Source organism: Azohydromonas lata (assembly GCF_034427735.1).
Lineage (GTDB): Bacteria > Pseudomonadota > Gammaproteobacteria > Burkholderiales > Burkholderiaceae_C > Azohydromonas > Azohydromonas lata.
The window spans coordinates 1-57,671 of sequence record NZ_JAXOJX010000017.1; the positions used below are offsets into that span (position 1 = coordinate 1).

43 protein-coding genes and 1 pseudogene (1 of these 44 running past the window's edge) are annotated in these 57,671 nt (G+C 69.4%); 24 read left to right on the top strand and 20 right to left on the bottom strand.

Going from position 1 to position 57,671, the window contains the following annotated elements; translation table 11 throughout:
- The 11 genes and pseudogenes from SM757_RS12160 to hpaH all read right to left on the bottom strand — a co-directional run.
- Positions 1-375 (bottom strand): annotated as a pseudogene (locus SM757_RS12160) (electron transfer flavoprotein subunit beta/FixA family protein); the annotation flags it as partial.
- 10 nt (positions 376-385) lie between these two features.
- Positions 386-1,837 carry an aldehyde dehydrogenase family protein gene (locus tag SM757_RS12165; RefSeq protein WP_407655751.1) on the bottom strand — a complete coding sequence of 484 codons (1,452 nt, stop codon included), beginning with the start codon at positions 1,835-1,837 and terminating at the stop codon, positions 386-388.
- Between the two features lie 4 nt (positions 1,838-1,841).
- Positions 1,842-2,822: a 2-dehydropantoate 2-reductase gene (locus SM757_RS12170; protein WP_322465650.1), complete on the bottom strand. Its 981-nt coding sequence runs from the start codon at positions 2,820-2,822 to the stop codon at positions 1,842-1,844.
- Positions 2,819-3,757: a fumarylacetoacetate hydrolase family protein gene (locus SM757_RS12175; RefSeq protein WP_322465651.1), complete on the bottom strand. Its 939-nt coding sequence runs from the start codon at positions 3,755-3,757 to the stop codon at positions 2,819-2,821. Before SM757_RS12175 ends, SM757_RS12170 begins: the two co-directional genes overlap by 4 nt.
- Positions 3,758-3,787: 30 nt before the next feature.
- A complete protein-coding gene (locus tag SM757_RS12180) occupies positions 3,788-4,768 on the bottom strand; it encodes a Bug family tripartite tricarboxylate transporter substrate binding protein (protein WP_322465652.1) in 981 nt (326 codons plus the stop codon).
- On the bottom strand, positions 4,765-5,631 hold the full coding sequence (locus SM757_RS12185; RefSeq protein WP_322465653.1) for a DODA-type extradiol aromatic ring-opening family dioxygenase: 867 nt from the start codon (positions 5,629-5,631) through the stop codon (positions 4,765-4,767). The genes SM757_RS12180 and SM757_RS12185 overlap by 4 nt, the downstream gene beginning before the upstream one ends.
- A 31-nt stretch (positions 5,632-5,662) precedes the next feature.
- A complete protein-coding gene (locus tag SM757_RS12190; protein ID WP_322465654.1) occupies positions 5,663-7,138 on the bottom strand; it encodes an aldehyde dehydrogenase family protein in 1,476 nt (491 codons plus the stop codon).
- A gap of 14 nt (positions 7,139-7,152) precedes the next feature.
- Entirely contained in the window at positions 7,153-8,148 is a 996-nt protein-coding gene (locus SM757_RS12195) for a Bug family tripartite tricarboxylate transporter substrate binding protein (protein WP_066342250.1), read from the bottom strand.
- A gap of 14 nt (positions 8,149-8,162) precedes the next feature.
- The gene (locus SM757_RS12200) at positions 8,163-9,599 is read right to left on the bottom strand and encodes an FAD-binding oxidoreductase (RefSeq protein WP_322465655.1); all 1,437 of its coding nucleotides are present in this window, start codon (positions 9,597-9,599) and stop codon (positions 8,163-8,165) included.
- 5 nt (positions 9,600-9,604) lie between these two features.
- A complete protein-coding gene (hpaI, locus tag SM757_RS12205; protein ID WP_322465656.1) occupies positions 9,605-10,405 on the bottom strand; it encodes a 4-hydroxy-2-oxoheptanedioate aldolase in 801 nt (266 codons plus the stop codon).
- A gap of 1 nt (position 10,406) precedes the next feature.
- Positions 10,407-11,210, bottom strand: a complete 804-nt coding sequence (gene hpaH, locus SM757_RS12210) for a 2-oxo-hept-4-ene-1,7-dioate hydratase (RefSeq protein ID WP_322465657.1) — start codon at positions 11,208-11,210, stop codon at positions 10,407-10,409.
- 132 nt (positions 11,211-11,342) lie between these two features.
- Here hpaH and SM757_RS12215 point away from each other — a divergent pair, with 132 nt between their 5' ends.
- Both SM757_RS12215 and hpaD read left to right on the top strand, forming a co-directional pair.
- The gene (locus SM757_RS12215) at positions 11,343-12,278 is read left to right on the top strand and encodes a LysR family transcriptional regulator (protein ID WP_322465658.1); all 936 of its coding nucleotides are present in this window, start codon (positions 11,343-11,345) and stop codon (positions 12,276-12,278) included.
- Positions 12,279-12,383: 105 nt separating this feature from the next.
- Entirely contained in the window at positions 12,384-13,232 is an 849-nt protein-coding gene (hpaD, locus tag SM757_RS12220; protein WP_322465659.1) for a 3,4-dihydroxyphenylacetate 2,3-dioxygenase, read from the top strand.
- Here the strand turns inward: hpaD and SM757_RS12225 are convergent.
- Positions 13,207-14,178, bottom strand: a complete 972-nt coding sequence (locus SM757_RS12225; RefSeq protein WP_084267968.1) for a LysR family transcriptional regulator — start codon at positions 14,176-14,178, stop codon at positions 13,207-13,209. The two genes, hpaD and SM757_RS12225, sit on opposite strands and share 26 nt — an antisense overlap.
- A 615-nt stretch (positions 14,179-14,793) precedes the next feature.
- On the opposite strand from SM757_RS12225, the gene SM757_RS12230 reads away from it, so the two are divergent.
- The 16 genes from SM757_RS12230 to SM757_RS12305 all read left to right on the top strand — a co-directional run bounded on the left by SM757_RS12230 (position 14,794) and on the right by SM757_RS12305 (position 31,537).
- Positions 14,794-15,141 carry a sulfatase-like hydrolase/transferase gene (locus SM757_RS12230; RefSeq protein ID WP_322465660.1) on the top strand — a complete coding sequence of 116 codons (348 nt, stop codon included), beginning with the start codon at positions 14,794-14,796 and terminating at the stop codon, positions 15,139-15,141.
- Positions 15,104-15,745, top strand: coding sequence for a sulfatase family protein (locus SM757_RS12235; RefSeq protein WP_322465661.1), 642 nt, complete (start codon positions 15,104-15,106; stop codon positions 15,743-15,745). The genes SM757_RS12230 and SM757_RS12235 overlap by 38 nt, the downstream gene beginning before the upstream one ends.
- 16 nt (positions 15,746-15,761) lie before the next feature.
- A complete protein-coding gene (locus SM757_RS12240; protein ID WP_322465703.1) occupies positions 15,762-16,730 on the top strand; it encodes a tripartite tricarboxylate transporter substrate-binding protein in 969 nt (322 codons plus the stop codon).
- A gap of 472 nt (positions 16,731-17,202) precedes the next feature.
- Positions 17,203-17,970, top strand: a complete 768-nt coding sequence (locus SM757_RS12245) for an SDR family oxidoreductase (RefSeq protein ID WP_322465662.1) — start codon at positions 17,203-17,205, stop codon at positions 17,968-17,970.
- Between the two features lie 243 nt (positions 17,971-18,213).
- Positions 18,214-19,008 (top strand): SDR family NAD(P)-dependent oxidoreductase, encoded by a 795-nt coding sequence (locus SM757_RS12250; RefSeq protein WP_322465663.1) that lies wholly within the window; start codon positions 18,214-18,216, stop codon positions 19,006-19,008.
- 158 nt (positions 19,009-19,166) lie between these two features.
- Complete coding sequence (locus tag SM757_RS12255) at positions 19,167-19,817, top strand: cytochrome c3 family protein (RefSeq protein WP_322465664.1); 651 nt, start codon at positions 19,167-19,169, stop codon at positions 19,815-19,817.
- 155 nt (positions 19,818-19,972) lie between these two features.
- Positions 19,973-22,756, top strand: a complete 2,784-nt coding sequence (locus SM757_RS12260; RefSeq protein WP_322465665.1) for a 4Fe-4S dicluster domain-containing protein — start codon at positions 19,973-19,975, stop codon at positions 22,754-22,756.
- Between the two features lie 6 nt (positions 22,757-22,762).
- Positions 22,763-24,754 carry a quinol:electron acceptor oxidoreductase subunit ActD gene (locus tag SM757_RS12265; RefSeq protein WP_322465666.1) on the top strand — a complete coding sequence of 664 codons (1,992 nt, stop codon included), beginning with the start codon at positions 22,763-22,765 and terminating at the stop codon, positions 24,752-24,754.
- The gene (locus SM757_RS12270) at positions 24,751-25,395 is read left to right on the top strand and encodes a c-type cytochrome (protein WP_322465667.1); all 645 of its coding nucleotides are present in this window, start codon (positions 24,751-24,753) and stop codon (positions 25,393-25,395) included. The genes SM757_RS12265 and SM757_RS12270 overlap by 4 nt, the downstream gene beginning before the upstream one ends.
- On the top strand, positions 25,392-26,498 hold the full coding sequence (locus tag SM757_RS12275; protein WP_322465668.1) for a hypothetical protein: 1,107 nt from the start codon (positions 25,392-25,394) through the stop codon (positions 26,496-26,498). The genes SM757_RS12270 and SM757_RS12275 overlap by 4 nt, the downstream gene beginning before the upstream one ends.
- Positions 26,485-26,838 (top strand): hypothetical protein, encoded by a 354-nt coding sequence (locus tag SM757_RS12280; protein ID WP_322465669.1) that lies wholly within the window; start codon positions 26,485-26,487, stop codon positions 26,836-26,838. The genes SM757_RS12275 and SM757_RS12280 overlap by 14 nt, the downstream gene beginning before the upstream one ends.
- 449 nt (positions 26,839-27,287) lie before the next feature.
- A complete protein-coding gene (locus SM757_RS12285; RefSeq protein WP_322465670.1) occupies positions 27,288-27,965 on the top strand; it encodes an SCO family protein in 678 nt (225 codons plus the stop codon).
- The gene (gene coxB, locus SM757_RS12290; protein WP_322465671.1) at positions 27,962-28,924 is read left to right on the top strand and encodes a cytochrome c oxidase subunit II; all 963 of its coding nucleotides are present in this window, start codon (positions 27,962-27,964) and stop codon (positions 28,922-28,924) included. Before SM757_RS12285 ends, coxB begins: the two co-directional genes overlap by 4 nt.
- Positions 28,921-30,567, top strand: coding sequence for a cytochrome c oxidase subunit I (gene ctaD, locus SM757_RS12295; protein WP_322465672.1), 1,647 nt, complete (start codon positions 28,921-28,923; stop codon positions 30,565-30,567). Before coxB ends, ctaD begins: the two co-directional genes overlap by 4 nt.
- Positions 30,564-31,190 (top strand): cytochrome c oxidase subunit 3, encoded by a 627-nt coding sequence (locus SM757_RS12300; protein ID WP_322465673.1) that lies wholly within the window; start codon positions 30,564-30,566, stop codon positions 31,188-31,190. The genes ctaD and SM757_RS12300 overlap by 4 nt, the downstream gene beginning before the upstream one ends.
- A complete protein-coding gene (locus SM757_RS12305; protein WP_322465674.1) occupies positions 31,187-31,537 on the top strand; it encodes a cytochrome C oxidase subunit IV family protein in 351 nt (116 codons plus the stop codon). The genes SM757_RS12300 and SM757_RS12305 overlap by 4 nt, the downstream gene beginning before the upstream one ends.
- A gap of 62 nt (positions 31,538-31,599) precedes the next feature.
- Here the strand turns inward: SM757_RS12305 and SM757_RS12310 are convergent, their stop codons facing one another.
- Positions 31,600-33,393 carry a thiamine pyrophosphate-requiring protein gene (locus tag SM757_RS12310; RefSeq protein ID WP_322465675.1) on the bottom strand — a complete coding sequence of 598 codons (1,794 nt, stop codon included), beginning with the start codon at positions 33,391-33,393 and terminating at the stop codon, positions 31,600-31,602.
- Positions 33,394-33,620: 227 nt separating this feature from the next.
- Complete coding sequence (locus SM757_RS12315; protein ID WP_322465676.1) at positions 33,621-39,758, bottom strand: hypothetical protein; 6,138 nt, start codon at positions 39,756-39,758, stop codon at positions 33,621-33,623.
- 255 nt (positions 39,759-40,013) lie between these two features.
- Here SM757_RS12315 and SM757_RS12320 point away from each other — a divergent pair, with 255 nt between their 5' ends.
- From SM757_RS12320 to SM757_RS12330, 3 genes are all read left to right on the top strand, one after another.
- Entirely contained in the window at positions 40,014-40,388 is a 375-nt protein-coding gene (locus SM757_RS12320) for a response regulator (protein WP_322465677.1), read from the top strand.
- Between the two features lie 115 nt (positions 40,389-40,503).
- A complete protein-coding gene (locus SM757_RS12325; RefSeq protein ID WP_322465678.1) occupies positions 40,504-41,565 on the top strand; it encodes a response regulator in 1,062 nt (353 codons plus the stop codon).
- Entirely contained in the window at positions 41,562-44,270 is a 2,709-nt protein-coding gene (locus SM757_RS12330; protein WP_322465679.1) for a response regulator, read from the top strand. Before SM757_RS12325 ends, SM757_RS12330 begins: the two co-directional genes overlap by 4 nt.
- Positions 44,271-44,381: 111 nt before the next feature.
- Here SM757_RS12330 and SM757_RS12335 read toward each other — a convergent pair whose 3' ends face one another.
- From SM757_RS12335 to SM757_RS12345, 3 genes are all read right to left on the bottom strand, one after another.
- Positions 44,382-44,984 carry a transcriptional repressor gene (locus SM757_RS12335; RefSeq protein ID WP_322465680.1) on the bottom strand — a complete coding sequence of 201 codons (603 nt, stop codon included), beginning with the start codon at positions 44,982-44,984 and terminating at the stop codon, positions 44,382-44,384.
- A gap of 104 nt (positions 44,985-45,088) precedes the next feature.
- Positions 45,089-47,275 (bottom strand): carbohydrate binding family 9 domain-containing protein, encoded by a 2,187-nt coding sequence (locus tag SM757_RS12340; protein WP_322465681.1) that lies wholly within the window; start codon positions 47,273-47,275, stop codon positions 45,089-45,091.
- A gap of 74 nt (positions 47,276-47,349) precedes the next feature.
- Entirely contained in the window at positions 47,350-49,086 is a 1,737-nt protein-coding gene (locus SM757_RS12345; protein ID WP_322465682.1) for a cyclic peptide export ABC transporter, read from the bottom strand.
- Positions 49,087-49,257: 171 nt separating this feature from the next.
- Between SM757_RS12345 and fhuF the strand changes: the two genes are divergently transcribed.
- The gene (gene fhuF, locus SM757_RS12350; protein ID WP_322465683.1) at positions 49,258-50,022 is read left to right on the top strand and encodes a siderophore-iron reductase FhuF; all 765 of its coding nucleotides are present in this window, start codon (positions 49,258-49,260) and stop codon (positions 50,020-50,022) included.
- A 25-nt stretch (positions 50,023-50,047) separates the two neighbouring features.
- Here fhuF and SM757_RS12355 read toward each other — a convergent pair whose 3' ends face one another.
- The 3 genes from SM757_RS12355 to SM757_RS12365 form a co-directional block, all read right to left on the bottom strand.
- Positions 50,048-52,450 (bottom strand): penicillin acylase family protein, encoded by a 2,403-nt coding sequence (locus tag SM757_RS12355; RefSeq protein ID WP_322465684.1) that lies wholly within the window; start codon positions 52,448-52,450, stop codon positions 50,048-50,050.
- Between the two features lie 121 nt (positions 52,451-52,571).
- On the bottom strand, positions 52,572-53,618 hold the full coding sequence (locus tag SM757_RS12360) for a histone deacetylase family protein (protein ID WP_322465685.1): 1,047 nt from the start codon (positions 53,616-53,618) through the stop codon (positions 52,572-52,574).
- Positions 53,615-54,478 (bottom strand): formyltransferase family protein, encoded by an 864-nt coding sequence (locus SM757_RS12365; protein ID WP_322465686.1) that lies wholly within the window; start codon positions 54,476-54,478, stop codon positions 53,615-53,617. Before SM757_RS12365 ends, SM757_RS12360 begins: the two co-directional genes overlap by 4 nt.
- 242 nt (positions 54,479-54,720) lie before the next feature.
- Between SM757_RS12365 and SM757_RS12370 the strand changes: the two genes are divergently transcribed.
- Together SM757_RS12370 and SM757_RS12375 are read left to right on the top strand one after the other, a co-directional pair.
- The gene (locus tag SM757_RS12370; RefSeq protein WP_322465687.1) at positions 54,721-56,025 is read left to right on the top strand and encodes a lysine N(6)-hydroxylase/L-ornithine N(5)-oxygenase family protein; all 1,305 of its coding nucleotides are present in this window, start codon (positions 54,721-54,723) and stop codon (positions 56,023-56,025) included.
- 9 nt (positions 56,026-56,034) lie between these two features.
- Positions 56,035-57,671, top strand: the 5' portion of a protein-coding gene (locus SM757_RS12375; RefSeq protein WP_322465688.1) for a TonB-dependent siderophore receptor. The gene runs 583 nt beyond the window's last position; only the first 1,637 of its 2,220 coding nucleotides appear in the window; its start codon is at positions 56,035-56,037; the stop codon falls past the right edge of the window.

Genomic DNA, 57,671 nt, shown 5'->3' on the forward strand with positions numbered 1-57,671 from the left:
GTTGCAGTCGTCATCGATGGCCTGCTTGCCCAGGATCACCAGGCCCGGCTGTTCCTTGTCGACGAGCGCCTTGAGGATCTTGGCCACGGCCAGCGGCTGCAGCTCGGCGTCGGTCTCGACCAGGATGGCGCGGTCCGCGCCGATGGCCAGGGCCGTGCGCAGCGTCTCCTGGCACTGAGTGACGCCGCAGGAGACGGCGATGACTTCCGTGGCCACACCCTTTTCCTTCAGGCGCACCGCCTCTTCGATGGCGATCTCGTCGAAGGGGTTCATGCTCATCTTCACACCGGCGAGGTCCATGCCCGACCCGTCGGACTTCACCCGCACCTTCACGTTGTAGTCCACCACCCGCTTCACGGGCACCAGCAACTTCATGGCGTCTTCCTCAAGGTTGGAGATAGGTTGTCTTCACGCTCGTGTAGAACTCGGCGGCATAGCGGCCCTGCTCGCGCGGCCCATGGCTGGACCCTTTGCGTCCGCCGAAGGGCACGTGCGCGTCCACACCGGCGGTGGGCGCGTTGATCATCACCATGCCTGCCTGCAGCTCCCGCTTGAAGCGCGCCGCCATCTTCAGGGACGTCGTGCACACGCCTGCCGACAACCCGAATTCGGTGTCGTTCGCCACGGCCAGCGCTTCATCGGCGTCGTGCACGCGGATAACGCTGGCCACCGGGCCGAAAATTTCCTCGCGGTTGATCCGCATGTCGCTGCTGGTGCCGGTGAACAGCGCCGGCTGCAGGTAGTACCCGGGCTGGCCGTCGATGCTCTCCAGCGCCTGGCCGCCGAAGGCCAGCGTGGCCCCCTCGTCGCGGCCGATGGCGACGTAGCGCAGGTCCTGTTCAAGCTGCTGCGCATCGACCACCGGCCCGATCACGGTGCCGGCCCGGCGCGCATCGCCCACCTTGAGCGTGGCCAGCTTGGCCAGCATCGCGTCCACGAAGCGGTCGTGGATGCCGGCACTCACCACCAGGCGCGAGCTGGCCGTGCAGCGCTGCCCCGTGCTGAAGTAGGCGCCGTTGATGGCGCAATTCACCGCCACGTCAAGATCGGCGTCGTCGAGCACCACCAGCGGGTTCTTGCCGCCCATCTCCAGCTGGAACTTGGCCATGGCACCGGGGCGTGTCACGCAGGCGGCAGCCACCTTGCGCCCGGTGGCTTCGGAGCCGGTGAAGGTCACGGCCGCCACGCGCGGGTCGCCCAGCAGCGTGTCGCCGATGTCGCGCCCGCGGCCCATCACCAGGTTGAACGCGCCGGCCGGCAGCCCGGCACGGCTGAGAATCTCAGCCAGTACCCAGGCGCTGCCAGGCACGAGCTCGGCCGGCTTGAACACCACCGTGTTGCCGTAGGCCAGGGCCGGCGCAATCTTCCACGCCGGAATGGCGATGGGAAAATTCCATGGCGTGATGATGCTCACCACGCCCACGGGTTCCCGCGTGATCTCCACGCTCATGCCCGGTCGGGTGGAAGCCAGCAGCTCGCCCGGAATGCGCAGCGCCTCGCCGGCGAAGAACTTGAAGATCTGCGCCGCGCGCATCACCTCGCCCGCGGCGTCGGTGAGTGCCTTGCCCTCCTCGCGCGCCAGCAGATCGGCCAGCTCCGCCTTGCGTGCGGCAATCTCGCTGCCCACGGCGTCGAGCACGTCGGCGCGTTGCTGTGGCGTGGAAGCCGCCCACTTGGGCAAGGCCGCATGCGCTGCGGCCACGGCATCGAGCGCCTGCGCCTGGCTGGCGCGCGCGTACAGGCCGATCACGTCGCGCGTGTCGGAGGGGTTGATGTTCTCTGCCGCAGGGCCGCCCTCGACCCACTCTCCGGCGATGTAGTTGTGCTTGATGTCCATGTCTTCAGGCTTCCGGGTACAAGCCGTGCACGCGGCCGAAAAGGCGCGTGAGGCCCAGCAGTGCATTGATGTTGGGCATGGGCATGCCCAGTCGGCCACCGATCTCGTGCACCGCACCCACGATGGCGTCGAGCTCGATGGCGCGCCCGGCTTCCACGTCCTGCAGCATCGAGGTCTTGAAGGCGCCGAGCTTGGCGGTGACGACGGAGCGCTCCTCGGCGCTTTGGCTGATGGCGCAACCGATGCGCTCGCCAATGACTGCGGCCTCCTGCATGGCGGCATGGCAGAAGTTGCGCACCAGCGGATCGGCCAGCACGCGGTCGATGGTGGCACCGGTGATGGCGCTCACCGGGTTCATCGTCAGGTTGCCCCAGAGCTTGTACCAGATGTCGTTGCGAACATCGGCCGAGTGCGTGACGTTGAACCCGGCATGCGTGAGCAACTGCGCCACGGCCTGCACGCGCTCGCTTGTGCCGCCGCGCGGCTCGCCGATGATCAATCCATCGCCCATCTTGTGCTGCACCAGGCCGGGCGCGGACGTGGAGGTGGCGGCATGCACCACGCAGCCGATCACGCTCTCGGCCGCAATGGCCCGCGCGATGGCGCCGCCTGGGTCCACGCTCTGCAGCGGCGCCTCGAAGCCGGGCAGTCCCTGGCAAAACCACCAGGGCACCCCGTTCATCGCCGGCAGCACCCGCGTGCCGGGGCCCAGCAGCGGCGCGATGTCCTGCGCCACGGCCGTCAGCGCCGGGCCCTTGACCGCGATGACGACCAGGTCCTGCTCACCCAGATCCGCAGCCCGGTCGCTGGCGCGCACCGGTGCGGTGACGCGGCCCTGGGCCGTGTCCATGCGCCAGCCATGCTCGCGCAGCGCCGCCAGCGTGGCGCCACGCGCGATGGCGCTGACCTGCGCCTGGCCGGCCGCGGCCAGCCGCGTGCCGATGAACCCGCCGATCGCGCCCGCGCCGACGATGCAGACCTTCATCGCGTTGCCTCCTTGGCCTGGCGCAGGTTGTCCTTGAAGCGATCGGGCACCCGCTCGTCGAAGCCCAGCGCCACGCGGCGGACTTCCGGGCTGTCGGTGGGCGCATGGCCCACGCCCAGCGCCGCGGCGCGCGGCGCGTCGATGGCGGTGACGGTGCCGCTGACGCGACCCAGGCCCGTGATCTCGCACTCCACGACCTGGCCCGGATCGACGCTGCGCGAGTGGCAGGGCGTGCCCATCAGGATCACGTCGCCGGGCAGCAGCGTGATGTGGCGCGCGATGTCGGCGATCACGTAGTGCGGCCCCCAGATCGTTTCCTCGCCGATGTGCGCTTCCTGCACCACCAGGCCGTTGACGTAGGTGCGCAGCGTCTGCTCGAACAGGTTCACGCCGCGCACGATGCCCGGGCCGATGGGCAGCAGCGTGTCGGCGCCCTTGACGCGCAGCATCGAGCCCTGGTCGGTGTCGCGGAAGTCCTGCAGCCCCATGTCCAGCGCCGGGCAGAAGCCTTCGATGTAATCCCACGCCTCGTCCGGCGTCACGTTGCGGCAGGTGCGCGAGATCACCACCGCGTACTCGCCTTCGTAGTTGAGGTACTTGCAGTCGGCCGGCTTGAGGATCTGGCCCTTGTGGCCGTTGAGTGCCGTGGCCGGCTTGGTGAAGTAGGTCGGCGTCTCGGTGGGCCGGGACTTGTTGCGCGTCTCGAAGCTGCGCGAGCTGTACGAGATGTGCACCGCGATGATCTTGGACGGGTTCACCGGCGGCAGGTACGTCGCGCTCTCGGCATCAAGCACCCGGCCGTCGTCCAGGCGCAGGCGCCCATCGTCGTCCATCGTGCCCCAGAAGGCACTGCCGCCCACGAGCACGCGGCGGCGTTCGACACGCGGGCCGCACATCACGGCCGGCAAGGTCTTGAAAGGATGTTCGAAGTTCATGCGGTCCTCGGAAATCGAAATGGAAAAAGATCAGCCCACGGTGATGCGATGCGCCTGGATCACGCGCAGCCACCGCTGGCGCTCCTCGGCGGCGTAGTGGCCAAAGTCCTGGGGCGTGCTGCCCAGCGGCTCCATGCCGTGATGGAGCAATTGCTCGGCCGTCGCCGGATCGACCAGGGCCGTCCGGACGGCCGCGCTCATGCGCTCCACCACGTCGGCCGGCGTGCCGGCCGGCATCACCACGCCCTGCCAGGCGGCGGCCTCGCATGGCATGCCGGCTTGGGCGAAGGTGGGCACATCGGGCAGCACCGGGCTGCGCTGCCCGCTGGGCACGGCAAGGGGCTTGAGCCGGCCGGCCCTGATCAGCGGCGCCGCAGCCGAGACATCGCCGAACATCAGGTCCAGTTGCCCGCCGGCCAGGTCCTGCAGCGCCCCGGGCATGCTCTTGTAGGGCACATGCACCGTCTCCAGGCCCTGCTGCTCCAGCCACAGCGCCATCGCCACGTGTTGGGGCGTGCCGGAGCCGGTGGAGGCGTAGCTGGCCTTGCTGCCTCTGGCGCGCAGCCATGCGACGAGGTCCTTCAGCGTGGCCGCCGGATGGGCGGCATGCACGGCCAGCACCATGGGCAGCCGCACGAGCGTGCTGACGTGCGCAAAGTCCTTGTCGGCCTGGTAGCCCGGGCTCGCGTACAACCCGGGGTTGAGCGCGAGCGTGCTCATGCCGGCGGTCATGAGCGTCAAGCCGTCAGGCTTGCTGCGCACCAGTTCCTGGGCCCCGATCATGGTGGCGGCGCCCGGCTTGTTGTCGATGACGATGGTGCGGCCCGTCAGCTCCGCGACGCGCTTGGCGACGATGCGGGTCGACAGGTCGCTGCCGCCGCCGGGCGGGAACGGCACGATCCAGCGCAGCACCGGCTGCTGGGCCCGGACAGCCGGCGCCAACAGGCCGGCTGCGAGCGCCACGCAGGCACGCCGCGTCAGAAGGGTGCGTCCGCCCGTGTCGTGGCTCACGGCTCGAACCACATGTGGATGTTGCCGGTGCCACGGGCGTTTTCGTAGGCTGACAGCGCCTCGCCCTTGGCACGGCAGGCCGCGCCGCCCATCGCGCCGACCATCTGCAGGTAATGGGCGCCGAAGGCTTCCCAGGGCAGCTTGCGGTACTCGTTGTCCCAGCGCTCCAGGACCAGGTCGTGGCGGCCTTGCTTGAACAGCTCGATGGCGCCCTTGTCGCTCTCGATGTTCTCGGGCCGCGACACGTTGCTCTCGTGGAAGATGCGTGGGTGCTTGGGCTGCCACTCGATGTCGTTGAACTTGTGGCTCAACGCGCCGGAGGCCAGCATCACGACGCGCAGGCCACTGCGGCGAATGGCCTCACCGATGGCCTCGCCCGATTTCACGAAGTGTGGCCACTCGCAGTTCTGGCACGAGCTCACGCTGACCACGGGCGTGTCGCTGAGCTCCAGGCGCAACTGCTTGATGAGGTTGATGGTGGCGTACTGCCGGCCCAGCTCGGGGTTGCAGACGGCGCGGTTGTAGCCGCCCTGCTCACGCGAAACGGCCTCGATGGCCAGCGCCAGCTCGGGGTGCCCGCGGTAGTCGTAGGGCACGCCGTGCAGGTACCACGGCATCTCGTCGGAGATGTAGGTGCCCTGGTAGCGCTTGCCGCCGTCCACCAGGTGGTAGCCGGTAGTGAACCAGTGCGAGTCCAGGATCATCACCACGTCCGGCTGCGCCGCCGCGATCTTGTCGCGCAACCGCGCGAAGCCGGCAATCAGGTCCGAGTCCTCGCCGGCGCCCATGGCGCGGCGGAACTCCTCGCACTGCATCAGGCCGGGATGGTGCGAAACGATGGCTGCGCCAACGATCTGTCCCATGACGAAGTTTCCTTTGAATCGTTGAGGGGCCTCAGCGCTGGCTGAAGCTGGCCCGGAAAGGTTTCTTGGGCACCACGACATCCTTGATGTCGCAGAAGAACTCGAAGCTCCAGTCGCCGCCTTCGCGGCCCACGCCGGAGCGCTTGATGCCGCCAAACGGCGCGGCCAGGTCACGGATGCCGAAGCTGTTGACCCAGATGAAGCCGGTGCGCACGGATTGCGCCACCTCCGTGGCATGCGCCGTCTCGCCGTAGCACACGCCACCCAGGCCGTAGTCGGTGCCGTTGGCCAGCTCGATGGCCTCGTCGTCGCTGGCGAAGGTCTGCAGCGTGAGCACCGGGCCGAACACCTCGTTCTGCACGATCTCGTCGCTCTGCTTGAGGTTGGTGAGCATGGTGGGCCGCACGTACTGCGCGCCGAACGGATGCCGCTCGCCGCCCCACAGCACCTGCGCGCCGCCGGCCACCGCGCGCTCGACGAATCCCAGCACGCGCTCGACCTGGCGCGAATGGATGATCGGGCCGACCTCGGTGCTCTCCTCGCGCGGATCGCCGATGACCAGGCGCTCGACGTAGTCGCGCATGGCGGCAACGAACCGGTCTGCGATCTTTTCGTGGACGAGGAAGCGCGTGCCCGCCAGGCACACCTGGCCGGCGTTGCGGTACATCAGCGCGCCGGTGGCGGCGGCGTTGTCGATGTCCGCGTCCTCCAGCACGATGAAGGGGCTCTTGCCGCCCAGCTCCAGGCTGCAGGGCACGAGGTTGGCGCCCGCGGCCTGCGCGATCCACTTGGCGGTGGGCACGCTGCCGGTGAAGGACACGCGCGCGATGCGCGCATCGCTCACCAGCTTGGCGCCCGTGCCCGCGCCGCTGCCCTGCACGACGTTGAACACCCCCGGCGGCAGCCCGGCCGCGTGCGCCGCATCGGCCAGCAGCGAGCAGGTCAGCGGCGCCCACTCCGGCGGCTTGAGCACGCAGGTGTTGCCCGCGGCCAAGGCCGGGCCGAGCTTCCAGGTGGAGAGCATCAGCGGCGCGTTCCACGGCGTGATGATGGCCACCACCCCGGCCGGATCGTGGCGCACGATGTGGTGCGCCTGCTCGGTGTCGATGGGGCGGTCCTGCAGCTCCAGCGCATGCTGCGCGAACCAGGTGATGTTGAGCATGGCGCGCGGCACCACGCCATGGCGCATGCGCGACAGCAGCACGCCCGCGTCGTTGCTCTCAAGCCGGCAGAAGTCGTCGGCGCGCTTGCCGATCTCCTGGGCGAAGCGGTCCAGGTAGGGCTTGCGCTCGGCGGCCGTCATGCGCGACCAGGCCGGGAAGGCAGCCTGCGCGGCGCGGATGGCCGCGTCCACATGCTCGGCCGAGCCCTCGCCGATGTGGCCCAGCAGCCGCTGGTCGATAGGGCTGTGCAGCTCGAAGGTTTGCGCGGAGGCCACGCGTTGGCCGCCGATGTAGTGGTCAGGCGACACGGCGACACCCGCCACGTCCAGCAAATTGGTCGTCATGATGCTTCCTCTCGTCAGGCGTCAGCGGTGAACCCGATGGTCTTGATCAGCGGTGCCCAGCGCTCGGTGTCGTGCTTGAGCATGGCTGCCAGCTCGGCCGGGGTGGAGCCCTTGGCTTCCAGGCCCATTTGAGCCAGCGCCGCGATCACATCGGGAGCGGTCAGGGCCTTGCGTATGGCCACCGAGAACCGCTCCACCACCTCAGGCGGCGTCTTGGCCGGAGCGAAGATGCCGTGCCACTCGTCGTGCACGATGTCCTTGAAGCCCTGCTCCGCGAAGGTCGGCACGTTGGGCGCAAAGCGGCTGCGCGAGGGGCCGGACGTTGCCAGCAGGCGCACTTTGCCGGCAGGCAGATGCTGCAGGAACTCGCCCACGGGCCCGGACGCGGCCGCCAGTTGCCCGCCCACCAGATCCATGATCGCGGGCTGCGAGCCCCGGTAGGACACATGCTTGAGGTCGATGGCCGCCGCCCGGCCGAAAAGCTCTCCCACGAAATGCGGCACCGAGCCGGCCGCGGGGCTGCCGAAGTTGGCATCGCGGGTGTTCGCCTTGCACCAGGCCACGAAGTCCTTGAGCGTGCGAACCGACTCCGGAACCATGGTGCCCACGGCAAAGCCGAAGTCGACGCGCACCACCTGCGATACCGGCGCAAAGTCGGTGAGCGGCGCGTAGGGCAGCTTCTTGTAGGTGTGCGGGTAGATGCCCAGCATGGACATGGGCGAGATGGCAAGCGTCTGCCCGTCCGCCGGCGCCGTCTTCAGCGCGGAGAGTGCAATCTGGCCGCCCGCGCCGGTGCGGTTTTCCACCACCACGCTCTTGGCCACGACGTCGCGAAGCTTTTCCGCCAGGCGGCGCGCGGTGACGTCGATGGTGCCGCCGGGCGCGAAGCCGGCATACAGCTTCACCGTGTCGAACAGCGGCTGGGCGCGAACGGCGGTAGCCAGCAGGGACAGGCCGCCGCCGGCGATCGCTGCAGAGGTACCGAGAAACTGGCGTCGTTGCATCGTCATCTTACTGTCTCCAGTCATTTGTCTTCGTGGGCCGGGAGGACCTTGCCGGGGTTCATGAGATTCAAAGGATCGAGTGCGGCCTTGATGGCGCGCATGAGCTTGAGCTCGACGGCGGACTTGTAGCGGGCCGACTCGTCGCGGCGCAGCACGCCCAGGCCGTGCTCCGCAGAGATGGAGCCGCCCGCGGCGGCCACCGCGTCGTGCACCAGGCGGTTGACCGGTGCCTCCAGTGCCACGAAAGCGGCCTCGTGCGCCTTGCCCAGCCGGTCCTCGGCGGGCGAGAGGTTGAAGTGCAGGTTGCCGTCGCCCAGGTGGCCGAAGACGACCAGCCGCACGCCGTCGAACTGCGCCTCGATCTCGCGGCTGGTGGCCTCGACGAAGCCGGCGATGGCCGAGATCGGCAGCGCGATGTCGTGCTTGATCGTCTTGCCTTCCGCGCCCTGCGACTCGGAGATGTCTTCACGCAAGGCCCACAGCGCGCGGAATTGCGCGAGGCTGCTGGACAGCGCCGCGTCGGTGGCCAGCTCCTGCTCCAGCGCCTGCTCCAGCAACCCTTCCAGGCCCGCGGCGGCCTGCGCCTCGCTCACCGGGTCGCTGACCTCCACCAGCACGTACCAGGGCGAGCGTTCGCTCAAGGGCAAGCGGGCCGCGTCCACGTGCTTTTCCACCAGCGTGATGCATGCGTCGCTCATCAGCTCGAAAGCCGTGAGGCTGGATGCCAGCCGCAACTGGGCCAGTTGCAGCAGCTCGACGGCGACTGCCGGCGACGGCACTGCGACGAAGGCCGCAGCCTGGCCCGCAGGCCTGGGAAAGAGCTTGAGCGTGGCCGCCGTGATGATGCCCAGCGTGCCCTCGCTGCCGATGAAGAGGTCGCGCAGGTCGTAGCCGGTGTTGTCCTTGCGCAGCGAGCGCAGGCCGTTCCAGATTTCGCCTTCGGCCGTGACCACTTCGAGACCCAGGCAGAGCTCGCGGGCGTTGCCCCAGCGCAGCACCTGCACGCCGCCGGCGTTGCTCGCCAGGTTGCCGCCGATGGTGCAGGTGCCCTGCGCCGCAAGGCTCAGCGGGAACAGCCGGTTCGCCTGCTCGGCGGCCGCCTGTACCTCCTGCAGCGTCACGCCGGCTTCAACCTCCAGCGTGTTGTTGATCGTGTCGACCGCGCGCACCCGGGTGAGCCGCGTCAGCGACAGCACCAGGGCCTGGCCCGTGCCATCGGGGGTTGAACCGCCTGACAGGCCGGTGTTGCCGCCTTGTGGCACCACGGGCACGCGGTGCTCATGGCACCAGCGCAGCACGGCGGCCACGTCTTGCGCCGTGTCGGGTTGGGCCACGGCCAGGGCACGGCCGGTCCACTTGCCGCGCCAGTCGGTGAGGAAGGGCGCCATGTCGTGCGCTTCGGTGTGCAGGCGTCCGCTGAAGGCGGTGCGCAGCGTTGTGAGCTTCATCGCAGTCATTCCCGTCAATAGCCGCTGCCGGAAGCCGCGCTGGCAGGCGCCGCCTTGAATCGGGCAGCCAGGTCCCGCGCGCTCCGTGCCAGCAGCGTGGCGTCCACTCCCACGGCCACGAAGCGAGCGCCCAGGCCGATGTAGTGCCGCGCCTGGGCTTCATCGGTGGCCAGGATGCCGGGCGCCTTGCCCGCAGCCTGGATGCGCCCAATGGCCGCGTCGATGGCAGCGCGCACCTGCGGGTGGCCGGGCTGGCCGATGTAGCCCATGGACGCCGACAGGTCCGCCGGACCGATGAAGACGCCGTCCACGCCCTCCACTGCCGCGATCTCGTCCAGATGCTCCAGCGCCGCCGCCGTTTCCACCTGCACCAGCAGGCAAGCGCGCTCGTTGGCCTCGTGCAGGTACTGCGGGTACAAGCTCCAGCGCGAGGACCGCGCGAGGCCGCTGCCCACGCCGCGCACGCCAGAGGGCGGGTAGCGCATGGCCCTGGCCAGCTCGCGCGCCTGGGCGGCGCTTTCCACCATGGGCACCAGCAGCGTCGTGGCACCGATCTCCATCACCTGCTTGATGAGCGCCGTGTCGCCCTGCGGGATGCGCACCACCGGCTGCGCCGGGTAGGGCGCCACGGCCTGCAGCGCGGCCAGCATGGAGCGCAGGTCGTTGGGACCGTGCTCACCGTCGATCAGCAGCCAGTCGAAGCCCGCGGTGGCGCACAGCTCGGCTGCGTACGGATCGGCCAGTCCGACCCACAGGCCGATTTGTGCGCCGGGCCGTGCGATGGCCTGCTTGAAGAGGTTGTCGGGCGTGCGCATGTCAGATGAACCGCACCGAGATGGAGCCCAGCGGGCCGTAGTCCGCGTGGAAGGTGTCGCCCGCGGCGCAGGGCACCGGCCGGATGAAGGAGCCGCCCAGCACGATCTCGCCCGCGGCCAGGCCTTGGTCATAGGCACCAAGCTTGTTGGCCAGCCACGCCACGCCGTTGCCGGGATGGTTGAGCACCGCCGCGCCCAGGCCCGACTCCTCGATCACGCCGTTCTTGTAGAGCAGTGCGCCGGCCCAGCGCCAGTCCACCGCGTCGGGCTTCATCGGGCGGCCGCCCAGCACGATGCCGGCATTGGCGGCGTTGTCGGCAATGGTGTCGAGCACCTTGCGCGGCGCCTTGGTCTCGCGGTCGAACTGCTCGATGCGCGCGTCGATCAGCTCCAGCGCCGGCACGACGTAGTCGGTGGCATTGAGCACGTCAAAGAGCGTCACGCCCGGGCCCTTGAGCGGCTTGCTCAGGATGAAGGCGAACTCGGCCTCGAAGCGCGGCACGATGAAGCGCGCCGCCTCCACTTCGCTGCCATCACGCAGCAGCATGTCGTCGAGCAGCGTGCCGTAGTCGGGCTCGGTGATCTGCGAGGCCAGCTGCATCGCACGGGAGGTCAGCCCGATCTTGTGGCCGATCACGCGGCGGCCTTCGGCCTGCTTGAGCTTCATCCAGGCGCGCTGAATGGCGTAGCTGTCCTCGATGCTCATGCCGGGATGGCGCTTCGAGAACTGTTCGACCTGGCTGCGGCTGCTTTCCGACAGGTGCAGCTCCTGCGCCAGCGCGGCGTGAATGGATGCGTCGAGCATGGTGTTGTCGTCTCCATGCAGGCCATGGCGGCCTGTGCTGTGTGTTGATGCAGCGCAAGTGTCCCGGCTTGCTTTAACAGCAACAAGCAATGATTTCTGTACAGTCGTCAACGCGAGGTTGATAATGACGCCATGGCATTGAGTCGATTCACATTGCGGCAGCTGGAGGCCTTCGCGACGGTGGCCGAGCTGCACAGCTTCAAAGGCACGGCCGAACGCATGGGCCTGACGACGCAGGCGGTCAGCCAGCTCATCGCGGATTTCGAGGCCGTTCTGGGTTTTCGCCTCTTCGACCGCACGACGCGCCGTGTCGCGCTGACCGGCGCCGGGCGCGATTTCCTGGGGTCGGTGCGCACGGTGCTGCGCCACGTGCACGATGCCGAGAGCGCAGCCGAGGACGTGCGCCAGCGCGCGGCCGGCCTGGTGCGCGTGGGCGCGCCGATGGTGCTCGCCGGCACCGCGTTGCCCGCGGCCATCCGCACGTACACAGCGGAGCATCCCAAAGTGGTGGTGCGCATCCGCGACCTGCCCGTGGACAGCCTGATCGACAGCGTGTCCGCGGGTGACGTCGACTTGGCGGTAGGACCGGACCGAACCAGTGGGCAGGAAATCAGCAGCCAGGCCCTGTTCGACAGCCCCTGGGTGCTGTGGTGTTCACCCGACCACCCGCTTGCGCACTTGAAGCAGGTGCGCTGGGCCGACTTGCGGCATCACACGCTGGTGGCCGCGGGTCGCGACCATGAGCTCAGCGTGGCCCAGATGCGCGTCAATGCGCCCGAGGACACCCGCATCACGCCCGTGGACGTGGTGGACAACATCTCCACGGCACTGGGCATGGCAACGCAGGGCCTGGCCGCCACACTGGCGCCGGCGTATGTCGGCGTCATGGCCGCCCGGCTGGGACTGGTGATGAAGCGGGTGGTTGAGCCTGAAACCGTGCGCAAGGTATGCCTTTACCAGCCGCTGAACCGCACGCTGTCGCCTGCCGCAGAAGGCTTTGCCGAGTACCTGGCGCATTGGCTGCAGCAGTGGAGCGAAACGGACGTGACGGCAAAGCCTGCGGCATGATCGTTTAGGCGGCCTAAACGACTGTGCAGAATTCATCGTTTGTTGCCGGGCGGCAGTCCACCCAAACTTCGTTGGTCCCTGTTCATGACAACGAAGGAGCAATCAATGGGTCAACTCGTTTTCGCCGCCAAGGTCACGCACATCCCGCGCATGGTGCTGTCGGAGCTGCCCGGCCCCCTGCACGGCTGCCGCGATGACGCCATCCACGGCCTGCAGGACATCGGCCAACGCATCGTCGACAGCGGCGCTGACACGGTGGTCATTCTCGACACGCACTGGCTCAGCAACGCGGCCTATCACGTCAATGCCTGTGCCGACTTCCAGGGCGTGTTCACCAGCAACGAGTTTCCGACCCAGATCGAGGCGCTCGAATACGACCATGCCGGCAATCCTTCGCTGGCCAAGGCGCTTGCGGCGCAGGCCACCGAACGCGGCGTGCTGACCATTGCGCACGAAAACCGCAACCTGGGCCTGGAGTACGGCACGCTGGTTCCCATGCATTTCATGAAGCTGCGCCGGCGCGTCAAGGTGGTGTCGGTCTCGGGATGGCTGGCGTACTCCACGATCGACGAGAGCCGCCGCGTTGGCGCAGCCTTCCGCGAAGCCATCGAAGCCGGCGACGGCAAGGTCGCACTGGTGGCCAGTGGCTCGCTATCGCACCGTATCCACGACAACGCGGTCGTGTTCGACCGGCCCTACGAGACCAGCGACGAGTTCTTCCGCCAGTGCGATTTGCGCGCGCTCGACCTGTGGCAGCAAGGGCGCTGGACGGAATTCAATGCCATGCTGCCGACGTACGCGCGCGCGTGCTATGGCGAAGGTTGGATGCATGACACCGCCATGCTGCTGGGCGCGCTGGGGGGCGACGACTATCAAGGCAAGGCCGAGATCGTGACGCCGTACTTCCTGGCTTCCGGAACGGGCCAGGTCAACGCGGTGCTGCCCCTGCGCTGACGCCAAGGCCCGGGCACACGGGTCCGTGCCAGGGCTGGCTGGCGCTCCACTGCCCAAGCCACTGAGCCAGGAATTCGGCGAATGTCTGTGCTGCCGGCGATGCGGTGCGCCGAGCCGGACGGTAGAGGCACACCGCACGCTGGATTTCGGGCTCGACGATGCGCCGCATCACCAGGCCGAGTGATTGGGCCAGGCCGTTGACGTAGGCCGGTCCGAGCGTGGCCTTCAGCCCGCAGGCGGTCAGGCCCAACGCCGTGGTCACGTGCTCCACGATCTCCATGGGCGTGATGCGTTCATCGTCCGGCAGGTCGTGATGCATCTGCGCAACGCCCGACTCGTGATCGCGTCCGGCCGCCACCAGGGGATGGTCGCGCAGTTGAGGCCAGCGCACAGGGTCCTGCCTCGCCAGCGCATGCGACGGCGCGCACCACAGCACCCATGGGCTGGCGAACAAGGTCGTTCGCACCACGGCGTTTCCCACTGCCCGGTCGGGTCCGATCCCGAAGTCGACCTCTGTGTTGACCACGGCATCGCACAGGCGCTCCACCGTCGTGTCCTGAATGTGAACCACCACCTTCGGACGCTCGCGGGCAAAAGCTTCAATGGCAGCAGGCAGGATCGTCGCGGCAATGGCCAGAGGCGCAGCGACACGGACCAATCCTGAAGCGTGGCTTCGCAAGTCTTCGGCCGCACGGCTTGCCAGCGCCATTTGCCGCAGCACCGCCTGGGCCGGTTCAAGAAAGTCGCGGCCCGCAGCGCTCAGGGCCACACGACGCGTGCTGCGGTCGAACAGCCGAAAACCTACGACTTCTTCGAGCTCAGCAATCAGCTGACTGACGGCGGAAGTGGTCAACGCCAGCCGCTCGGCTGCAGCGCCGAAGCTGCGCAACTGCGCCACGGCGACATAGGCGTCGAGTTGCCGGGTGGTGAAGTGCGGGAAAGCCAAGTACGGTCTCCTGGGCAGCGCCGTCTCCAGGGCGTGCCCTGTGCGATGGGCTCAGCGCTTCGACCCGTGTCGAGTCGCGGTCCCCGGCGCCGCGCGCACGCGCTTTCCTTCCTGGCATCTGTTGACGAGCTTTTTATATGGATGCTGATGCAACTTAACGGCCGGACGCGGCACGGGGCCGCATCCCTGGCAATCCTCAGGGACGCCGGCTCAGTTGACAAACAAAGAATTTTGAACAGTTGTCAATCGCGAATTGACAATGCGTGCCGACGCAGTCGCCTCATCATCAAGCGGAGCTTGACGACTGTTCCAAATTAATTGCTTGTTGCGACGCCAAACCATCCCGAAACTTGCCGCACATCAATACAAGGCAGGCTGGGCAGCCTGTACGGAGACATCAGTCATGCAGCGCGCCGGCCCACGCGCTCGACCGGCAGCCCAACGCTGCCGAACGGCCCGCCACGTGAGCCTTGCAAAGGCTTCGCGCCGCTGCCGGTTCCCTTCCATGTAATCAGTGACTGCACGCGGCGGCAAATCAATTCCATTGCTGGCCGTCGTGCGTCGGCTGGATTTCGCTTTCCACAAGACAGCGCCACCGTTGAGCGGCGATTCGCAATGCCACAACAGAACACGCGTCCCAATTTTGTATTCATCGTCGCAGACGATCTGGGCTATGCAGACCTGGGATGTACGGGTGCACGTACCGCAACGTCGCCGCATCTTGATCGAATGGCTGCAGAGGGGTTGCTGTTCACGCACGGCTACTCCAATTCGCCGGTGTGTTCTCCCACGCGTTTCGCAATGATCACCGGGCGCTGGCAAATTTCAATTGCACCGACAGCAGCGGCAAGCGAGACCTTTGGGACGGCAATGACGAAGCTGGAAACCATGGCTAGGGCGCATCAATCACGTGGACGGCGGCTCCTTGGAAACCTACCACCGCATGATTCATCACATGGATGAAGGCATCGGCCGGGTGTTGGCAGCACTGGAAGCCAAAGGGGTTGCACGGGACACACTGGTCGTCTTCACCAGCGACAACGGCGGCGAGCGCTTCTCGGACAACTGGCCTTTCGTGGGCCAGAAGATGGATCTCCTTGAGGGCGGTATCCGCGTTCCGCTGATTGCGCGCTGGCCTGCGCGCATCCAGGGCGGCAGCACGACCAGCACGCCTGCCATCTCAATGGACTGGGCGGCCACGATGCTGGCGGCTGCCGGCGTGGCACCGAGCTCGGCCTGTCCGCTGGACGGCTTGAGCCTGCTGCCTCTCTTTGACGACCCGCGCTGGGACCCGCAGCGCCGCTTGTACTGGCGCATGCTGCATCGTCGGCAAGCCGCGCTGCGCGAGGGGACATGGAAGTACCTGTCGATGGACAGGAACGAGTACTTGTTCGACCTCGCAGCGGATGAGCGCGAGCGGGCAAATCTCGCCAGGCGCTACCCCGAGCGATTGGCCGCGATGAAGCAGGCATGGCAAGACTGGAACGCCGGAATGCCGGGCATTCCGGAGGAAGCACGGGCCATCTTGGTGTTCGGTGACGCTGACATCCCGCGTGCGTCCCATTGAGTGGTTCTAACAGGAGATCAACCATGGACAGAAGAACGTTCCAGCGCGGGCTTGGCGCAGCAGCGCTGCTCGCGGCGTCCGGAGCCCGCGCACAGGGTTCGTCCACGCGAATCCTCGTGGGCTTTGCTCCCGGTGGTTCGGCCGACACGATGGCACGGCTGCTGGCGGAAGGGTTGCAGCGGCATCTCAATCGCACTGTTTCGTCGAGAACCGGCCCGGCGCAAGCGGGCGGCTCGTGCCCGAGCAGTTGGCCAGTGCAGCGCCCGATGGGCAGACGTTGATGATCGTGCCGCACGGACCCATGGCCCTGTTTCCCTCGCTGTACTCCAAGCTGCGCTACGACGCGGTGCGCAGCTTCACGCCCATTGCCCGCCTATCGACGTTTGACTACGCCCTCATTGCCCATCCTTCACTGGACGCGCCCAACGCCCAAGCGCTCAAGCGTTGGCTGCAAAACGCTGGCGCCAAGGCGAGCTATGGTTCTCCCGGCGCTGGCACCGTGCCCCATTTCCTCGGCGTGTCGGTGGCGCGTTCGCTGAACGTCACGATGCCCCATGTGCCCTACCGTGGCGGCGCGCCCGCGATGGTGGATTTGGTGGGTGGGGTCATCCCGCTGGTCATTTCCCCCATGGCCGATGCAGCCGAGTTGGCACGGGCCGGAAAGGTGAAGTTCCTGGCGACCAGCGGCCCACGCCGCAATGTGGCGACGCCCGGTGTGCCGACGTTCAAGGAATACGGCATCGATGTGGAGATGGTTGGCTGGTTCGGGCTCTATGGCCCGGCGGGGTTATCCAGTTCACAAGTGAACAGCCTGCAGCAGGCCGTGGGCAGCGTGTTGGCAGAACCGGCGTTGCGCGAGCGGCTGGCCCGCGTCAACCTGGATGCGGCCGCAAGCACGCCCGTGGAGCTAGCAAGCTTGCAGCAGCGTGAGTCGGCCTACTGGCCAGCAGTCGTCAAGGCCAGCGGCTTCACGCCGGAAGACTGAAGGGCCAAGCCTCTATCAACGGCATTCCCGTCCGTGGCAGTCGTACAGGCGCCGGGCCGCTGGAGGCAGTCCGCACTGCCGTCGGTTCCGCTGTCCGCGCAGACGGTGCCGGCACGGCGCTGTACGCGCACGCCTCGTGCATCTCCAACGATGGGGCGGCGAGCTTCGCCGTGGCGGGTGATCCGGCCGTGAGTGGCAACCCCGTGGCGGCCAACCACTTCGGTGGCCAGCGCTCCACGGCCCACGAGCTGGGCCTGCGCCACGACTTCTGATCGGTCCTTTCCCGCGCCATGCCGCGGGCATGGCCGCCATCGCTCATGGAGCCCGCTTCGCCCCCACGCGACCGGCCGCTCCATCGAGCTTCAGCATCGTTCGGTCTTTCCGGAAGGCAGATCCACCTTTCGCACTCTATTCCGAACGCCCCAGGCCGCCCACACTGCGCTCCATGTTCAACGTGCTTCAGGAGATCGCCATGGGACGCCTGTCCGGAAAAGTTGCCCTCGTCACCGGTGCCAGCGCCGGCATTGGCCGCGCCACGGCCCGGCTCTTCGCCGCCGAAGGCGCGCGCATCGTCGTCGGGGCCCGCCGCCAGGGCGAGCTTGACGACCTGGTCGGGGAAATCGCCGCCGGTGGCGGCCAGGCTGCGGCCCTGGCGGGCGACGTGCGCTCCGAGGACTATGCCCAGGCGCTGGTGGCGCTGGCGGTGGAGCGCTTCGGCCGGCTGGACGTGGCCTTCAACAATGCCGGCACGCTGGGCGAAGGCGGCGCGAGCACCGAGGTTTCGGCCGCGGGCTGGAACGACACGCTGGCCATCAACCTCACCGGGTCCTTCCTGGGTGCCAAGCACCAGATCGCGCAGATGCTCAAGCAAGGCGGGGGCGGCTCGGTCATCTTCACGTCCACCTTCGTGGGCCACACCTTTGCCTTCCCGGGCATGGCGGCCTACGCCGCGAGCAAGTCGGGGCTCATCGGCCTGACGCAGGCGCTGGCCGCGGAGTTCGGACCGCAAGGCGTGCGGGTCAACGCCGTGCTGCCCGGTGCCGTGGACACCGACATGTACCGGGACAAGAACAACACGGCCGAAGCGCAGGCCTTCGTGACGCAGTTGCACGCGCTCAAGCGCGTGGGCCGTCCGGAAGAGCTGGCCCGCGCGGTCCTGTACCTGGCCTCGGACGACTCCTCGTTCGTCACCGGCACGGCGTCGCTGGTGGACGGCGGCGTGTCCATCACGCGCACCTGATGTCCCGAGGGAGCAGAATCCTGCGCAACCGTTTCGTGCACGGCATCGGCGCCGGCGTGGGGGCTGCTCCACGGCTTTGGTGACACCGGCGACACCCGGCGCGCCGCCGTGGGAACGGACCGTGCCGCGGCCGCTGCCATGGCACTTTGACGCCGGCGGCAAGATGAGGCGTGCCGCCCCGTCGGAGCGGCCGCCAGGCCGCAACGGCTTTCTCCACGCCACCAGGTAACGCAAGGAGCTCTCATGGATCTTGGACTGCAAGGCAAGCGGGCGCTGGTCACCGGATCGACCGCAGGCATCGGCTGGGCCACGGCCCGCGCGCTGGCGGCCGAAGGGGCCCATGTCATCGTCAACGGGCGCAGTTCCGCGCGCGTCGAGGCGGCCGTGGCCAAGCTGCGCGGCGAGCTGCCGGGTGCGCAGGTGCAGGGCATCGCCGCTGACCTGGGCAACGCCGAAGGCTGCGCGCAACTGGTTGCGCAACTGGCCGACGTGGACGTGCTGGTCAACAACCTGGGCATCTTCGAGCCCAAGCCCTTTGAGCAGATCGACGACGCGGACTGGCTGCGCTTCTTCGAGGTCAACGTGCTCAGCGGGGTGCGGCTGTCGCGCCACTACGTCGAGGGCATGCGCGCGCGCAACTGGGGCCGCATCGTCTTCGTCTCCAGCGAGTCGGGTCTCAACATACCCACCGAAATGATCCACTACGGCATGACGAAGACCGCGCAGCTGGCCGTCTCACGCGGCCTGGCTGAGACGCTGGCGCGCACCGGCGTCACCGTCAACTGCGTGCTGCCCGGGCCCACGGCCAGCGAAGGCGTGGGCGAGTTCGTGGCACGCATGGCCACCGAGCGTGGCGTGGACGCCGCCACCATGGAGCGCGAATTCTTTGCCACCGCGCGCCCGTCCTCGGTGCTGCAGCGCTTCGCCAGTCCGGACGAGGTGGCGTCGCTGATCACCTATGTCTGCAGCGCCCGGGCCTCGGCGACCACCGGCGCGGCGCTGCGCGTGGACGGCGGCCTGGTGCGAACCATCGCCTGATGTCCAGGCAGGCGCGGCCTTGCCGTCCGTAGCGTCGCAAGGACCGCACTGCCCGCCCCATGGCGCCGCACGCCGCGGCGCGCGCCCGCGGGACCCGGGCGGCAACGCATGCCGATTGCCGCAGCGCCGGGCACTCCCCTGACCAACAGCCGCTGCCCATGGACCCCGTGTTCCGCCGCCGTGCCGAGCTGGGCGTGAAGCTCGCCTTCCTGGCGCTGGGTGCGGCGCTGGCCGTGGCTTTCGGCCTGATGGTGTGGCGCGACCGCTCGTACCAACCCGTGGGCGAGCCGTTGGCGCAGCCGATTCCCTTCAGCCACAAGCACCACGTGGGCGACGACGGCATCGACTGCCGTTACTGCCACACCACCGTGGAGCGCAGCGCCTTTGCCGGGCTGCCCTCCAGCGGCATCTGCCTGAGCTGCCACTCGCAGCTCTACACCGACCAGCGCGTGCTTGAGCCGCTGCGCGAGAGCAGCGCCAGCGGTCGGCCCATCGCATGGCAGCGCGTGCACCAGTTGCCCGACTTCGTTTTCTTCGACCACAGCGTGCACGTCAACAAGGGGGTGGCCTGCGTCGAGTGCCATGGCCGCGTCGACCAAATGCCGCTGACCTGGCGCGTGGCGCCGCTGCAGATGCAGTGGTGCCTGGCCTGCCATCGCAACCCGGGGCCGCACCTGCATCCCCAGGACCAGGTGTTTTCCATGCAGATCGCCGCCCCGCCAGCGCCGCAGGACGTGCAGCGCCTAGAACAGCTGTTGCGCCTGCCGGACACCCGGCGGCTGACGGACTGTTCTACCTGCCACCGGTGACGGGTTCGTGCAAACGTTTCCACCCGCTTGGGCGCTGCGCGGGGGCATGACGCTTGCCTCGTGCCATCGCGCCTGACGGCGCCTCCTGGGTGCGCACGATGTCTTTTCCTCCGGTTCAACCGTCGCCCGTGCACGTGTTTCGCGAGCGGCCAGGCGTGAACCGTCGCCAGGCGCTGTCGCTGCTGGCGGCCTCGGTGGCACTGGCCAACGGCGCCTGCAGCGCGCCGCCCAATGCCCGCATCTACCCGTTCGTCCAGATGCCCGAGGCGCAGGCGGTGGGCACCTTCATCCATTACGCCAGCGCCTTCGTGCGCGACGGCTACGCGCAAGGCGTGCTGATAGGCACCGTGGAGGGCCGGCCGATCAAGATCGAGGGCAACCCGCTGCACCCGTCCAGCTTGGGCGCGACGGACGTGTTCACGCAGGCCTCGGTGCTGCAGCTCTGGGACCCGGACCGCTCCGCCACCGTGCGCCAGGCGCTGGGCAGTGTCGCGGCCGGCACGGCGCCGCAGGCGGCCTCTAGTTGGAGCGCCTTCGACACGGCCTGGCGGCAGCGGGCGGCAGCGCTGGAGTCGGACAGCGGCCGGGGACTGCACCTGCTGACCGGGCCGCTGACGTCGCCGACGCAGCGCGCCTTGATGGAGCGGCTGCTGGCCCGCTTCCCGCAGGCTCGCTGGCACGTGCACGACCCCGTGCGCAACACAGCGGCCCGCGACGGCATGCGCCTGGCGTTTGGCCGCGAGCTGGCATCGCGGCTGCACCTGCAGCGCACGCGTTGCGTGCTGGCGCTGGCGGTCGACCCCTTCAGCGACGGGCCCGGCGCGGTGCGCCATGCGATGGACTGGTCCACGGCGCGCGGGCAGGGCCTTGCCGACGGCCGCCTGCCGCGCCTGTTCGCGGCGGAAGTGGCGCCGGGGCTGTTCGGCGCCCGCGCCGACGAGCGCCTGGCGCTGCCTCCACACCGGATAGAGGCGCTGCTGTGGCGCCTGGCCCGCCACTGGTGGGCCGGGCTGCCGGCACCGTCGCCCGCCGAAGGCGCCGAGGCGGTGTTCGAGGCGCGCGTGCTGCGCGCGCTGCAGGAGGCCGGGCCGGACGCCTTGGTCGTGGCGGGCCATGGCCTTTCGGCCGACGCGCACGCCCTGGCGCTGGCGCTGAACCAGCGCCTCGGGGCCGCGGGCCGCACGCTGGACTTCATCGAGCCGGCCGACGCGGCGCCCCAGGCCGGCACCCTGGCCGAGCTGGCGCGGGCGCTGCAAGCCGGCGCGGTGGACACGCTGGTGGTGCTGGACAGCAACCCGGCCTACGACGCGCCGGGCGCGCTGGACTTCGCGCAGGCGCTGCGGGGCGCGCGGCTGAGCGTGCATGCCGGGCTGTACGCGGACGAGACGGCCGTGCGCTGCCACTGGCACCTGCCCCTGTCTCACGCCTACGAGTCCTGGGGCGACGCGCGCGCCCACGACGGCAGCGCGACGCTGCTGCAGCCGGCCATTGCGCCGCTGTACGACAGCCGCTCGGCCATCGAGCTGCTGGCCCTGCTGGCCGGCGACGAAGAGCGGCAAGGGCAGGCACTGGTGAGGCGCCAGTGGCGCCGAGGGGGCGACGAGGCGGCCTTTGAAAGCTTCTGGCGCGAGTCGCTGCGCCGCGGCGTGGTGGCGGACAGCGCCTTTGCCGCGGTGGCCGTGCCCGCCGCGCGGCTGCCGCAGCGGCCCCCCGCGGCACCGGCGAGCGCGCTGGTGGGCGTGTTCGCGGCCGACACCAGCGTGCACGACGGGCGTTTCGCCAACCTGGGCTGGCTGCAGGAGTTGCCCCGGCCCATGACCAAGCTGACCTGGGACAACGCGCTGCTGCTTGGGCCGCGCACCGCCGCGCGGCTTGGGCTGGCCACGGGCGACCTCGTGCGGGTGGAAGCGGTTGGGCGGTCGCTCGACGCGCCGGTATGGATCAGCGAGCGCCACGCCGAGGACACCGCGACCTTGCCGCTGGGCTACGGCCGGACGCAGGCCGGCCAGGTGGGCAGCGGCGTGGGCTTCGACGCCTACGCGCTGCAACCGGCGCAGGGCGGGCTGCCGGCACTGAGCCTGCACCCGCTAGGCCAGCGCCATGCATTCGCCGTCACGCAGCACCAGCTCGGCCAGGCCGGGCGCGACATCGTGCGCAGCGTGCGCGCGGGCGAGCGGCTGCCGGCTCGCGAGCGCCCGCCCAGCCTCTACCCGGAAGTGAGCTACCCGCAGCACGCCTGGGCCATGGTCATCGACCTGGACGCCTGCATAGGCTGCAACGCCTGCACCATCGCCTGCCAGGCCGAGAACAACATCCCTGTGGTGGGCAAGGAGGAAGTGGCGCGCGGGCGCGAGATGCACTGGATACGCGTGGACCGCTACGACGACGCCGGCGCGCGTGGCCGCGACACCGCCTTCCAGCCGCTGCCGTGCATGCACTGCGAGAAGGCGCCGTGCGAGCTGGTGTGCCCGGTGGGCGCCACGGTGCACGACAGCGAGGGCGTCAACGTGCAGGTCTACAACCGCTGCATCGGCACGCGCTTTTGCTCCAACAACTGCCCGTACAAGGTGCGGCGCTTCAACTTCCTGCAGTTCACCGACGCCACCACCGAAACGCTGCAGGCGCAGCGCAACCCCGACGTCACCGTGCGCCAGCGCGGCGTGATGGAGAAGTGCAGCTACTGCCTGCAGCGCATCAGCCGTGCGCGCCACCGTGCCGAGGCCACGGGCGAGCCCATCCGGGACGGCGACGTCGTCACCGCCTGCCAGGCGGCGTGCCCAACGCGCTCCATCCATTTCGGCGACCTGAACGACCCGGCCAGCGACGTGGTGCGCTTGAAAACCTTGCCGCGCCACTACGCGCTGCTGGGCGAGCTGGGCACGCAGCCGCGCACGACCTACCTGGCGCGCGTGGTGCAGCCGACGGACGCCATGGACTGACGCCTCATGCAGCCTCGCTCCGACCCGTCCGCGCCGCCGGTGTCGCGCGACATCGGCGTGCTGCGCGCCGGCTGGGGCTACGCCAGCATCAGCGACAAGATAGCCGACCTCGTGCTCACGCGCCCGCTGCGCGGGCCATGGCTGGCGGGCTTCGCCATCACGCTGGCCGGCACGCTGGTGCTGCTGGGCTCGATGGCCTACCTGTTCGTCACCGGCGTGGGCCTTTGGGGCATCAACATCCCGGTGGCCTGGGGCTTTGCCATCGCCAACTGCGTGTGGTGGATAGGCATAGGCCACGCCGGCACCTTCATCTCCGCGGTGCTGCTGCTGCTGCGCCAGCGCTGGCGCACCTCCATCAACCGCTTCGCTGAGGCCATGACGCTGTTCGCCGCGGCCATGGCGGGGCTGTTCCCGGTGCTGCACCTGGGGCGGCCCTGGTTCTTCTACTGGCTGGCGCCCTATCCGGACAAGATGAACCTGTGGCCGCAATGGCGTAGCCCGCTGGTGTGGGACTTCTTCGCCATCGGCACCTACATCATCGTGTCGTTCCTGTTCTGGTACCTGGGGCTGATTCCAGACCTGGCGACGCTGCGCGACCGCGCCGGCACGCGCTTCAAGCGCGTGGCCTATGGCCTTTTCGCGCTGGGCTGGCGCGGCGAGGCGCGGCACTGGGCGCGGCACGCCTCGGCCTACCTGCTGATCGCCGGGCTGGCGACGCCGCTGGTGGTCTCGGTGCACTCGGTGGTGTCGCTGGACTTCGCCATAGGCAACACGCCGGGCTACCACTCGACCATCTTTCCGCCCTACTTCGTCGCCGGCGCCCTCTTCTCCGGCTTCGCGATGGTGCTCACGCTGGCCATCCCGCTGCGCCGCGCCTTCCAGCTGCACGACTTCATCACCGACGTGCACCTGGACCATGCCGCCAAGGTGCTGCTGGCCACCGGCGCGCTGGTGGCCTACGGCTACCTGTGCGAGACCTTCATGGCCTTCTACAGCGGCGACACCTACGAGATCGCCATGACGCAGGACCGCTGGAGCGGCGCCTACGCGCCGGTGTACTGGAGCATGCTCGCCTGCAACGTGGTGGTGCCGCAGCTGCTGTGGTGGCGCCGCGTGCGCCGCAGCGCGCTGGCGCTGTTCCTGCTCAGCCTGGTGATCAACCTGGGCATGTGGATGGAGCGCGTGACCATCGTCGTGCAGAGCCTGCACCACGATTTCTTGCCCTCCTCCTGGGGTCTGTTCGTGCCGACGCTGTGGGACTGGGTGTTCCTGCTGGGCTCCATCAGCGCCTTCGCCTGGCTGTTCCTGGTCTTCATCCGCGTGCTGCCGGCCATCTCCATCTCGGAGATGCGGCTGCTGGTGAAGGAGAGCGCAGAGGAAGGTCCGCCCACTGACGTGCCACCCAAGGCCGATGCGGCACCCGCCGCCGGCGCGGTGCCGCCACCGGCCGGGGCAGAGGCTTCCGACACGCACCGGCCGTGGGGGCTGCTGGCCGAGTTCGGCACCGCGCAGGAGCTGCTGCGCGCCACGCGGGCCGCGCGCCAGGCCGGCTACGCGCACGTGGAAGCCTACGCGCCCTTTCACGTCGAAGGACTGGCGCAGGCGGTGGGTTTCGCGCGCAACCGCGTGGCCCTGGCGACGCTCATCGGCGCGCTGCTGGGCGGCGCCCTGGGCTACTTCATGCAGTGGTACTCGGCGGTGGTGGACTACCCCGTGAACATCGGCGGGCGGCCGCTGCACAGCTGGCCGATGTTCGTGCCGGTGGCCTTCGAGCTCACGGTGCTGGGCGGAGCGCTCACGGCCTTCGCCATGGTCATCGTCGGCAACCGGCTGCCTGACCTGGCGCACCCGGTGTTTTCCGCGCCGGACTTCGAGCTGGCCACGCGCAACCGCTTCTTCCTGTGCCTGCGCGCCGACGACCCGGCCTTCGACGCGCAGCGCGGCGCGGCCTGGCTGGACGGGCAAGGGCCGCTGCGGCGCTCGGAGGTGTTCCGGTGAGGCGCGCCTGGCCGCTGCTGCTGTGCAGCCTGCCGCTGCTGGCAGGCTGCGAGCGGCTGATGCGCAACATGTACGACCAGCCGCGCCTGGACCCGGGCGAGCCCAGCTCGCTGTTCGCCGACGGCAAGGCCTCGCGGCCCCCGCCACCGGGCAGCGTGGCGCACGCCATGGGCGACCTCGCCGCCACCAGCAGCGGCCGCCGCGGCGACGAGGTGCCGGCACAGTTGCAGGCCGCGCAGTCCGCCACGGCCTTGCCGCCCGTCACGGCCGAACTGCTGCGCCGCGGCCAGGAGCGCTACACCATCTACTGCCTGCCCTGCCACAGCCCGCTGGGCGACGGCGACGGGCCCATCGTGCGCCGCGGCTTCCCGGCCCCGCCCAGCTACCACCAGCAGCGGCTGCGCCAGGCGCCGGACCGGCACTTCTACGACGTGATCACCAACGGCTACGGGGTCATGGTGCCCTACGCCGACCGCGTGGCGCCGGACGACCGCTGGGCCATCGTCGCCTACATCCGCGCGCTGCAGCTCAGCCAGCACGCGCCCATCGCCGCGCTGCCGCCGGCGCTGCAGGCCTCGCTGCGCGCGCTGCCGCCGCCGGGGGCGGCTTCATCCGCGGCCAACGGGAGCACCGGCCGATGAGCGCCATCACCGGCCGGTTGCTGACGCGCCGCCGCGTGGCGGGTGGGCTGGCCATCGCGCTGGCGCTGCCCGGCGCGGCGCTGGATGCGCGGCTGTTCTGGGCCTGCTGGCTGGCGGCCTGGTGGTACGTCATGGGGCTGATGCTGGGCGGCGTGGCGAACCTGTGGCTGCATCGCCTCGTCGGCGGCGCCTGGGGCCGGGCGCTGCGGCCGGCGGCGCTGGCGGCGGCGTCGCGGCTGCCATGGGCCCTGCTGCTGCTGTTGCCGCTCGCGCTGGGGCTGCGCCAGCTCTACCCCTGGGCGGCCGATCCGCAGGGCTGGGCGCAGGCGCTGGCGCGGCCGGCCTTCCCCACCTTCTGGCTGCAGCCGCCGTTCGTCGCCCTGCGGCTGGCCCTGTACGGCGCGCTGTGGTGGTGGCTCACGCGCCCGGCCTCGCTGGCGAGCAAGGGCCGCGCGGCGGCGGCGCTGGCGCTGTATGCGCTCACCGGCACGCTGGCCTCGGTGGACCTGCTGATGTCGCTGGTGCCGGGCTGGTTCAGCACGGCCTTCGGCCTGGTCGTGCTCGCGGGCCAGGCGCTGGGCGGCACGGCGCTGGGCGCGTGGCAACTGGCGCGGCGGGCGCCCGCGGCGCTGGCAGCCGAGGCGGCCGAGCAGGTGCCCGTGGCACGCGACCTGGGCAACCTGCTGCTGATGTGGCTGCTGACCTGGGCCTACCTGGCGTTCATGGAGTTCCTGATCATTTGGGCCGAGAACCTGCCCGCCGAGATCGCCTGGTACGTGCCGCGACTGCACAGCGGCTGGTGGGGGGTGGGCGTGGCACTGGTGCTGCTGCAGTTGGCGCTGCCGCTGCTGGCGCTGCTGCAGCGCCCGCTCAAGGACAGGCCGCGGCGGCTGGGCTTCATCGCGGCGTGGCTGCTGCTGACCCAGGCGCTCAACACCGCCTGGCTGGTGCTGCCCTCGGTGGCCACCGGCACCTGGCTGGGCTGGTGGCTGCTGCCGTTGCTGGTGCTGGGGATGGGGCTGCTGCTGTTCGAGGCGCCAGCGGCCGCGGCATCCACTGCGCCGGCACCGGCTGCAAAGGAGGTTGGGCATGTCCGCGCCTGATCTGCCCACGGGATGCATCGCCCTGGCCGGCGCGGCCATCGCGGGCACCGTGATCGGCGTGGTGGTCCTGGTGCTGTCGTGGCTGCACGGGCAGGGCATGCGCCCCGGCGGCGAGCGGCTGGCGCAGCCTTACACGCTGACCGTCCCCGGGCCTCGGCTACAGAGCGCGCCGCAGCCGGACTTGGCCGCCTATCGGTCCGAGAAGGCAGCCCGGTTGCACGGGCGCGGCTGGGTCGATGCCGGCGCGGGGATCGCGCACATCCCGATCGAGAATGCAATGGCGCTGCTGGCGGCGCCCGCGGCCAGCGCGGCGGCGAGCGCGGCCGGAGGGGCACCATGACCGTTCATGGCCTGTTCAGCCAAGTTGAAGACGCGACCGCATCACGGAAGCTACGAAGCCACGCCCTCCATTTCGTCATTCCCGCGAAGGCGGGAACCCAGGCGGTCCCCAAGCTGGCTGGAACTGATCGGGATGCGGTCGCAGGACTCTGGCTTCGTGTTTCCTGCCTTGCCGCTAGCGCTCCGACGTGGGACCGCCTGGGTCCCCGCCTACGCGGGGACGACGAAACGGTAGGCCAACGAACCAGCTCTCGGCCAATCACGAGAGAGCCGTGCCCACGCTTTCGACTGCCGCCTGCAAGAAGCCGCACAACGCTTGCAGCTTGCCTCGCCGCATGGCTGCTGGGCTGGAGCCAAGCGCTGGCACAGCCGCTATCCATTCCTCCTGCACCACCCGACGCCGGCCTGCAGCAGCGCCTGGACGCCGCGTTGCCTGCGGACCTGCCGCTCGTGGACAGCGACAGCCGCCCGGTGCGCCTGGGCGACGCTTTCGGTGCCCGCCCCGTGCTGCTGGTATTGGGCTACTACCGCTGCGCGCAACTGTGCGGACTGCTGATGCACGGCCTGCTCGAAGCGCTGCACGACAGCGGCCTGCCCCGCGGCGCCTACCGCATCGTGCGGGTGAGCATCGATCCGGCCGACACACCGGCCGCCGCGCAAGCCGCGCGCCAAGCCAACCTGGCCTACGCCGATGCGCTGGAGGGCGGGCGAGCGCCGGATGCGCCGCTGGAGCTGCGGCTGCTCACCGGCACCGAACCGGCGCTGCGCGCGCTGGCGCAAGCCCTGGGCTGGCGCTACCGCCGCGCCGGCGCCGCCGACGGCCCGCAGGAGGGCTACGCCCACCCCGCCGTGGTGGCGGTGCTCACGCCCGCGGGCCGCGTCTCCCATTACCTGCCGGGCGTGCGCTTCGACCCCGCGGAGCTGCGGCTGGCGGTGGCAGCCGCCGGTGAGGGCCGCATCGGCGGGCTGTCCGACCGCCTGGCACTGCTGTGCGCCCATCTCGACGAGCGCCTGGGGCGTCACAGCGCGGCCGTGATGCAGGCGGCGCGCGCGGTGGGGCTGCTCACGGCGCTGGCGCTGCTGGCCCTGGTGGCGCGGCTGGCTCGGCCCGGACGGAAGGCGCGATGAGCACCGAAGCCGGTGCCGGCCTGCCCGCGGGCTTCCACCTGCTGGGCCAGTCCGCCTCCACCGCCGCCGCCCCGGTGGACGCGCTGTTCACGGCCATGGTGGTCCTGTGCGGCAGCGTGGCGCTGGCCGTGTGCGTGCTGATCACCGCCTTTTGCGTGCGCTACCGCCAGGGCAGCACGGCCGAGCGCTCCAGGCCGAAGCGCAGCCTGACGTGGCTGGAAGTGGCCTGGACGCTGACGCCGCTGCTGATCTTCGTGGGCATCTACGCCTGGGCCGCGCGCGACTACCTGCGGCTGTACCGCCCGCCGGCCGAGGCGCTGCCGGTGGCGGTGGTGGCCAAGCAGTGGATGTGGAAGCTGCAGCACCGCAACGGCCGGCGCGAGATCAACGAGCTGCACGTGCCGCTGGGCCAGCCGGTGCTGCTGCGCATGAGCTCGCAGGACGCCATCCACAGCTTCTACGTGCCGGCCTTCCGGCTCAAGCAGGACGTGCTGCCCGGGCGCATCACGGCGCTGTGGTTCACGGCCACGCAGCTGGGCGAGTTCCGCCTCTTCTGCGCCGAGTACTGCGGCAGCGAGCACTCGCACATGATCGGCCGCATCGTGGTGATGCGCCCGGACGACTTCAGCCGCTGGCTCGCCGAAGGGCCGGCGCAGCCCAGCCTGGCGCAATACGGCTTCGCCCTGTTCCGCCAGCTCGGCTGCAGCGGCTGCCACGCCGCCGGCTCCACCGTGCACGCGCCGCTGCTCGACGGCCTGCCCGGCCGCGCCGTGCACCTGCAGGACGGGCGCACGGTGGTGGCCGACGACAACTACCTGCGCGACAGCATCCTGCTGCCGCGCAAGGACGTGGCGGCCGGCTTCGAGCCGCTGATGCCCTCGTTCGCCGGGCAGGTCAGCGAGGAGGACATCCAGGCGCTGATCGCCTGGCTGCACGCCACGAACGGGGACAAGCCATGAGCTACCTCGCCGACGGGCTGACGCTGCGCTCCTGGCTGCTGGCGCGCGACCACAAGCGCATCGCCATCCTCTACGCCATCGCCATCACGGCCTTCTTCTTCGTCGGCGGCGCGGCGGCCACCCTCATCCGACTGGAGCTGGCCACGCCGGCGGGCGACCTGGTGGGCGACGACACCTACAACAAGCTCTTCACCGCGCACGGCGTGATCATGGTGTGGCTGTTCCTCATCCCGTCGATTCCGTCGGTGATGGGCAACTTCCTGCTGCCGCTGATGATCGGGGCGCGCGACCTGGCCTTTCCTCGGCTGAACCTGCTGAGCTGGTACGTCTACATCGCCGGCGGCGTGCTGACGCTGGCCGCGCTGTTCCTGGGCGGCGTGGACACGGGCTGGACCTTCTACACGCCCTACTCGTCCATGTTCTCCAACGGCTACGTGACGCTCACGCTGCTGGGCGTGTTCGTCACCGGCTTCTCGTCCATCCTCACCGGGCTGAACTTCATCGTCACGGTGCACCGCTGCCGCGTGCCGGGCCTGGGCTGGTTCCAGCTGCCGCTCTTCGTGTGGGCGATCTACGCCACCAGCATGATCCTGGTGCTGGCCACGCCGGTGCTGGCCGTCACGGCGCTGCTGGTGGTGGCGGAGCGGCTGTTCCAGGTGGGGGTGTTCGACCCGGCGCATGGCGGCGACCCGCTGCTGTTCCAGCACCTGTTCTGGTTCTACTCGCACCCGGCGGTCTACATCATGGTGCTGCCGGCCATGGGCGTGGTCAGCGAGATCGTGCCCTGCTTCGCGCGCCGGCCCATCTTCGGCTACCGCTTCATGGCCTACGCCATCCTGGGCATCGCCAGCATCGGCTTCCTGGTGTGGGGCCACCACATGTTCGTGGCCGGGCAGTCGCCGGCGGCTTCCCTGGTGTTCTCGCTGCTGAGCTTCCTGGTGGCCATTCCCTCGGCCATCAAGGTGTTCAACTGGACCGCCACGCTGCACAAGGGCGTCATCCGCCTGGATGCGCCCATGCTCTACGCGCTGGGCTTCGTTGGGCTGTTCACCATCGGCGGCCTGACGGGCCTGTTCCTGGCCTCGCTGTCGCTGGACGTGCACCTGTCGGACACGTACTTCGTGGTCTCGCACTTCCACTACATCATGGTCGGCGGCTCGGTGATGGCGTACTTCGGCGCGCTGCACTTCTGGTGGCCCAAGGTCACGGGCCGGATGTATTCCGAGGTCTGGGCCCGCATCGCGGCGGTGCTGATCTTCCTGGGCTTCAACTTCACCTTCTTCCCGCAGTACCTGCTGGGCCTGCACGGCATGCCGCGGCGCTACCACGCCTATCCGTCGGAGTTCCAGGTGCTCAATCTCTTCTCCTCCAGCGGCGCGGTGGTGCTGGCGCTGGGCTACCTGCTGCCGCTGGTGTACCTGGCGTGGTCGCTGGCCGACGGCCGGCGCGCCACGGACAACCCCTTCGGCGCCACCGGGCTGGAGTGGCAGACCGGCTCGCCGCCGCCCACGCACAACTTCGACGAGCCGCCCCGGCCGCCGCGGCGGGTGTACGACTACGAGCCCACGGCGGCAGAGCCGGCCACCCGCGGCACGGACATCCAGGAGCACCCGCTGCCGGATGCCGGCACCACGCCGCCATGAGCACCGCCGCCCGTGCCGAAGCCGCAGCGCCGCCGCCGGACACGGGGCCGCTGGGCATGTGGATCTTCCTCGCCACCGAGCTGCTGTTCTTCGGCGGGCTGTTCGTTGCCTACGCCTGGGGCCGCACCCAATGGAGCGATGGCTTCAGCGAGGCCAGCCGCCACACGCACGTGGTGCTGGGCACGCTCAACACGGCGCTGCTGCTCACCAGCAGCGCGCTGGTGGCCGTGGCTGCCGCCTGCGCGGCGCAGGAGCGGCGCCGGCGCGCGGCGGCGTGGCTGCTGGCCGGGGCCGCGCTGCTGGGCGTGGCCTTCCTGGCGCTCAAGGGCGTGGAGTACGCCAAGGAATGGCACGAAGGGCTGTTTCCCGGCCCCGGCTTCGCGCTGGCACGGCACACCGGGGCGGAGCTGTTCTTCATGCTCTATTTCGTGATGACGGGCCTGCACGCGCTGCACCTGCTCATCGGCGTTGGGCTGCTGGGCACTTTCGCGTTGGGTGCGTGGCGGGGCTCGCCCTGGGCCGATGCCGGGCACGTTGAGGTCGCCGGGCTGTACTGGCACTTCGTGGACATCGTCTGGATCGTGCTGTACCCACTGCTGTACCTGGCCGGGAGGGCTTCGTGAGCGAGCACGACTTCGCGCGCCGTTGCCGGCGCATCGGCATGGCCTGGGCCGCGCTGCTGGCGTTGCTGCTGCTGAGCCTGGGCAGCGCCTACCTGCCGCTTGGGCGGCTCAACGTGGCGATAGGGCTGGCCATCGCGGCGCTCAAGTCTGCCCTGGTGCTGGCGCTGTTCATGGGCCTGGGCCGCAGCGCCGCCCTGGCCCGCGTGGCCGCCGCCGTGGCCGCCGGGACGCTGGCGCTGCTGTTTGGCCTGGGCAGCGTGGACTACGCCACGCGCGTGACGGAGCCCGCGGCCATGCAGCCGCCGCAGCAGTTGCGGCCGCTGCGCCAGGGCGGCTCGGGGCGTTGAGGGCGCAGGCAGCGCTGCAGAGCCGCGGTTTCGAGCACCAGCCACCACACGGCCAGCGGGCCTCAGCCGCCGCGCCCGGCCGTGAGCCCGTCCCAGGCTTCGCGCATGCTGGCCATGACGGTCTGCAGCGCCTCGGGGTCACCGTGCAGCAGCGCCTTGGCGTAATGCCGCGCCTGCTTCCACGTCACGTGCGGCGGCAGCGGCGGCACGTTGGCATCGGTCACCATCTCCAGCAGCACCGGGCGGTCGGCCGCAAGCGCCTGCTCCCAGGCACCGGCAATGGCGTCCGGGTGGTCCACCCGCAGGCCGTGCAGGCCCAGCATCTGCGCGTACTGCGCGAAGGGAAAGGCCGGCAGCGCCTGCGAGGCTTCGAACTTGGGGTCGCCCGCGCCCACGCGCTGCTCCCAGGTGACCATGTTCAAGTCGCCGTTGTGCAGCACCATGACCACCAGCCGCGGGTCGCTCCAGCGCCGCCACTGGTGCGCGATGGTCACCAGCGCGTTGAGGCCCAGCATCTGCATCGCACCGTCGCCCACCAGCGCCACCACCGGGCGATCCGGGTAGGCGAACTTGGCGGCGGTGGCATAGGGCACGGCCGGGCACATCGTGGCCAGGCCGCCGGAGAGCGAGCCCATCATCCCGCGCCGGGCCTGGAGGTCGCGCGCGTACCAGGCGGCACAGGTGCCGGAGTCGCAGGTGAGGATGGCGTTGGCGGGCAGCCGCGGCGACAGCTCCCAGAACACGCGCTGCGGGTTGATGGGTTTAGCTTCGTTCATGGCGCGCTGCTCCAGCACCTGCCACCACTGGCGCACGCCGGCCTCGATCTTGTCGCGCCACGCCCGGCCGGTCTTGGGCTTCAGCAGCGGCAGCAGCGCCTGCAGCGTGAGCCGGCTGTCGCCGACGAGGTTGACCTCCATCGGGTAGCGCAGCGAGAGCTTGCGGCCGTCGCTGTCTATCTGCACGCCGCGCGCCTGGCCCTCCTTGGGCAGGAATTCCGAGTACGGGAAGCTGGAGCCCACCATCAGCAGCGTGTCGCAGCCGTTCATCATGTCCCAGCTCGGCACGGTGCCCAGCAGGCCGATGGCGCCGGTGACGTAGGGCAGGTCGTCGGGCACGGCCATCTTGCCCAGCAGCGCCTTGGCAATGCCCGCGCCCAGCGTGTCGGCCACGGCGATGAGCTCGTCGGTGGCGTGCAGCGCACCGGCGCCGGCAAGGAGGGCCACGCGCTCTCCGGCGTTGAGCACGTCGGCCGCGGCCTGCAGGTCGGCCTGCGCCGGCAGCACGCGCTTGGCCGTGAGGCCAATGCCGGAGTGGATGGTGCCGTGCTCGCGCGGCGGGTCAGGCTCGGCTTTGAGCTCTTGCAGGTCGTTGGGCAGGATGACGCAGGTGACGGTGCGCTGGTCGCGTGCGATACGCATGGCACGGTCCACCAGATGGCGGATTTGTGCCGGAACGGTGGCCATGTGCACGTACTCGTGGGCCACGTCCTTGAACAGGCTCAGCAAGTCCACTTCCTGCTGGTAGTCGCCGCCCAGCGCCGCGCGCGCCTGCTGCCCAACGATGGCCACCACGGGCTGGTGGTCCGCCTTGGCGTCGTACAGGCCGTTGAGCAGGTGGATGGCGCCCGGTCCGGAGGTGGCCATGCACACGCCCACCTCGCCCGTGAACTTGGCATGCGCGGTGGCCATGAAGGCAGCAAGCTCCTCGTGCCGGGCCTGGATGAAGTCGATGCGGTCGCTGCACCGATCCAGCGCACCCATCAACCCGTTGATGCCGTCGCCGGGGTAGCCGAAGATGCGGCGCACGCCCCATTCGTGCAGACGCTGCAGAACTTGGTCACTGACGGTCATGGTCATTGCACGGGCCCCTGGGTTGGTCAACGGGCCCCGCACAGCCTGCAAGCGGTTGCAGAAAGCGAAGGCCTTGCACCGGCATCACGGCAAACACGATGCCGGTCCGCTTAACCCAGGCTGAAAGGCTGCGGTGCCTCCTGCATGCAGCTCGGTGGACCGAGCACCGGGAGGTTCAGACGCATGAAGAGGGCCGCGTGCCCCGGCAGGCACGCGGCGGCTTCGCCCCAGCCTCAGGCGATCACGAGATCGCTGTGTTGCGTCGCCGAGCTGCCGGCCAGCGCCTGCACCACCAGCTCGCTGAAGTCGGAAAGCTTGTCCGCGCTCCAGATGCTGGCCATGTCGTAGCCTGCGATCTTGTCGTAGCTCACCTTCTCCATCGCGACCAGGTCGTCGATGTTCACGCTGGCGATCTGCTGGCCGCTGGTCGAGAACAGGGTCAGGTCCTGCACGTTCACCGAGGCCTCGTCGGCGATGGTGATGCGGCCGTAGCAGACGTCGTCCTGCACGAAGGCGATCACCAGGTCGTCGCCGTTCATCGCCGTGACGATGTTGGCCGTGGACAGCGTGAAGTCCTCGTCCCACAGCCGGCTGGCGTGCACCTCGATGTGGTCGTTGCCGCCGGCGATTTCGTCAATGGTGTCGCGGCCGTCGCCCACGTAGAACACGTAGGTGTCGGTGCCGGCGCCGCCGCGCAGGTCGTCGTCGCCCATGCCGCTGTAGAGCGTGTCGTTGCCGGCGCCGGCGGTGAGGTCGTTGTTGCCCGAGTAGGTGTAGGTGAGATAGCCCATCACCGCCGACAGGCCGATGGTGAAGCCGGTGCTGTCGCTGGCGTTGCTCATCACGTCGCCGAGGTCGCCGGCGGCCGTGCCTATCCAGTCGAAGGCGTCGGCGAGCCAGCCGTCATCGGTCCAGCCCTCGACGGTGGTGTCCAGCGAATTCATCGTGCTGCCGAGCCACGACAGGCTGCTGGCCATGGCGCTGTCCACGCCGCCGCTGACGTCGAAATCCAGGTCCAGCCCGGTGACCGAATTCAGGCTGGCCAGGCCCTTGTCGAGCAGGCCGTCCACGCCGTGGCCGACGTCGGAGACGATGCCGGCCACGTCCTGAGCGGCGTCCACCACCTGGTCCGTGACCTTGTCGAAGGTCTTGGCGATGTCGCCCAGCAGCGAGTCCGACAGGACCGAGCGGACGCCGTCCAGCGCGTCGGCCAGGCCGTCCACGGCGCTGCCGATGCCGCCGGCGTTGACGTCGAGCAGGTGGTCGATCAAGCCCCAGCCGAAGCCCATCATCACGTCGTCGCCGTTGCCCCCGCCGATGTAGCTGCCCGCGGAAGAGGCGAACACCACGTCGTTGCCGTCGCCGGCGTCGATGATGTTGCCGATCGCGTACAGGCTGGAGAAGTCGCCGTTGTAGGCCGCGCGTGCCTGCTTGGCGATGGAGAACAGGCTCATGCCGCCGCTGATGCCATCGCCCAGCGTGGCGAAGTCGTTCTCGGCGAAGCTCTCCAGCGAGTTGAAGATGGTGGCCGGCGCCAGCGAGATGATCGTGTCGTGGCCGGCGCCGGTGACGACGATGTTGGTGCTGTCGGAGACGGACACCACCGTGTCGTCGCCCGCGCCGGTGACGGCCACGGTCTGCACGCCCTTGAGCACCGCGGTGTCGTTGCCCTCGCCCGTGATCACCACGTTGAAGCCGGTGTCGATGTTGAAGCCGGACTTGCTGGTGCTGGTCGTGTCGTCGTCCGTGACGGTGGTGGTCTTGGACTCGGTCTTGAAGCTGCTGCTGCTGCCCCACACCACCACGGTGTCGTCGCCGCCGGCCGACAGCAGCACGTTGTGCTGGCCGTAGATCACGGCGACGTCGTCGCCGCCGCCGGTGTAGGCGGCGTTGACGGAGGTGTCGTAGCTGGTCTTGGTGGTGGTGGTGCCGGCGCCCTCCTCCTCGACGGTGCTGCTGCTGGAGGTGCTGGAGCCGAAGTTGACCAGCGTGACGATGTCCCGGCCGTCCCCGGTCACGGCCAGGTTCTCGGCGCCCACCTGCGTCACGATGTTGTGGCCGTCGCCGGCGTACACGGCGTTGTAGTTGAGGTCCGCGCTCTTGGTGCTGCCGGTCTCGGTCTGGGTGGTGGTGGAGCCGCTGAGCGAGACGCTGGTGATCACGTCGTCGCCGTCGCCGGCCGTCACGGCGTTGCCCTTGCCCAGCAGCGTGACGACGTTGTCGCCCGCGCCCGCGGCCACCTCGCTGTACTTGCCGATGGCGGTCACGACGTCGCTGCCCGCACCGGCGACCACGACGTTGTGCGTGCCGATGGTGGTGATGGTGTCGTCGCCGGCGCCGCCGATGATGCCGTTCTTGCTGCCCAGTGCCGTGATCACGTTGCCGCCGCTGCCGCCGATGACGGCGTTGTTGCTGCCCACCACGATGGCGATGTCGCTGCCGTCCTGCCCGGCGGCGGCACCGTCCAGCCCCAGGGCCCCCACGTAGTCGGTGGCCACGATGCCGGCGGTCACGGCGTCCACCACGCCCACCAGCGAGGCGCCGGTCTCCACGGCGCTGCCCAGCACCACCGCGTTGTTGGAGCCGATGGCGGTGACCACGTCGGCATCGGCGCCGGCCCACACCACGTTGGTGCTGCCGACGGCGGTGACGATGTCTTCGCCGCCGGAGGTGTAGACGATGTTGTTGGAGCCGATGGCGGTGACGAGGTCGCTGCCCGGGTCGTTGGCGACGTTGGCGGCCAGGAATTTCTCGAAGGCGGCCGAGCCGGCGGTGTTGGCGGCATCGTCGATCAGGCCGGCGATCTCCGCGATGTCCTGGCCGATGCCGCTGAGCACCAGGTTGTTCTGGCCGATGGCGGTGACGACGTTGTCACCCGCGGTGTTCACGACCAGGTTGTTCTGGCCCAGGGCGGTGACGACGTTGTCGCCGCCGTTGGTCAGCGTGACGTTGTTCTGGCCGGCCACCGTGATCACGTCGTCGCCCGCGCCGGTGTAGACGACGTTGAGCGCGCCGACGGCCACGACCGTGTCGTCGCCGTGGCCCGTCTTGATGTAGTCGGTGACGGCCTTGCCCACGGCCTGGTCCACGGCCTTGGCGGCGCTGTCGCCAATCACGCCGGACAGTTCCTTCGACAGGGCCGAGGCCCCCACGTCCCCCAGGTCCTGCAGCAGGCCGCCGAGCTCGGTGGCGACGACATTGGAGCCGCCCAGCGCGACGATGGTGTTGTCGCCCTCGGTGCTCAGCACCACGTTGGTGCCGCCCGCGGCCACCAGGGTGCTGTCGCCGCCGTTGACCAACATCGCGTTGCCCATGCCCACGCCGGCCAGCACGTTGCCGCCCTGGGTGGTGGCGAGCACGTTGTACAGGCCCACTGCCGCGACGACGTTGTCTTGGCCGTTGACGGCCACCACGTTGGCCGCGCCGGCGGCGATGGCCAGGCTGTTGTCGCCGTTGGCGACCACGAGGTTCGCTCCGCCGCCGGCCAGCAGCAGGTCCTTGCCGTCGGCGGTGTAGACGCCGTTGGCGCCGCCCAGCGCCAGCACGTTGTCCTGGCCCTTGCCGGCCACGATCACGTTGGCGCCGCCGTAGGCGTCGACATCGTCGTTGCCGCTGCCGGTGGTCACGGCATTGGCGCCGCCGTAGGCCGCCACGGTGTTGTTGCCGTCGCCGGCCAGCACCACGTTGACGCCGCCGCCGACGGTGATCCTGTCGTTGCCGCTGCCGGTGGTGACGCCGTTGCCGCCGCCCCAGGCGGTGACGGTGTTGGCGCCCCCGCCGGCGTCGATGACGTTGGCCGCGCCCGCGGCGGTGACGACGTCGTTGCCGCTGCCGGCGCTGATGACGTTGGCGCCGCCGTAGGTGGTGATGGTGTTGTTGCCTTCGCCGGCCTTGAGGGTGTTGCTCGCGGCGTTGGCGGTGATGGTGTCGTTGCCCGCGCCGGCGTCGAGCACGTTGCTGGCGCCGTTGAGCGTGACGGTGTCGTCGCCGTCGCCGCTGGCGATGACGTTGCTCGCGCCGTTGGCGGTCACGGCGTCGTTGCCGCCGTAGGTGTGGACGACGTTGGAGGCGCCCGCGACCGTGACCTGGTCCTTGCCCGCGCCGCCGGTGACCTCGTTGCCGCCGCCCTCGGCGGTGAGGGCGTTGTCGCCGTCGCCGGCCGTGAGCTTGTTGTAGCCGCCGTAGGCGTTGAAGCTGTCGTTGCCCGCGCCGGCGCTGATCTGGTTGTAGCCGCCGCGGGCGGTGACGCTGTTGCTGCCTTCGCCGGCCTTGATGACGTTGCTGGCGGCGTTGGCCGTGATGGTGTCGTTGCCCGCACCGGCGTCCAGCGTGTTGGTGGCGGCGTTGAGCACGGCGGTGTCGTCGCCGTCACCGGTCTCGATGGTGTTGCTCGCGCCGTTGGCGGTGACGCTGTCGTTGCCGGCGTAGGTGTAGACGAAGTTGGCCGCGCCGGCCACCGTCACCGTGTCCTTGCCCGCGCCGCCCCAGACTTTGTTGGCGCCGCCCTCGGCTACCACGGTGTTGTCGCCGTTGCCGGCCGTGATCTCGTTGTAGCCGCCATAGCCCTTGAGCGTGTCGTTGCCCGAGCCGGCGCTGATCTTGTTGTAGCCGCCGGCGGCGGACACGGTGTTGCTGCCGTCGCCGACCTTGACCGTGTTGTAGCCGCCGTCGGCGCTGACGCTGTCGCTGTCGTCGCTGACCAGCACCGTGGTCGTCACGGGCAGCGTGATGGTGGACTTGAAGAGGCCGAGGTTGACCGTCTTGGTGACGAAGGTCGTGACGGTCTCGTAGGCGGCACTGCCGCTGGTGTCGATGACGTTCCAGGCGCCGGTGGCGGTGACGGTGTCGTTGCCGCTGCCGGTGGTGAGGGTGTTCTTGCCACCCACGGCCGACACCGTGTCGTTGCCGTCGCCGGTGTCCACGGTGTTGGACGCCGCCAGCACGCTGACCTTGTCGTTGCCGGCGTAGGTGGTGACGGTGTTGCTGGCGCCATCCACGCTGAAGGTGTCCTGGCCCGCCCCGCCGGTGACCTTGTTGGCGCCGCCCACGGCCGTGACGGTGTTGTCGCCGTCGCCCGCGGTGATGGTGTTGCTGCCGGCGTAGGCCTTGATGGTGTCGTTGCCGCTGCCGGCCGTGATGGTGTTGCTGGCGCCCCAGGCTTCGACGCTGTTGTTGCCGTTGCCTGCGGCGATGGTGTTGGAGCCGCCCACGGCCGAGACGGTGTCGTCGCCGTCGCCGGTGTCCACGGTATTGGACGCCGCCAGCACGCTGACCTTGTCGTTGCCGGCGTAGGTGGTGACGGTGTTGCTGGCGCCGTCCACGCTGAAGGTGTCCTGGCCCGCGCCGCCGGTGACCTTGTTGGCGCCGCCCACGGCCGTGACGGTGTTGTTGCCGTCGCCCGCGGTGATGGCGTTGCCGCCGGCATAGGCCTTGATGGTGTCGTTGCCGCTGCCGGCCGTGATGGTGTTGGACGCGCCCCAGGCCTCGACGCTGTTGTTGCCGTTGCCTGCGGCGATGGTGTTCTTGCCGCCCACGGCCGAGACGGTGTCGTCGCCGTCGCCGGTGTCCACCGTGTTGGACGCCGCCAGCACGCTGACCTTGTCGTTGCCGGCGTAGGTGGTGACCTTGTTGTAGGCGCCGTTGACGCTCACGGTGTCCTTGCCCGCGCCGCCGGTGACCGTGTTGGAGCCGCCCGTGGCTTCGACGCTGTTGTCCCCGTCGCCGGCGCTGATGCTGTTGGAGCCGCCGTAGGCCACGAGGGTGTCGTTGTTGCCGTAGGCCGTGATGCTGTTGGAGCCGCCGACGGCGTAGACGTAGTTGTTGCCCCAGCCGGCGTTGACCGTGTTCTTGGCGCCCAGCACCTTGATGCTGTCGTTGCCGTTGCCGCCGTCCACGACGGCCACCGCGCCTGCGTCCACCGTGATGGTGTCGTCGCCATCGCCGCCGGAGAGGTCGTTGTAGATGCCGGCACTCACCGAGATGCTGTCGTTGCCGCTGCCGCCGTCGATCTTGTTGTAGCCGCCGACGGTGATGGTGAGCGTGTCGTTGCCGTCGCCGCCGCGCAGCACGTTGTAGGCGCCGGCCGTCACCTTGAGCGTATCGTCGCCGCCGTTGCCGTTGAGGATGTTGGCGCCCAACGACCACGAGGTGTAGTTGTCGTTGCCGTTGCCGAAGTCTTTCTTGGTGTAGCCGAGCTTGGCGATGTCCTCGGCCAGTCCCTTGATGTCGTTGCCCAGCGCCGCGAAGTCGTCGCCCAGGCTCTGGATGTCATTGCCGATGTCGCTGACGGTGTTCTCCACCGTCTTGGCCCAACTGGTCACCGTGCTCGATACATCGCTCCAGGCCTTCTTGGCCCAACTGAACATGCCCATGACCGATTCCTCCCCTGACTGATTTGCGCTGGTTGCCGCGGGAGGGCCCGTCCAGGCGCCGTCCCGCATTTCTTCTGGCCGGGCACCCCGGCGGCATGGCACGGTTTTTAAGCGGCGAATGTGGAGGAATTTGGGAGAACCGCCACCCATCTCGGGCAAGCCTGGGCGCCACCCGCCCGGCACCGGACAATGCGCCGCGTACGCAGCCAGGCCACTTGCGAAGTGGCCCGCGGGCGCGAAGAGGAAGCCGCAGTCATGAGCGAGAGAAAAAAAGCCCTGCTGGTCGATGACGACCCGGCGGTCACGGACTACCTGCAGATCAAGCTGGGGTCGCGCTACGACGTGGTCGCGGTCAACGACCCGACGCGCGTGGTGGAGGTGGCGCGCAGCGAGCACCCGGACGTCATCGTGTGCGACATCGACATGCCGGTCATGGACGGCGGGGCCGTCTGCCGCGCGCTGGCGCAGGCGCCGGACACGCGCGACATCCCCTTCCTGTACCTGACCTCCATCGTCTCGCCCAGCGAGTCGGCGCAGCTCGACGGCGTCATCGCCGGGCGCCCAGGCGTGTCCAAGCACGCGCCCATGGTCGACATCCTGGCGCGCATCCGCGCCGTGGTCAGCGCCTGAGCCGCGGCCGGCGGCCCCTGCCGCCGGTGAAGGAACAATCACGGGCTTCGATGGCCTGCGCCGGGACGCGGACCGCCTGGCAGGCAGGGCTTGAGGGCGCTGGGGAAGGAAAAAAATGAACGATGCCGGGCAAGCGCCACGGGTACTGGTGGTGGAAGACGACGAGCACGTGGCCGCGCTGCAGCAGGAGCACCTGCAGCGCGCCGGGCTGCGCACGGAGCGCCTGTCGCGCGGCGACGCGGTGGTGGCCCACGTGCGCGCGCACGCACCAGACCTGGTGCTGCTGGACTTGATGCTGCCCGGCGCCGACGGCACCGAGGTCTGCCGCGCGCTGCGCGCCTTCAGCAACGTGCCTATCCTGATGGTGTCCGCCCGTGGCGAGGAGATGGACCGGCTGCTGGGCTTCGACCTGGGTGCCGACGACTACCTGTGCAAACCCTTCAGCCCGCGCGAGCTGGTGGCGCGCGTGCAGGCGTTGCTGCGCCGCCTGGGGCGGCTGCCGCAGCCGCCGGCACAGGCCCGGCCCACAGCGCCGCCACGCCTGCTGGAGCTGGACGCCGCGGCCCAGCGCGCGCTGTGGCGGGGCCGGCCGCTGGACCTCACGCCGCAGGAGCTGCGGCTGCTGGGGGTGCTGGCGGCGCAGCCCGCACGGGTGTTCTCGCGCATGCAGCTCATCGAGCTGGCCTACGACGGCAGCACCGAGGTGTTCGACCGCGCGGTGGACAGCCACGTCAAGAACCTGCGGCGCAAGCTTGCCGCCGCCGCGCCCGGCCATGGCTTCATCCACTCCGTCTATGGCGTGGGCTACCGCTTCGAGATCAAGGCGCAGCCGGAGGCCGCCGAGCGGGGCACAGAGGGCGGGCCGTTGCCGGGCGATGACCGGCCGGTGCTCGTACCCGCGGACCTGCGCGAGCGGCTGCCCGCGTTCCTGGCCTCGCGCCGTGCGCTGATCGAAGAGGCCACACAGGCCCTGGCGCACGAGGACCTGGCGGCGGTACGGCGCCTGGCGCACCGGCTGGCCGGCAGCTTCGCGCTCTACGGCTACACCTGGGCGGCGCAGGGCTGCCTGCGCATCGAGAACGCGCCCGCACCGGCGCCGGCGCAGGTGGCTGCCTGGCTGGACGAGCTGCGCCGCCACCTCGACGACACGCCGGTGCGCTTCGTGGAGGCGTCATGACGCGCGGCGAGGGAACCTGCGCCGCCGCGAGGCTGCTGCGCTGGCTGTGGCTGCTGGGCGCGCTGCTGGCCTGTGGCGTCGCGGGCGCGGCGCCGTCCCCGCTGGTGCGGCTGAAGGTCGAGCTGCTGGCGCTGGATGCCAGCGTGCGCGAGGTCGACGCGGCGCGGCAGGCGCCGGCGCTGTCGGCCGACGCCGTGCAGCTCACGCTGCCCTTCCGGGACCACGGCAGCTGGCTGCGCATCACGCCCTCGATGCTGCCGGTGCGGTCGGTACTGATCGTGGAGGGCAACGTGTCGGGGCCGCTGACGCTGGTGCTGCCCTACGGCGCGCGCGAGACGCGAACGAAGCTGCGGCCCGCGCCGGACATGCCGGTGGCGGCCTACGCCCAGGTCTTCGAGCTGCCCGACGTACTGGTGCGCGGCACGCCCTTGCTGTTGCACGTGTCGCACCAGCATCGCGCGATCGTGCGCGTCAAGCTCATGGATGCCGAGGCCTGGCGCGCCGAGGAGCGGTTGCGCCTGGTCAGCAACGCCGTGTTCTACACGGCGGTGCTGACCTTCGCCGTCATCGCCGCCTGCTACTGGGCGGTGCTGCGCGAGCGCATGCTGGGCCACTACACGCTCTACCAGCTCACGCTGCTGCTGTTCACGGCCTGCAACGCCGGCTACGTCTACGCCTGGCCCGGCGGCGCGCTGTGGGCGCGGCTTGGCATGCATGGCCAGTGGCTGCTGGCGACGCTGGCGATGGTGTTCTCGCTGGGCTTCACGCGCGGCTTCCTGTCGCTGCCGCAGCAGGCGCCGCGGCTGTCGCGCCTGTACGCCCGCCTGCGCGCGGCCGCGCTCGCCGGGGCGGCCCTGCTGCTGTTGTCGCCGGTGCACCTGGACTACGCCGGCGTGGTGCTGTCGGTGGCGATCCTGGTGAACTACCTGCTGCTGCTGGGCACCGGCGTCTGCATGACGCTGCGCGGCAACCGCTATGCCGTCTACTACATCGTGAGCTGGGCCCCGCTGACGGTATCGGTGGCCCTGCGCGCGCTGCAAGGCATGGGCGTGCGGCTGCCTTTCGAAGGCGAATTCCTCTACGCCCTGTCGCTGGTGTGGCAGGCCCTGGTGCTCACCATCGGCATGGCCGACCAAGTACTGGCCGCGCGCCGCGAACGCGACGCCGCGCGCCAGGCGGCTGCGCAAGCCGCCCAACTGGAGCTGCAGAACACCTACCTCAAGGAGAACATGCGGCTGCGCGAGGAGGTCGAGCGTATGAGCCGCCACGACCTGAAGACGCCGCTGGCCAGCATCGTGGCGCTGCCGCGCCTGGTGCGCGAGGCCGGCGCCCTCAACGCCGACCAGGCGGAGCTGCTGGCGCTGGTCGAGCGCGCCGGCTACCGCGTGCTGACCATGGTCAACCTGTCGCTGGACCTGCTGAAAATGGAGCAGGGCAGCTACCGCTTCGAACCCGCGGCGGTGGACCTGGAGCTGCTGCTGCACAAGGTGGTGGCCGACCTGGGGGCGCTCACGGCCGCGCGCCGGGTGTCGGTGTGCGTGCGCCAGCGCAGCGGGCCGGAGGCGGCCCCGATGCTGGCGCTGGCCGAGGAGACGCTGTGCTACTCGATCCTGGCGAACCTGCTCAAGAACGCCATCGAGGCGGCGCCGCAGGACAGCGTGGTGACGATCCGGCTGGTGCCGGGCGACCCGTTGTGGGTGCACATCCACAACCTGGGTGCCGTGCCCGCGGCGGTGCGCGGTCGCTTCTTCGAGAAGTACGCCACCGCCGGCAAGAGTGACGGGTCGGGCTTCGGCACCTACTCGGCGCGGCTGATGGCGCGCATCCAGGAGGGCGAGCTGGCCATGCGCACCGACGAGGCCGAGGGCACGACGCTGAGCCTGCGGCTGCGCTCGGCGGCCGGGCATGGCGCGGCACCGGCCCGGCCGGCAGACGCGCCGCCGCAGGACACGGACCGCGCGGACGAGGCCGAGCTGCCGCGGCTGAACGTGTTGATCGTGGACGACGACGAGCACAACCTGCTGGTGATGCGCCGCAGCCTGCCGAGCCCGCCGCTGACGCTGCGCACGGCCACGACCGGGTGCGCGGCGCTGCAGGCGCACGAAGCGCAGCCCGCGGACGTGATCTTCATGGACCTGGAGATGCCGCTGATGAGTGGCGTCGAGGCGGTGCAGGCGCTGCGCGCGCGGGAAAAGGAAACGCGCTGCCGGCCCACGCTCGTGGTCGCGCTGACCTCGCACGAGGACGAGGCCACGCGCAGCCGCTGCCTGCAGGCGGGCTTCGACCTCTACCTGAGCAAGCCCGTTGGGCGCCAGGAGCTGCACCGCGCCCTGCGCGGCGCGGGCGGCGTGCCGGGCGGGCCGCCTGCTGCGTCGCCGGTGCTGCCGCAACCACTGCCCGATCCGCAAGCGGCGCTGGAGCTGGACCCGGACCTGCGCGACACGCTGCCGAGCTTCCTGCATTCACGCCGGCAGGCGCTGGACGAGATGGCGCAAGCCCTGCGGGAGGGCGACGGTGCCTCGCTGCGCAGCATCGCGCACCGGCTGGCGGGCAGCTTCGCCCTGCACGGCTTCCGTTGGGCGGCGCATTGCTGCCAGCAGATCGAGCACGCGGACACGGATCCGCCGGCGCTGCAGGCGCAACTGGAGGCACTGCGGCGCCATCTGGAGACGGTGCGGATCACGTTCGGGGAGATGCAGGCGTGAGCACGCGGGAACTGCGCCAGTGAGCCCGTATGCCACCTGCCCGTATGGGCAAGCGACAGGTGGCCGGCAGCAAGGGCGGCGCAGTCCATGGCAGGTAGCTTCAACGCACGGTCAAACCGGCATCGGCTGCGGCTTGCGAGCTCCAGGCATCCCGTCACGCGCCCGCCCAGCCTTGGCGCAAGCATGCTGATTCATGCATGCAATGCGAAATGTGAGGGGCAGCTCCGATTCGCCCGACGCGGCTTGCCGCGCCATGTGCAGCGCCTTGCTGAGCACCGGATCCGCCGAAGCGAACCGCGCGTTGCAGCCTTCGCAAACCAGCACGAAGGCGGCCGGGGTGGCCCGGTCGCTGCGAAGCTGGTACACCGTGTGGACACCGCGGCTGCCCTCTTCCCAGATGCGCAGTACCAGGCCCGCCCGCTCCAGGTCTTTGAGATTGCGGTAGATGCTGGGCAAGGCCTCCTCGCCGTTCTGGCCCAACAAGGCGCTGTAGACCTCTCCCACGCGCATCCAGCGCCCTTGCTCGCGGTGCAGCAGCGCAAGAATCTGCAAGCGCGTGGTCGTCGGCCGAATGCCGAGGCCATGAAGCTCCCAGGCGAAATCCGGCGTTGCCGGCGAACCCTTCTCCACTTGAAGTTGCACTGTCGGCGATGCGCCGCCAACAGCGGGAACAGCAGGGACAGCAGGAATCAACCGCTGCAACTTGTTTGCCATATCACTTTCCGCCATAGCATCTTGCGCAACCACTGCATTGAAGCCCTTGCAGCGGGCCGCACATTGCGACTCGACCAGGCGCACCGTATGCGCAGCGATCCGTGTCAGCGCTCGAAATTCCACACCAGCTTGAGCATGGCGCGGGTCTGGTTGGGCAGCAGCTCGCGCTGCCCGCCGGTGTAGCCCAGCCGGTCCAGCGAGAAGATCACCTCCCGCTCGGGCGCCCACCACCAGCGCAGCCGCGCGCTCACCCCCAGCTGGCTCGATACGTTGTCCCACTGCACCAGCAGGCTCTGGGCCAGGCGGGTATGCGGTGTGTGGTCCAGGCGCAGGCTGGCCGTGCGCACGGTGAAGCTGCCCGTTGGCAGGCTGATGGCGTTGCGCGCCACGCCCACCCGCCAGCCCCAGCGCGGGCTGGGCTTCCAGGCAAGGTGCACCGTCTGGTCGTTACGATGCCCGTCGTAGTAGCCGCCGCTGCGCAACTCCGCCACGGCCGACACCGGCCGGGAGGGGGCGGTTTCCAGGTAGCCGAACAGGTAGTGCCACCCGTAGCTGCCGGGCTGGATGGTGACCCCGGGTACCGGGCTGTAGGCGGAGGCCACGCGATCGCCCTCGAAGAACACCTCGGCCATCACCGTGTCGCCGGCCGCGCTGGTCCAGCCGATCTCGGGATTCAACAGCCACGACTTCTCGGTGCCGTCGAGCTTGCGTCGATAGTTCCAGTCGACCTCCGGGATGATGCTCCCGCCCTCTGCGGTGCGATGCCACCAGCCGATCTGGCCCTGTCCCCGCGTCACACCGGCCTCCGCCAAGTAGCCCAGGGCGGGCTTGAAGCTCGCGTCGACGTGCTGCCAATCGGCGCTGCCCGTGAGGCCGACGTTGGGGAACATCACGCTGCCGCCCCAGGCCTGGCCGTTGCCAAGGCCCGCATTGGTGGACTGCTGCACCCAGGCATGCGTCTCCAGGGTCTTGCCGCCCTGGCCGCCGGACAGCGCCCAATCGGTGTTCCGGTACTGGTAGTCCATACCCCACAGGGCGCTGCCCGCAGCGCCCTCGGGGTTGCCGCGTGTGGCCATCCAGCCGATGCGGCTGCGCTCGCCCAGCGCTCGCGCAACGCGCAGCACGGCCACGTCGGCCGCGGGCTGGTCCGGCTCGCCGGGCTCGGTGGGCCCGCCTGCCACGCGGGCACCGAACAGGCCGAAGTCGAAGCCGGACCACTGGCCGGAGAACTTGAGGCCGGCGTCCAGGCTGCGCGCGCGCCCCGTCTCGTCCAGGCCGATGCGGCGCGAGTAGTAGGGGATCACGGCGCTTTCCACCAACCCACCGAAGGTGAAGCGGCCCGCATCCCGCAGGAAGAACTCTCGCTTCTCGGGCCGCAGCAATTCGAAGCGCGTGAGGTTGACGGCACGCTCGTCGGCCTCGGCCTCGCCGAAATCGATGTTCAAGGCCGCCGTGGTGCGCAGGCCCGACGTGCTCTCGTGGAACACCTCCAGGCCCGGCTCCAGGCGCTGCCGCGCACGGCCCGTGCCCGTGGCGGCGGACGATTCGCGGGTGACACGCAGCGACGGCTTGAGCCTCAGCCCCCAGTCCTCCTGATCCGAGGTGATGGCCGGCAGGGGCAAGGCATCTCCCAAGGAGTACACCTGCTTGTCCGGCTGTATGCCGGCCAGCCGCGAGCGCTCGCTGCCGCGGGGCATCCAGCGTTCGGCATTGAAGCGCCACGTGCGCAGCGTCTGTGTGTCCACGGGGCCGCGCCGGCCGAAGACCGACAGCGGGATCATGATCTCGGCATGCCAGCCGTCGGCCCCGATGTGCGCTTCGCTGCGCCACAAGGCGTCCCAGTCGTAGCGCATCTGCCCACCGTCGAAGACCAGCGCGTCAAACTGCGCGCCGTTGGCGTTGACGGCGAACAGGTAGCCGTTGCGGCCCTCGCCGTCAGGATCGAAGACCAGCGTGACCTGGTCCTCGGTGAGCATGTCCTCCACGTCGCGCCGCATCTGCTGGGCCACGATGGCCGAAGGCTCGGGATCGAAGGCATGCACCTTGACGTAGAGGAACTTGCCGTCGTGGGCCATGCGCAGTTCGGTGCGGCGGGTCGGCATCGAGCCCGTCACCGGCGCGACCTGCACGAAGCCCCCAATGGGCGTGGCATCGGCCAGCACCGGCACAGCCGCCCCATCCGGCAAGGCGTGGCTCAGCCGCAAGGCGGCCGGCAGCAAGGCAGGCCCCGAAGGAACCCGATCCGGCGACGCCCCCGCCACGCTGGCCGCCAGCACGGCGGCCCAGGCCACGGCGCCACGCCGACCGCATGCCGCCAAGCGCCGAACCCGCGTGAGGCCTGCCCGCTCATGTCGAACCAACGTCATCAGGCCACGGCACGATCATCTGCACGGCCGTCTGCCGCGAATCGGTGCACCGCGACACCGGCACTGCCCTGCTCGGAAGGAGGCTGCGATGGCCGCAGCGGCGCCAGGCTTCCGGCCGCCATGGACGGTGGCACCTCCACGGCCGCGACCTGTCCGTTTTCCATGCGCACCAGCCGGTCGGCGAGGTGGAAGTAGCGGTCATCGTGCGAGATCACGAGCACGCACTTGCCCTGCGCCTTGAGCGCGGGCAGCAGCTCGCGATAGAACACTTCCTTGAAGACGGGGTCCTGGTCGGCGGCCCATTCATCGAAGACCAGGAAAGGCCGATCCTCCAGATAGGCCACGACCAGCGCCAGGCGCTTGCGTTGGCCCTGAGACAGCGCCCGCGTCGTGAAGGCCCCGTTCTTCAATTGCACCTTGTGCTGCAGGTGCAGCTTCTCGATGAGCTGGTTACCGCGCGCATCGAGGTCCGCCACAGGGCCGTCGAGCAAGTGCTCGAAGAGATGGAAGTCGGAGAAGATGGCCGAAAACGCCTGGCGGTAGCGGTCGCGGCTCGCGTCGTCCACCACGTCCTCGTTGAAGAGGATGACGCCCTGCTCCGGACGGTACAACCCCACCAGCAGCTTGGCCAGCGAGGTCTTGCCGCTGCCGTTGCCGCCCACCAGATACGTGACTTGCCCGGGAGAGAAACTCAGGTCCACCGGGCCGAGCGTGAACAGGTCGTCGCTCCCCTCGTGGTAGTAGCGGTGGCGCAGGCCCTGCAGCGTCAGGCTCGTTAGCTCGGCCGCGGCCTGCTCCGGCGCATCCGCCTCGGTGGGTTCGAGCTGGCGCGTGATCTCGTCGATGCGCACACCGGACACCTTGGCCAGGTTCGCGCGCGGCAGGGCCAGCAACAGGCCCTCCAGCGGCGCCACCATGTAGACGAACACCAGTGCGAAACCGGTCATCACCCGTGCGCTGTCGGCCACGTCGCCGACCAGCATGAACAGCACCAGGCCGATGAACGCATAGACCAGGAAGTTGCCCCACGCCGCCGAGACCACGAACACCGACATCCCGAAGGCGCGCTCGCGCCGCACGGTCTCGATGGAGCCGCCCAGCACGTCCTTCGAGAACCGGGCGCGCTTGGCCGCGTTCAGGCGCAACTCCTTGGCTCCGTCCACCAGCGAGCGGAAATGGTCGAACAGCCGGTCCTGTTCCTCGGCGGCTGCCTCCAGGTGCCGGATCGCCCGCAGATGGGCCAGGTGGTAACCCAGCGACCCGAGGCCAATCACCAGCACGGCCGCCAGGAACACCTGCCACGACAGCCAGGCCATGTAGGCGAGGCAGCCCGCCACGATGATCGCGTTGACCAGGATCATGGGAAAGCTGACGAAGAACTCGGCCACGCGCGCGCTGTGCTCGGCCAGTGCCGACTGGACCCTCGGCCCGCCGATGTCCTCCAGCTTGCGGAAATCGGTGCGGACCACGCGCGCCGAGATGAAGCGCCGCAGATCCGCATGCGCCCGCTGGCTCAGCCGCTCGAACAGCACCGACGCCAGCATCTGGCTCAGCATGGCCGCCACCGCGATCAAGGCAAATCGCAGGGCCAGCGCAGCGCGGTCGGCCGCACTGCCGGCCGTCAGTGCGGCGTTGATCTGCGTGACGAGCAGCACGCTGCATACGCCCGCGACGACGCTGCTCAGACTGGCCGCGATCAGCAGATGGCGCGACTGTTGGATCAGGTAGGAAAGCACGGGCGGATCACCTTGTCTGAATGGAGTCGTTGGGTACACCCAGGCAAGACGAACCAGCCCCACATCTGTTTACCCGACTGAACGGGCCGGCCGCTCGTTCGTCATACCGGGGATGCAGATTCCAATTCCTGTTGAGCACCCATCGATGCCGCCCCGGCGGGAGGCGAGGCCGTGATCCCGCTGCTGGCCCCGATCTTCCAGGGCGAATGGGCCCGCCATGGCGAATCGCTGCAGTGCTCGCCGCGGCGGCCGGCGGACGCCGTGGTCCTGGCCGATTTGCTGCACGGTTCTGGGCTGCTGACACCTGTGCTGCGGCGCCATGCCCGTCATCTGGGCGTGGCCGGGCAGGACCAGCGTGCGGCCGCCTCGGCCTGGAGCCTCAGATACCTTTGGGCCTTGTTGCCGCCCGTGGTCGCGGCAGCCAGCCTGCTGCATCACCGGTTCGAGGTGGGCGCAGCGCACATCGCCGTGCGCTTCAACGAACACGGCGAGGTGGCCGGCTTCCACATTTCCCAGCAAGGACAGGCCTTGCCCGGCAGCGGCACGGCCATGCGCTACGAATCGCTGCTGCAAGATCACCTCGACCCGCTGTTCGCTGCCATCCATCACCACACCCGGCTGGCGCCGAAGATCCTGTGGGGCAACACGGCCCGCCACCTTGAGACGATCTTCGATCAGGCGCTTCGGTTGGCCGGCCCCGTGCCTGGACTGGTCGAGGACCGCGCGGCCCTGCTGGACCGCCCCGCGTGGCCGGACGGCCGCGACAACCCGATGCACCGGCGCCAGGCCGCTGCGCCGGCTGCCGGCCTGCTGACCTTGCACCGCCAGTGCTGCCTGTCCTACCTGCTGCCCGGCGAAGACTATTGCGGCGCCTGCCCGCTCGACCCGCGGCATGGCAAGCCCTGCCGCCACCAGGCCGCCACCGGGCCCGCGTGAGGGCGCGGGTCCCGGCTGGTCCGCGTCAAGGCGTCAAGACGCTGCGGCGCAGGCCCGGATCCCGCGCGATCTCCGCCTCGGAGAATGGGAAGCGCAGCCACTGCTTGCGGGCATAGCGGACTACCGGCGCCGCGCCGCGCCCGCCAAGCAGCGCCTGCTCATCCTGCCCGTGGGCCAGCAGGGTGTGCGCCTGCACACCGACCGGCCCGAAGGTCACCACCTGCAGATAGCTGTTGGCCAGCGCATCGGGGCCCATGCGCGCATCACCCGCGCTCTCTTCATCCGCGCAGGCCACGGTGAAGTAGCCCTGCGGGCCACAGCCGCCGTAGATCGGCACCGCCCCCTGGGCGGTGCGCGCGAAGCGATGGCGTTCCAACGGCGCATCCAGCGGCTGCCCCTTTGCCGCAAAGGCAGTCACCGCCGCAGCCAGGGCGCGAGCCACCGATCCATCCTCCGTGCGCGGAGCGCGAGGCGTTTCCAAGGGTGCCTCGTTCGAGAAAGGCACGCCGTACAGGCTGTCGCCGGCGATCTTCTCCAACTCGGCCCAGAAGCGGTCCCACAGCAGCGCGCCGCGGGCGTCGGCATCCGCCCGCCCGCTCCAGCGGTGCAACACGCGGCACGCTGGCGCAACGTCCACTTGGCGGGCGTGCGCGCCGGCATTGGTGTCCCCTGTCACGGGCAGCGCCACCATGCCTTGGGCGCAAGCCTGGGCCAGCAACTCAGCCTTGAACTTCTCGGCCGAGTACGCGCGCGGCGTCAGCACGGCCGACTGGACGCGCACGGCCAGGGCCTGCGCGGACGTTGGCGTTTCGCGCATCAGCTCCGCCGCGATCTGGTGCCCCATCCGTCCGCGCAGCGACAGCGCGCGGCGTTCGCCGCCCAGCACGGTCGCAAACCCTTCCAGCGGCTGCCGCGGGTTGGACAGCCAGTAGCTGTCGTTCATGTTGGCCACGTAGTCCTCGCGCAGCAGGCCGGGCATGGCCACGGCAGGCATAGCGCCGGGCTGCACCGAGCGGGCATCCGACGGCCAGTCGCAGCGCGACCGGCTGCCGTCCAGGACAGGCGTTATCGCGTCCATCTGCGCGAAGCCCTTCGCCAGCTTCGTCGAGCAGGCGGCGCGCAGTTCATCCGGCACGTTGGGCACCGCACCCACGTCGCCATACCAGACCCGACCGTCGCCCCGGCCTATGGCCACCGTGTTGACCCAGGGCACGGCCGCCTCGCGGCGCTGGATGGCGACGAAATCGTCCAGCGATCGGGCCTGGTTCCAGTAGAAGAAGTTGCGAAAGACACGGAAATTCTGCGCGTTGACGTCCCGTATCGCCAGCGCGTGGCTGCGGCCCCAGCCGAAGGCGGCATGGTGTCCACCCAGATCGACGACGGGACCGAGCCGGGTGCGGTACAGCGTGCGCGTCACGCGCCGAAGCTGGCCGTGCTGGCGCACGTCCACCGACAGCGTGCGCGCCTGCATGGCCTCGGCCTGGCCGTCCACGCGGACACGCGTTGGATCGGCTTCGTCAAGCGTCAGGTCGAACAGGCCGAACCGCCGCGCCGCCGACACCGTGTGGCTCCAGGCCACATGCTCGTTGAAGCCGATCATCACCAGGGGCACGCCGAGGAATCCCGCTCCCGCCACGTTCAGCCGGCCCGGGATCGTCAGATGCATCTGGTAGAAGCGGTCGGGGCCGCCCCAGTACCAGTGCGGGTTGCCGAACAGCACGGCTTCGGACTCACCCGTGGCCTCGCGCCCAAACGCCAGCATGTTGCTGCCCACGCCTTCGCGCTCGCCGATGCGATAGGCCAGGCGCTCACGCAGCGCGAGCCGCGCGGGCGCCACGGCGGACGCCCGGTCTTGCGGCGGCACGGCGCCGGCGATCTCGGCGATGAAGTGCGCGTAGCCACCCGCAATCTGTGCCGCATAGAGGCGACGGAAGATGTCGTCCGCATCGATATTGCGCACCCAGGCCGCACGAGCGCACGCCCGGTGCGAGGCCAGCCGTGGCGTTTTTCGCATGTCCGCCACGTAGCGGTTGTAGCCTGCGGCGTACCCTTCGATCAATTCGTTCAGCTCGGCCGGCTGCTGTGCCCGGTACTGCGCGAGCACCTCGGCGTCGGCGAACGCGCGGAAGAAAAAGTCCAGGTCCAGGTTTTTCGGCCGGCCGAAGGTCGAGTCGCGAGCCGGCCTGCCATCGGGGCCGAAAAACCACGAGCGCCGGCCCTCGTAGGTCACGAAGGCCTCGGCCAGGGTGCACAGCGCGTCCTGCGCCTGCGCGTAACCCACCCCGCGGCCCAGCGCATGCCAGCTGCCGGCCAGCACATGCGCAATGCCGTCCGTCGTGCGGCGGATCTCCACGAAGGCCGGCGACTCGATCGCCGGCGTTCCTGCCCGCGCCTCCTCTTGCGCCCGGGCCGCCGGCTGCCACGCCATGAAGCCTGCCGCCAACAGCGCGGCCCACGGCCGCGGCACCCTTTGCGTCGCCTTGTTCCAGCCCATTTTGTTCACTGCCCTGTCCCGTTGCATCGGCTGCCGCGTGGCGGCGTACCGTGGATCATCCGCCGCGCTGCTCAAACCCTTCGAGCACGTTGACCGTGTTGATGCCCACTTCGGAGACTGCATAGCCCCCTTCGAACACGAACACCGTCGGCAGCCCGGCCGACGCCAGTGCCTCTCCGATGCGCAGGTAGTCGTCCTGGCGCAGCCGGAAGCCCGAGATGGGGTCTCCCTCGAAGGTATCCACCCCCAGCGACACGACCAGTGCGCCGGCACCGTGATCGGCGATGGCGCGCAGCGCCTGGCCCAGCGCGCCGTGCCAAGCGGGAAAGCCGGTGCCGCGAGGCAAGGGCAAGTTCAGGTTGCAGCCCAGGCCCTCGCCCACCCCCGTCTCATCGGCGTGCCCCAGGAAGAACGGGTACTCGGTCAGCGGATCGCCGTGCAGGCTGGCGTAGAACATGTCGGCACGGTCGTAGTACAGCGTCTGCGTCCCGTTGCCATGGTGGTAGTCGATGTCGACGATGGCCACGCGCTCCACACCACCGTCGCGCAGCGCCTGGGCCGCCAGCGCCGCGTTGTTGATGAAGCAGTAGCCGCCAAAGAAGTCATGCCCCGCGTGATGCCCCGGCGGGCGGGTGAGCGCGAACGCCGCACGCGCCCCGCCAAGCACACGGCCTGCCGCAGACAAGGCGCACCAGGCGCCTTCCCGGGCCGCGTCCCAGGTGCCCGCCGTCAGCGGGGTGCCCGCGTCGTAAGAGAACAGCCCCATGCGGGCGGCAAAGTTCTGCGGCACCACGTCGCTGCGGTGGCCTCGGACGGGCCACACCGATGGGAGCGCATCGCGCTGCGCGTTGCCGGCGTTCAACGCGACCCATTCCTCCCAGGCGCCGCGCAGGAACTGCAGATAGGGCCGCGCGTGCACCCGCTCCAGCACGGCTTCATCGAAGGCCTGCGGCGCCTCGATGGCACCCAGCCGGCGCCCGCGCAGCTCCGCGAGCACCCGCTCCACCCGCGACGGCACCTCGAAGCAAGGCACCAGCTCGCCCCGGAACATCTCGGCCTTGCCATGGTGCTGTCCATGCCGCTCGTTGTAGAAGGTAATCAACGCGTGCCCTCGCCGGCCGGCAGCTCGGGCGCGAGCTCCAGGCCCGCCATGGTGGCCAGTCCACGGTACAACGCCGGAAAGAGGCTGCGGTTGAAGTTGTTCCAGCGCAACTCCAGGATGGTGTCGGCCGGATCGATGTCGGTGTTCAACACGTCGGCAATCACCTCGCCGGAGTCGATGCCGTTGTCCACGTAATGGAAGGAGGCGCCCGTCTTGCGCACCGGCGGCACCGGCCGCGTCGCCATCGTGGCCCAGTCGACCACCCGCTGCCCGCGCGCGCCGTGCAGGGCGTCGAGCGTCGCATAGGCGCCTCGCCGCTCATACGGCGAATCGATCCGGGTGATGCCGGGGTGGATGTTGACGATCTTGCGGTGGTAAGGCGCGCCCGGGCGCACCAGCTCGTCCAGGATCACCAGCAGGCCGTCGAGCACGACGAGCTCTGCGCCGAGCGTCGCGAGCTTGTCCAGCAGCCGGGCCTCGAAAGCGCGCTTGCCGGCCGCGCGATCCGGCGAATCCAGCGGCAGCCGCCGGTAGGTCGACGGCACCGCCATCAGCAAGTCGCTGGCCAGGCGGCCCTGCACCGCCAGATCGTGCGGATAAAACCATGGCTGCCCCGGCCGTGGCGAGAAGCCATAGCCATGGAGCTTTTCACGGTCGCGCGGCGATCCTTCGTCGTCATCGAATATCACCGCTTCCAGCGAGTACGCGTCACCCAGCGGCGTCCGATCCAGGGCGTGCGCCAGGTATTCGAGCGGCGACGTCATGTACCGCTTGCCGCCCTTGTAGGCAATGTGCTGGCCGGCCTGGTCTGCAGCGGCGTTGCGGAGCGACCAGATGTAGACGAGTTTGGTCTTGGACATGGGTTCCATGCGGGGCGTTGTTGCAAAGGGCGCGGTCGCGGACCGTCGACACGGCTCGTTTCTGCACCCGGCATGCCCATGTAGACGAACCAAGCGCGCCAACGTTTAGCCCTGCGCGCCTAAACAACCACGCCCCCCGCACGTCTGACTCCATGGCGCGCACAGAAGGCGCCATCCAACCAGCCACCTTCCCCGCCTGGGGACGAGGCGCCTTCGCGCGCCGAACCACAAGGAGTCTCACCGTGCAACACGACCTGATCGGCATCGGATTCGGCCCGTCGAACATCGCGCTGGCCGTCTCGCTGGAAGAGAAGCGGCAATCCGGTCGCCGCATCAACCCGCTGTTCATCGAGCGGCAACCCAGCCTCACATGGCACAAGGACATGCTGCTCGAGCACGCACACATGCAGATCTCCTTCCTCAAGGATCTGGCCACGCTGCGCAATCCGACCAGCCGCTTCACCTTCGTCAATTATCTGCACGAGAAGCGCAGGCTGCAGGACTTCATCAACCTCAAGACTTTTTATCCGAGCCGTCACGAGTTCAACGACTACTTCGTATGGGCAGCCGCGCAGTTCGAGGACCGTTGCGTCTATGGAGAGGAGGTGCTCGAAGTGCTTCCCGAAAAGCAAGGCGACGAGGTGCCGCTGCTGCGCGTGCGCTCGCGCGACCAGGCCGGAGCGCTGCACGACCGTCTGGCCCGCAACCTGGTGGTGAGCATCGGGGGCACCGCCCACGTTCCGGAGCTCTTCCAGCCTTTCAAAGACGATTCGCGCATCTTCCACTCGCACCACTACCTGCGCGGCATTGCCAGGAACGCTCAAGCCAAAAAGATGGCCATCATCGGCGCCGGCCAAAGCGCCGCCGAGCTTTTCATGGACCTGCACGGCAGGCCCAACGCACCAGAGGTCGACCTGGTCATGCGTGCACGGGCGATACGGCCCGCGGACGACAGCCCGTTCGTGAACGAGATCTTCAACGCGGACTTCGTCGATCACATGTTCAGCCGCTCGCAGGGCGAGCGCAGCGACATGCTTCGGGAGTTCCGGCACGCCAACTATGCCTGCCCCGACCTTGAGTTGATTGGGCAACTCTTCAAGGTCTTCTATGAACAGAACGTCAGAGGCGACGCCCGCCACCGCTTCCTGCGCCGCCACGAGGTCCGCAAGGTCCAGGCCGGACCGCAGGGCATCGAGCTCACGCTCTTCGACCTCAATGCCGAGCGCGAAGTCACCACGCGCTACGACGCCGTGGTGCTGGCCACGGGCTACGAACGCCAACAGCACAAGGGGCTGCTCGCCCCCCTCGCGCCGTACCTGGGAGACCTCGAAGTCGATCGCCACTACCGCATCAAGAGCGCGCCGAACTTCCACCCTGCCGTCTTCATTCAAGGCACCAACGAAGCCTCTCACGGCCTGAGCGACACCTTGCTGTCCGTGACGGCGGTGCGCTCCGGCGAGATCAGCGACGCACTGCTGCACAACCGGCATGCCGCGCCGGGAAACCTCGTCGCGGCACAGCCCAATGACCCCGTTCACATCTGCTGAAAACTCAAAATGGACAACAAAACCAGAGTTCACGACATCACCCCGCCAGGCCGCCTCACACCGATCGGACACGCACTCAACATCGCCCTTGCGGGGCTGATGGTCACCTCGTATGCGCATGCTCAGGCGGCCGATGTGGCCGCAGCGCCCGCGGCGCCTGCCAGCGCAGTCGCGCCGGACGACGCCGTCCTGCCGGCCATCAGGGTGAAGGCGGCGGCCACGCCGCAAGAGTCGCCGCTGCGCCACCTCGCCAAGCCGTCGACGAGCGGCGCGCTCGGCGAAAAGGTCGTGCTCGACACGCCGTTCTCGCTGACGGTGGTCGACAGCGAGCAGATCTCCGAGCGCAGCGCGCGCTCCATCGGCCAGATCTTTGTCAACGATCCGGCGGTCTACACACCATCGTCGTCGTACACCACCGACTGGTGGGGCACGCAGATCCGCGGCTTGGGCGTGCGCAACATGTACATCGACGGCATCCCGCTGCTGCTGTACTGGGGCGGCGACTTCCCGACCGAGATCGTGGAGAGCGTCACCGCGTTGAAGGGCCTGACCGGCTTCATGTACGGCTTCGGCGAGCCCGGCGGCGCGCTGAGCTACGAGATGAAGCGGCCCAAGGCGGCCGACGCCACCACGGTGGAGATGGGTTGGCGCAACCCAAGGGTGCTGAGCGCGCACGTCGACACCAGCCGGCGCCTGGGCGAAGACAGCGCGCTGCGCGTCAACCTCGCAGCCGAAAAGGGCACGGCCTACAACGACAGCCAGCCCGATCGCAAGGTAGCCTCCATGGCCTTCGAGCAGCGCCTGTCGAGCACGCTGAACTGGTTCACGACGCTGGCCTACGAGGACAACAATCTCAAGCGCGAGCCGCTGCTGTTCTACGTCAACCAATATGACGCCGCGGGCAGCGGCGGCAAGCTGCCGCGGGTCTCCTACGACTACGGCAAGATCAACGTCGCCAACTCGTTTTACCGCACCAAGACCCAACTGGCCTCAACGGAGCTGAAGTGGCAGTTCGACCCCGACTGGAGCTTGAAGACACAGCTCGGCCTCGCGCGCAAGGATCACTTGTCGAACAAGGGCTTCGCCGAGCTGCTCAACGCCAGCGGCGACTACGCCGGCATCACCTACACCTTCGCCGGCAGGCTCGACACCTTCTATGGGCAGAGCTTGTTGCAGGGTCATCTCACCACCGGCAGCGTGCGCCATGAAATCGTCGCAGGCGTCGGCTTGCAGCGCGCCAAAGACCGTTGGAGCAACGTCACGGTCTGGGATAACGACTTCAACGGCAACCTCTACCAGGACCAGACGCACAGCTTCACGCAGCCGCTGGACTTCTCGCTCTCCCCCACGTCGGCCGACGTCCGGCAAAAATACGCATTCCTCAGCGACACGATCAAGTGGCACGCCCAATGGGAGGCCATCGTTGGCGTTCGCTACACCGACTACGACTCGAAGGACCTGGACGGCGACCCCACCACCGATTCGGGCTACGGTGCACGCAAGGCGAGTCCGACGCTGGCTTTGATCTGGAAGCCCGACGCGGCAACGCGCGTGTATGGCAGCTTCGTGCAGGCACTCGAACCGGGCACGCGCGTCGGGGCGGTGTATGCGAATGCCGGAGAAGTCCTCGGCGCCACCGTTTCGAA

Bases quoted from the DNA above. Each gene is read 5' to 3' on its own strand.
- SM757_RS12165 (WP_407655751.1), bottom strand. From the start codon at position 1,837: ATGGACATCAAGCACAACTACATCGCCGGAGAGTGGGTCGAGGGCGGC.
- SM757_RS12170 (WP_322465650.1), bottom strand. From the start codon at position 2,822: ATGAAGGTCTGCATCGTCGGCGCGGGCGCGATCGGCGGGTTCATCGGC.
- SM757_RS12175 (WP_322465651.1), bottom strand. From the start codon at position 3,757: ATGAACTTCGAACATCCTTTCAAGACCTTGCCGGCCGTGATGTGCGGC.
- SM757_RS12185 (WP_322465653.1), bottom strand. From the start codon at position 5,631: ATGGGACAGATCGTTGGCGCAGCCATCGTTTCGCACCATCCCGGCCTG.
- SM757_RS12190 (WP_322465654.1), bottom strand. From the start codon at position 7,138: ATGACGACCAATTTGCTGGACGTGGCGGGTGTCGCCGTGTCGCCTGAC.
- SM757_RS12195 (WP_066342250.1), bottom strand. From the start codon at position 8,148: ATGACGATGCAACGACGCCAGTTTCTCGGTACCTCTGCAGCGATCGCC.
- SM757_RS12200 (WP_322465655.1), bottom strand. From the start codon at position 9,599: ATGACTGCGATGAAGCTCACAACGCTGCGCACCGCCTTCAGCGGACGC.
- hpaI (WP_322465656.1), bottom strand. From the start codon at position 10,405: ATGCGCACGCCCGACAACCTCTTCAAGCAGGCCATCGCACGGCCCGGC.
- hpaH (WP_322465657.1), bottom strand. From the start codon at position 11,210: ATGCTCGACGCATCCATTCACGCCGCGCTGGCGCAGGAGCTGCACCTG.
- SM757_RS12215 (WP_322465658.1), top strand. From the start codon at position 11,343: ATGGCATTGAGTCGATTCACATTGCGGCAGCTGGAGGCCTTCGCGACG.
- hpaD (WP_322465659.1), top strand. From the start codon at position 12,384: ATGGGTCAACTCGTTTTCGCCGCCAAGGTCACGCACATCCCGCGCATG.
- SM757_RS12230 (WP_322465660.1), top strand. From the start codon at position 14,794: ATGCCACAACAGAACACGCGTCCCAATTTTGTATTCATCGTCGCAGAC.
- SM757_RS12245 (WP_322465662.1), top strand. From the start codon at position 17,203: ATGGGACGCCTGTCCGGAAAAGTTGCCCTCGTCACCGGTGCCAGCGCC.
- SM757_RS12250 (WP_322465663.1), top strand. From the start codon at position 18,214: ATGGATCTTGGACTGCAAGGCAAGCGGGCGCTGGTCACCGGATCGACC.
- SM757_RS12255 (WP_322465664.1), top strand. From the start codon at position 19,167: ATGGACCCCGTGTTCCGCCGCCGTGCCGAGCTGGGCGTGAAGCTCGCC.
- SM757_RS12265 (WP_322465666.1), top strand. From the start codon at position 22,763: ATGCAGCCTCGCTCCGACCCGTCCGCGCCGCCGGTGTCGCGCGACATC.
- SM757_RS12275 (WP_322465668.1), top strand. From the start codon at position 25,392: ATGAGCGCCATCACCGGCCGGTTGCTGACGCGCCGCCGCGTGGCGGGT.
- SM757_RS12280 (WP_322465669.1), top strand. From the start codon at position 26,485: ATGTCCGCGCCTGATCTGCCCACGGGATGCATCGCCCTGGCCGGCGCG.
- coxB (WP_322465671.1), top strand. From the start codon at position 27,962: ATGAGCACCGAAGCCGGTGCCGGCCTGCCCGCGGGCTTCCACCTGCTG.
- ctaD (WP_322465672.1), top strand. From the start codon at position 28,921: ATGAGCTACCTCGCCGACGGGCTGACGCTGCGCTCCTGGCTGCTGGCG.
- SM757_RS12300 (WP_322465673.1), top strand. From the start codon at position 30,564: ATGAGCACCGCCGCCCGTGCCGAAGCCGCAGCGCCGCCGCCGGACACG.
- SM757_RS12310 (WP_322465675.1), bottom strand. From the start codon at position 33,393: ATGACCATGACCGTCAGTGACCAAGTTCTGCAGCGTCTGCACGAATGG.
- SM757_RS12315 (WP_322465676.1), bottom strand. From the start codon at position 39,758: ATGGGCATGTTCAGTTGGGCCAAGAAGGCCTGGAGCGATGTATCGAGC.
- SM757_RS12320 (WP_322465677.1), top strand. From the start codon at position 40,014: ATGAGCGAGAGAAAAAAAGCCCTGCTGGTCGATGACGACCCGGCGGTC.
- SM757_RS12325 (WP_322465678.1), top strand. From the start codon at position 40,504: ATGAACGATGCCGGGCAAGCGCCACGGGTACTGGTGGTGGAAGACGAC.
- SM757_RS12330 (WP_322465679.1), top strand. From the start codon at position 41,562: ATGACGCGCGGCGAGGGAACCTGCGCCGCCGCGAGGCTGCTGCGCTGG.
- SM757_RS12335 (WP_322465680.1), bottom strand. From the start codon at position 44,984: ATGGCAAACAAGTTGCAGCGGTTGATTCCTGCTGTCCCTGCTGTTCCC.
- SM757_RS12355 (WP_322465684.1), bottom strand. From the start codon at position 52,450: ATGGCGTGGCAGCCGGCGGCCCGGGCGCAAGAGGAGGCGCGGGCAGGA.
- SM757_RS12365 (WP_322465686.1), bottom strand. From the start codon at position 54,478: ATGTCCAAGACCAAACTCGTCTACATCTGGTCGCTCCGCAACGCCGCT.